Below are 57,671 nucleotides of genomic sequence, written 5' to 3' on the forward strand. Positions count from 1 at the left end.
CTCGCATTGAGCTCCAGCCTCGGAGCGAAGGTTGTGCTAGCCATGCTATCAATCGAGCATCGAGTGACTCCGACATGCAGGTCGATTGCGGTCGCTAGGCGGCATCGCCGTCGAGACATCCGCGCTCTCATGCTAGGGGGGGCAGCTTTCGAAAAGCTGACGATCACAGCGATTCAAGCCAATAGAGACCGCATTGATTTCCGCCGTAAGCCACCTGTTGTTCAAGTCACCTCTGGCCTGGAGCAGGCTCGCGCACGACGCTGTCCTGGTTCGGCGCGCCGGAAGAATAGGAACCTTCCTGTCGTCCATCGCGAATGACCATGCTTGAGGAGCCACGAAACAACCTCAAAACCGGTTCCCGCGGCGGTTTTTCGACGACAGCAGGATTTCGTCGCCCCTGCGCCTCCGCCACAAGGCCTTTCAGTGTCTGCTCCACGAGCGCGATGAAGCGTGGTGGACCAGAAACCAGGACGAGGCCGTCTCCCGGTGCAGGTCTGACGATATAGCGCTCATCGGAGATGTTGAGTGCATTGAGGGCCGTGTTGAATGAATCGAAGGTGATCGGATTCAAGACAAGCAGACGACTTTGCGACTCGTGCGCACCGGATATGTAAAGCACGAGCCCATCATAGTACCATTGAAGATTGTAGAAGTTGGTCAAACGCTGCAGAAACTCCCACGGTGTCAGATCCGGCATTCGTCCGCGAATTCGGCCCTTCACTTCGGCGCTGACGTCTACTCTGATATTGAGGTTGTTGCCGAATTCCTGCAGCGCGGCAGCGAGGTCCTGATCCAGGACCGTATAGGTAAAAGGTGTCGAAGGCAGCGATAGGGACGCGCCGGACGCCCTAACGCAACCCAGGGAGATGAGAACTCCGACACATAGAACTCTTTTCAAGATGTGCAGTTTCGTCGATCGGATGAGCATTCCCGGTTTCTTCCGCCTGACAACAGACACCGAAACTCGTCCCAGATTGGAAGCCAAACGTGATTATTAGATGACGAGGGTCCGTTCTCTGCTCGTCAGCTTTTCGTCAGCTCGCTTCTCTAGGGTTCTGCCACGTCAATCGGTCATGAACAGCTCATCACACGGCGCAATGACACCTTCCATGATGTTTGGCGCTACGCCGATCTCTCCCAATCCCGCCGAATGCCTCTCCAAGGCCTGTTCGCCGACAGTTCTCGGCGAGCTGGCCCAGTTTCAGCAGAGCCTTGCGCAAGCGGCTTCGCATCAGATCGCGGCCTCTTCAGTAGCGGATAGCGCGGCGTTGACGCCGGTGTCGAAGAGCCAGCGCGCAATCACGCAAGCAAGTCCGCTTGGCGAACGCGTCCTTCAGAGTCTTTCCGCAATGCATCGGAGCAATACATGTCCTTCGAATGCATTTCCTCCGGCAGTCGGCGGCGAGCCGGTCCCTTCGAAGACTGTGCAGCCTGGGCCGGCCGCGCAGTCGCTCGTGCAGCCGCAGGACGTCGGAGCGCGCACACTGGGCAAGCCGGAAGCTGCGGATAATTTCGAATCGATGTTGACGAATCTGCGAGATGTTTACGGTAACGTCATTCAGGTTTCGCTGGTCTCCAAGACGACCGGCGCTGTCAGCTCATCTCTGAACAAGCTGCTATCAGCGGGTTGAGCGACGTTGATGGCTGTCGTGACGCATGGAGAAATCGGCCCCGGCTGGCTGTTGCGGCGGCGGTGTCATGCTTTGGTCGTGCTTCCGCTTCTGCTCTCGCTGGCCGGCTGCAAGGCCGATCTCTACACCAGAGTTCAGGAGCGTGAGGCTAACGAGATGCTTGCGCTTCTCCTTGGTAAGGGTGTCGATGCCATCCGTGTTGTCGCCAAAGACGGAACCAGCACGATTCAGGTCGAAGAACAGCAGCTCGCGTTTTCGATCGACCTACTGAACGTTGAGGGGCTCCCGCGCCAACCTTTCAAGAATCTTGGCGAAGTGTTCAAGGGATCGGGCCTGATTGCCTCGCCCGTCGAGGAGCGCGCCCGTTACGTTTATGCCCTGAGCGAAGAATTGTCGCGCACCATTAAGGATATCGATGGTGTTATCTCTGCGCGTGTCCACGTTGTCTTACCGAAAAACGATCTGCTGCGACAGGATACGACCCCGTCTTCGGCATCGGTTTTCATTCGACATAACTCCAATGCGAAGCTTCCAGCGTTACTACCGCAGATCAAGATGCTCGTCGCCAACAGTATTGAAGGGCTGTCCTACGACAAGGTGGCCGTCGTCTTCGTTCCGGTTGAACGGGCTCAGCTTGGCCAACCGCCTGTGCCGGCAGCCGCCTCGGCTCAAGCAACCAAATTTAGTCCAACACCATTGCTTTTGGTCGGGATTGGTGGCGCTGGCGCCGCGCTCGGCATCATATCTTACGTGCTGCTGAGCGCAGTTGTGCGCCAGTTCGGACAATCACCGCGCAAACTTCTCAAGCTCGGCAGACCTTCGAATATGCCCGCTGTCCAAGCCGCTGGCAAAAAGACGATCTCCGATCCGACTTAGGTGGGGTGTATTCATGTCGGTATCGATGACATCCAAGGAGCCCGATCGCTCACCCAACTCGTCTTCCGATCGCTTGCGCGCGTTCGTGACCTCTATCCATCCGACCCGTTTTGCCACGCGTCTTGATCCGCTGTTGTCAGCTCCTACCGTGCTGCGGCTGCAGAAGAGTCCCAGGCTGCAGCGGAGACTGGCCGGACTGTTGCTTGACAGTGAGATCGAACAGAACGGACGTGATTGGGTGAGCGACCTTCTGCTTGGGCATGATCCGCGCCGCGCTGCCCTGCTCGCCGGAGGCATTTGGTATGCCCGTTCATTGCTGAAGCTGGTTTCAAAGAAAGACCTCTCAATTCTGGTCGGAATGATCGGTGCTGAAGTGCACTCTTTCGGTATCCGGCATTTATCCAGTGCGGTCGCAACTAGGTCGATTATCGATCCGGAGCAACTGTCGCGGCAGATTGAACACGACGGACATGCCTGTCTCGGTGCCTGGCTCAACGAGGCTCCAGCGCTCGATCGAACCCGCGTCCTACTACGCTTGCCCATTGGAACCGCCGCGGAGAACCCGGCGGCCGAGCACCGCAATGCCGCAGGCCCATTGCTTTCCCTGATCATGGGCCATCTGGCGACGGAGGCGCCCACGGTATGACAGCCAATCCCCCAGCATTACCCGTCGCCCCTCAAATGCGTCCGCGTGGGCCGCTGATACCAGCCGCGGAGCTCGAGATCTGGTGCGATGCCGCACAGACGCGTGCTGCAGCAGAACGGCATCTGCAGCGTGTTCGCAGCTGGGCTGGCAAAGCTTATGAGCGGGAGCGGGCGCGCGGCCATGCCGAGGGCCTGAAGGCGGGTGCGGAGGAAATGGCGCGGCTGGTTGCGCAGGCTGCTTCCGAACTGGCGCGGCGAAAAGCCGTTCTGGAGCAGGAATTGCCAGCGCTTGTCGTTGAGATCGTGAGCGATTTGCTGGGCGATTTTGACCCGGGTGAGATGCTGGTAAGGGCCGCTCGCCACGCCATCGAACAAAAATACAATAGTGCGGAAGTCTGCCTTCACGTGTCTCCCCTGAAAGCCGATGCGCTGGTGCGCGAGTTCGCTGCGTACGACGGACGGGAGGGCCGGCCGAAAGTCAAGATTGGTCCGGACCCCGCGCTGACAGTCGACCAATGCGTATTGTGGAGCGAGTTTGGCAATGTCGATCTGGGCATAGCAGCGCAGCTCCGCGCGCTGCGCCACGGCCTTGGCTCGTGTTCGCAGGACGGCAAGCCGTGACCACGCCACGACCAAGCCATGACGATGCGGCTGGAGAAGGGGCCGTGCACGCCGCGTTATCATCTCTGAGATCGGCAGCGAAGCATATCGATACGCGTGCCGTACGCGGACGGATCACGCGAGCGATCGGCACGTTGCTCCATGCCGTCCTGCCAGAGGCCCGTATTGGGGAGCTTTGCCTGTTGCAGGATCCTCGCGCCGGATGGTCACTTGAGGCCGAGGTCATCGGTCTGCTGCCGGACGGGGTCTTGCTCACGCCGATCGGTGACATGGTCGGCTTGTCCAGCCGTGCGGAAGTGGTCACGACCGGGCGAATGCAAGAAGTGCCGGTCGGCCCCGATTTGCTCGGCCGAGTGATCGACAGTTTCGGCCGTCCACTCGACGACAGAGGTCCAATAAAGACGACGGAACGTCGGCCGTTGCGCGGCAGGGCGCCCAACCCAATGAGACGACGCGGTATCGAACGGCCTTTTCCGCTCGGCGTCCGCGTCCTGGATGGGCTGCTGACGTGTGGCGAGGGGCAGCGGATCGGAATCTATGGCGACGCTGGTTGCGGCAAGTCGTCGCTCATGTCGCAGATCGTAAAAGGCGCAGCCGCCGACGTGACTGTCGTCGCGCTCATCGGAGAGCGTGGACGAGAGGTGCGTGAATTCATCGAGCGTCACCTTGGACAGGCCCTCCGCCGCACGGTCGTCGTCGTTGAGACCTCCGAGCGCTCGGCGATGGAGCGGGCGCAATGCGCTCATATGGCGACCGCACTCGCCGAATATTTTCGTGATCAAGGATTGCGCGTCGTTCTGATGATGGATTCGTTGACGCGCTTTGGCCGGGCGATGCGCGAAATCGGCCTTGCCGCAGGAGAGCCTCCGACCCGGCGCGGCTTTCCTCCCTCCGTCTTTGCGTTGTTGCCTGGTCTACTGGAGCGCGCCGGTATGGGCGAGCGCGGCTCGATCACAGCCTTCTATACCGTGCTTGTCGAGGGGGACGGCATGGGCGATCCAATTGCCGAAGAGACACGCGGTATTCTTGATGGTCATATCATTCTCTCACGCGCTCTCGCGTCGCGAGAGCATTTTCCCGCTGTCGATGCGCTGTCGAGCCGTAGCCGTGTAATGGATGCGGTCGTATCTGTGCCGCATCGCAAGGCAGCATCCGTCTTCCGTGATCTGCTCTCACGCTACGCTGAGGCTGAGTTCTTGATCAAGGTCGGCGAGTACAAGCAGGGCAGCGATCCGCTGACTGACCGGGCGATCGCCTCGATCGATGAGTTGCGGAAATTCCTGCGCCAGGGCCAGGACGAGGCGGCCAGTTTTGAGGAAACCGTCACATGGATGTCGCGTCTGACCGCCTGAAAGCCGTTCATGCGTCGAAATGGCGGCTCGTGAAGAATATGAGGGAGCGGAACGCGCTCCGTGAATTGTCCAATAGGGAAGCCAAGCGCCGCATTGCGGTCGAAGCTGTCGCGCGAGCTTCCGTGGCTCTTGCACGTGCCGAGGAATCCCGCGCAACGGTCGAGACCGAGCTTTACCAGGAACTAGTATCGTCCGATCCCATGCCTGTCACGGAACTCGATCGTCGCTGCCATCTCGTCATTGGGCGGTTCACAGCCGAGATCGCATCGGCACGCCAGGCGCTTGAGGAGGCGTGCATGGTTCGAGAGCAGGCCGAGACCGCGGTTCTTGAGGCGCGGACCGTCTGGGTCAAGCGTTCGGCCGCGACTCACAAATGGCAACAGATTGAGTGCGACGTTCAGCGCACGAGCGATGCTCATTCGGAGTTCGCAGCCGAAATCGAAGCCGATGACGAGGTTTTGCTTCGCTATCGGCGTGGCTCGCGGACACAGGCGGCAGGTGACTCAATCTAATGGCTGGTCCTCTTATGCTGGCGCAAGCTTGCGGTGGTGTGGAAACGCCTTCGGTAAATACCTTGGATGGACCCGCACCATTCAAACCGCCCTTAAGCCTGTCTCACGCCGTGGTCTCGTGGCTCAACGAGATCGGAGCTCAGCGCATACTTCTGCGAAGCCATCTTGGCGACAAGGCGCTCTCCGTGCGTATGACTCGGCTCGTCTGGCAGGCGGAGCCGTCTGCCATATCGATGCTCGACTGCGTCTTTGGTGTCGGAGACGACACGGTCGTCTTGTCGTTGCCCCGTCCGCTTGCGGAGACACTGATTTCGACGGTGCAGAATGGCCTTACGTTACCGTCCGACCCAACCCGTTCGCTCATCCTCGAACTTGCGCTTGAGCCGTTTCTCGTCCGACTGCAGAACCTGATACAGCGGGATCTGCAGCTTATCCGCATGGACGAAGCAACGACGCCAGACCCTTATCTGGAACTCGACGTCACCTATGGTCTGCTCACGGGCAAGGCTCGCCTGTTCCTATTCACGCCGCTTGACGGTCCGGTTCCGCCCGCGTTCCGCGCGTTAGGCGAGTTGCTTGGCCAATTGCCACGGGAGATGCGCAAGCTTTCCCCGGAATTGCCTGTGATCGTTGCAGGAGAGATCGGCTCGCTCCGTGTGACGCTCGCGCTTCTTCGCCAAACACATCCAGGCGACGCTTTGCTGCCGGACGCAATTCCGTTCGCCCGCGGGCAGATCATCCTCACTGCGGACAGATTATGGGCCCCGGCAGAGATTGCCGGCGACAAACTGATTCTGCGGGGGCCGTTCCGCTCGCAACCCCACCCTCTGAAGTGTGCACATATGACGACCCAATCCGAAACGCCGCAACCGCCCGCTGAAGCCGATATCGACGGTATGGAGATCACGCTTGTGTTCGAATGTGGCCGCTGGCCTATCCCGCTGGGAATGTTGAGAAGTGTCAACGAGGGGCATGTGTTCGAGCTTGGCCGGCCGCTCGACGGTCCAGTCGACATTCTGGCCAACGGTCGATGTATTGGCCGCGGCGACATCGTGCGTGTCGGCGAGGAACTGGCCGTCAGGCTGCGCGGCAGGTTGGCGGTCAATGATTGACGTTCAACCAGGCATCCTGGCGCTTCTTGCGGTGACGACCGGCCTCGGCCTGCTGGCGTTCGCGGTGGTCACAACGACTGCGTTCGTAAAGGTCTCCGTCGTACTCTTCCTCGTTCGCAACGCGCTCGGGACCCAGTCTATACCACCAAACATCGTTCTGTACGGCGCGGCATTGATCCTTACCGTCTTCATTAGCGCCCCGGTATTTGAGCAGACCTACAATCGCATCACCGACCAGCAGCTTCGCTACCAAACGTTCGATGACTGGGTGACCGCCGCCAAGGAGGGGCGAGAGCCGCTGCGCGCCTATCTGAAGAAGTTCACCAATGAAGAGCAGCGCCGGTTCTTCATGTCATCGACCGAACATGTTTGGTCGGAGGAGATGCGCGGCAACACTACAGCTGACGACTTTGTGATTCTTATACCGTCTTTTCTAATCTCGGAACTCAAGCGTGCCTTTGAGATCGGTTTTCTTCTCTATCTTCCTTTTATCACCATCGATCTGATCGTAACGACGATTTTGATGGCCATGGGTATGTCAATGGTGTCCCCGACAGTCATATCCGTTCCTTTCAAGCTCTTTCTATTCGTCACCATCGATGGGTGGTCACGCCTCATGCACGGGTTGGTCTTGAGTTACACAACTCCGGGAGGTTGAGAATGACTGAAGCAAGCATCCTCACTCATCTGAGCCGATCGCTCGTCCTCTTCATGATCTGGGTACTGCCACCGCTCATCGCAGCTCTGGTTGCTGGATTGGGCATTGGCATCATCCAGGCGGCAACGCAGCTCCAGGATCAAACCTTGCCCCTTACTGTAAAGCTCCTGGTCGTGGTCGCCGTGCTCGCTCTGTTTTCTCCGGTGCTGAGCGCCCCGCTCATCGAACATGCCGAGCAGATCTTTACCGAGTTTCCCGCACTCACAGCGAGGTATTAGCGTGAAAATTCATCGGTACCTGTCCGCTAGACAATCCTGTTCGTTCTTGGAACGGGTCAGATCTTGCGCGGAAACCTGTTTAGCTGATTGTTGGCAAAGATCAGACAGAGCCCGACCTGCGGACCAATCGCTGCGTGGCAATTCACAAAGCCCGCGAAGCTGTTCAGGTGGTTGAAACTGCTGGTTTTGGCGGTGTGAGGGCGAGGCCACCATAGCTTGATTCGTCCTCCCTGCCGTTCCAAACCACGTCGCGGTTGGACCGGTGGTGTTCTCGAAATCATCATGCCTCGTCGCCTCATAGGTGGGGCCATCATGACCAATCGACGCCGAAGTGATTTGACCTTTTGCATCATTGAGCCGCGAGTTTGCGAGTTTCGCGTCGATTTTGCTGTTCAAAATGGAGGCCCAGAAGGTTGGACGTAGTTTCGTGTCCTCACGCTTGCGGCTTCAACGCACGCAATGGACGCCAGCCGATGGATGGGCGTTTACGTCCCCTGGAAGACCTGAACGAGGCAAATATCGGCCTCCTTCTCGACATCACATATGGTAGCAGCCGGCGGCGCTGGTTGCCTTGGTTGAAGCGAGCGACTAGCGGACCTTAGATGTACGGCCTGTCACCCAGCGATACGCAAAATCTGATTCAGACGGGGATCGAGTTTGTCGTTGCAGCCAGTCTTGGTGCGGCCCGCGCCCTGGGTATTATGCTTGTCCTTCCCGTTTTTACCCGGCCACACATTAGCGGGCTGATCCGCGGAAGCCTGAGTATTGCGATTGCACTGCCATGCTTGGTGCCAATCAAGGACGGCCTGCAGGCGCTGGATCCGGATACACGTCTGATCAGGGTTACGCTCCTCGGCTTGAAGGAGATGTTCGTTGGCCTGCTGGTCGGCATCCTGCTCAGTATCCCGCTATGGAGCATCCAGGCGGTCGGTGACATCATCGACACCCAACGAGGGATTTCGAGCCAACTAGGTCCGGACGATCCCGCGACGCGCAGCCAAGCTTCGGGGACGGGACTTTTTCTTGCTGTCACAGCGGTCACGATGTTCGTGCTGTCAGGGGGCTTGCAGACCATGGTCAGAGGCCTTTACGGCAGCTACCTGATCTGGCCGGTGTATCGGCTACTACCTGCCCTGACCGCGCAAGGGGCGTTGGAATTCCTGACGCTTCTCGATCACATCATGCATACGACGTTACTGGTCTCCGGGCCCGTGCTGGCCTTGCTGCTTCTTATTGATGTGTCGGTCATGATCCTTGGGCGCTTTGCGCCGCAAATCAGGCTGAACGATTTCTCGCCGACGATCAAGAATGTCGCCTTTGGGGTCATCATGGTCAGCTACACCGTCTACCTCATTGAATATATGGGAACTGAGATCATCCAGTCCAACAGCGTGCTCGAGTTGCTCGAGAAACTCTTGAAATGAGCGGCACGAGCGAAGAGAAGAAGCGCCCGCCAACTCCCAAGAAACTGAGTGATGCACGCAAGAAGGGACAAAGTCCGCGCAGCCTCGATTTGGTGAGCGCGCTCGGCGCTTGCGCCGGCTTCGGCTGTCTCTGGTCAAGAGCTGGCCTGATCGAAGACAATTGGTATGAAGCAGTACGACTAGTCGACCAGCTACAGGATCAGCCCTTCAACAGTGCGGTCCAGCAGGCGCTGGGCGGCTTGACCGAGCTTTGTATGGTAACGGTCGCTCCATTCTTCGCCGCTGCCGTCGCCGCAGTCATTCTGGCCAGTTTCTTGGCGAATGGTGGACTGACGTTTTCTTTGGAGGCGGTTAAGCCAAAGTTTGAGAAAATGGATCCGATAAAAGGACTGAAGCGTATTGTGTCTAAACGTTCGCTCATCGAGCTTGGAAAGACGCTGGTTAAGCTGTTCGTTCTCGGTGCAAGCGTGTTCTTCACAGTTATCGCAAGCGGGAAGGCACTGGTATACCTACCGATCTGTGGTTTGGGCTGTTTCGGCTTCGTCATCACTGAAATCAAACTGCTGATTGGAATTTCTGCGGTTGCATTTCTGGCCAGCGGATTGACCGATTTCTTGATCCAGCGCTGGTTGTTTTTGCAGGACATGCGCATGACGGAGACCGAAGCGAAGCGCGAGTCGAAGGAACAACAAGGCAATCCACAAGTCAAAGGTGAACACCGTCGTCTCCGGCGGGAGACGGCAAACGAAGCTCCGCTCGGCGTCCATCGCGCCAAATTGATCGTGACGGGACCGGCAATCTTGATTGGGCTCCGCTACGTTCGTGGCGAGACCGGCGTTCCGGTCTTGGTTTGCCGCGGTGAGGGGGAAGCGGCTTCACGGCTGCTTGATGAGGCGCGCACGATGCGACTTAACATCGTCGATGATCACGTCCTTGCGGGTCAGCTCATCCGCAAGGCCAAGCTCGGCAACGCTGTGCCCGCCCAGTATTTCGAAGCTGTCGCAAAAGCACTCTACGCCGCCGGGCTCGTCTAGATCATCTTGCGAATGAAGCCGCGTTTGCAAAGCCGATTATCGAGGCGATTGTGCGTCGTTCGTGCCGCCTGCTGGGGCTTGTGGTGCTACCCTGTTGTTCGTTCCATCTTCCAAGTTGCGCTTGTTGCGCGGCTCGGAAGTCCCGTATGTGGCAAGGGGAATGGCCGCACGATCACCATTGGTTGCCACGACGGCTCTATTGTCCAGCAAGTCCCGCGGATCATTGACCATTGCTGCTAGATTGTTGCGGATCGAGCAGCCAATCGTCGGATCGAAAGAGTTGTCGTCAACCGCAGGACCAACGATCGAAAGTGACGGACAGACGGGAGGCTGTGCTTCATACATAATCGCCTCGATTCGTACCGCAAAGTCGGAGGGCTGATCGATGCGGGGGCCGAACAGGCGGACGTTGTCAGGGGCGACGCCCATTGCGCGGGCCTCGTGGGCCACCTGCGCGCCGAGCCGAGGCGAGCCGGAGACCTCGAGATGAAGCGCATCGCGTCGACCGCGACTGGCACTGGCAATGAAATCCCGCAGACGATATCGCTCGGCACCACGAAGGCTCTGGAGCAGCAAGACACGTTTCTCCTGCTCCACGTGGATCGCGTCTTCAGCCAATCCAATATGCACTGGAGCAGTACGTGTGCAGCCACCCAAACTTGCCGTCAGAACGATCAGATGGCACAGGTTTCGCAAGGTCATTTGGCGGTCCTCATTCGATAACAAAGCCTGCACCACCCGTCGCGCCTGGTAGGCGAGTTCGCGGAGCACTGCTGCCTCTTGGCGGGCTTGCCAATGTGTTCGTCAAAATACGTCCCGCGTCGGAGGGCGGTGCGATACGATCAGTCGGCGCGCTCATCTGGCTCAGGTTCGATCCAGGCCGCACGATGTAGGGAGTGACAATAATAACGAGCTCCGTCTCACGCTTTTGGAATGAAGAGGAACGAAAAAGTGTACCGAGGATGGGCACATCGCCCAGCCAAGGAAACGTATCGATGTCAGTGCTAAAGTTGCGCCTGATCAGTCCGCCGATTGCGAAGCTTTGCCCGCTGGCGAGTTCGACGACGGTGTTGGCGCGCCGCGTAGAGAGGGCAGGCACGGCCATTCCGTTGACCTTGACTTCACCTTCTTTCGACAGTTCACTGACTTCAGGCTTCACGCGGACATTGATCTGATTGTTGCTGAGAACGGTCGGGACGAACTCCAGGCTGATTCCGAATTGACGGAATTGGACCGAGACTTGCCGATTGTCCTGCATGACCGGAATTGGAAATTCGCCGCCGGCCAGGAAGCTCGCGGATTCGCCGGACATAGCAGTCAGATTCGGTTCAGCCAGTACCGAAGCGAGGTGCTCGCTGGCGAGCGCGTCAAGAACAGCACTGACGTTCATATTGCCAGCGCCAAATCCGATAGTTGCCGTGCCGCCACCGCTGGTCGCGCCGAAACCGCCACCTTTGCCGCTGCTAAAGCCGAAAGAAAAAGTTCCATTTTGGCCAAAGGCAGAGAGGTTGATGCCGAGCTCCTTCATGGCGCTGCGAGAAACCTCCGCCACGCGCACGCTCAGATTGACCTGTAATGACCCCGCCACCTGGATCTTATTGACCACCAGTGCACCCGCACCGAGAAACTGCTCTGTAACCTTCTTGGCGGTATCAACGACGTCGGCATTGGGCGCCGTCCCACTGAGGATCGCGCCGCGCGGGGTATAGCTGACTTGGATCGGATAGTCGCCGACCTCGGCCTTCAGCGTGGCACGCAGATCCTCTATAGGCTGGGTGACCACAACACGAAACTCAGCCAGAGCCTCTCCATTGTCGTTCAAAGCGAACAGGCTGGTCCGTCCCGATCTCTTGCCAAAGACGAAGATGGTCGTGTTCGATGGTGCCTGATAGTCCGCGATCGTCGGGTCGGCAACAAAGATGCTGGCCGCCGGCGCCGGGAGATGAATTGTCTTGCCCTGAGAGGAGGAAAGATTGAGTGTCGCGTTGAGGCTGTCAGGAGCCGGAAGCGACGTCCCCTGACGACCATCCCGCTTTATCTGAGCTGCTGCTGCGACAGGACATAGCAGAACGATCGCGCACAAGGCCAAGGCAAGATAAGGAAGAGCGGCATACGTTGCGGCGCTGCCGACCATCGACTGTCTGTCGTTGCCAACATCACTATGAAGAGCGAACAAGGGAGCCCTTGCTTTCAGATACATCGACTATGCTGCCGATGTAGCGACATTCAATTCAAGGACGTAGCCGACGCCGCGCGCGGTCTTGATCCGTAGCGTCGCACCCGACTGATTCAAAAGAGTGCGTAGGCGATAGATTCCGACTTCAAGCGCGTTGGCGGAGACCTCATTGTCGAACGCATAAAGGCGGTCTTCGAGGGAGGCGCGCGGCACGGTGCGGCCAGCACGGCTGAGCAGATGCTCGAGGATGCCCACTTCGCGGCGCGCAATCCTTAGCAGTCGACCGCCGACTGAAACCTGGCGGGCGACCGGATCGAAATTTAGGTTGCCAAATGTAACGATGGGGGCCGTCATTTGCGTTGACCGCCGCAGAATGGCTCGCATGCGAGCGATGAGCTCTTCAGTAGACACGGGCTTCGGCAAAAAATCGTCCGCGCCGGCGTTGAAAATTGCGATCCGCCTGCCCAGATCGTTGAGGCGACTCATCATGATGGCAGGCATCGAACCTCCCTCGCGTCTCATTTGCTTCAGCCACCCCAAGCCGTCTCCATCCGGTAGAACCAACTCGAGTAGGAGAATGTCGTAGCGGGCATAATCCAGAGCGGCCGCCGCATCATCCAGAGTGTGTGTCACATCAACGGCGAAACCGAAATTCAAGAGCGCTCCTTTCACGGCGTGCGTAAAGTCTGAGTGATGATCAACCAGGAGAACTCGCATTTCGTCGCCTCTCGTCGAGCCAGGCCAAAATCATTGAAGCGCATCATCGTCGAACACGGGTGAATCTGAAGCACAGTCGCTTCCGGCTAACTGTCGGAAGCCGGGATGGACAAAGAGAGTAGTCGTGGTCAGCGGGACCAATCCCATCCGATCCATTGTCAGCCGATTGGCGACTGCGACGGTCTGCGATGGGATCGCCGGCGACGTTCAATCTGACCTCTGTGCCGCGGAGAAGGCTGGAATCATTCAAAGCCCTAAGGGCCCCGACAGCACCATCACGCATCCGCGCGCCAATCGCCGCAATGCGCCCGGTCATCGACCTGCCGATGGCAGCATCAACGTCGCCAGAACCCGTAGTCGAGCCCGAAGCACGAGCGAGAATGGCCGGCTTTGTAGCTGAATTGACAGGAGAAATTGCCATCTGAAGCGCCCCTTGTTGGCGTGACCCCCGGTCGGTCTTGCTATGCCGTCGACCCGTTGCCGCTAAGCTAGGGCAAAGGTAAGTGTCGCAGGCACGAAGGCAGATTGTGCATCGGGGGTGGATGATGACTCTGAGGCCGCACTTCAGGACGAAGCGACCAATGGGCATCGGCTAGATCTGAGAGCGCTCGATCGCCGATGAGATACGTGCCGAACCGCAGCAATCTCGACAAGTGCGGAGCGAATACCGCCAGCTGTGTTCTCGAACTGCTCGTCCCATTCCGCTCACAGGTGGGCCGATGGTGACTGCTTTGTATGGCGCATGTGCGCCGGTAAACCTTCGAGAGGAGTGATCGAGGAGAGTGGCGGAATCGAGAGGCGAGTCCTTGAACATTTGAGACATTCGCAATTCTTGCTACCCGTCGGGAAGTGTGCGCGCGACGATAGAGTCTGTCGCGGTGTCAGAAAGCTTACAATCTGACGCTGCGTACGATTCAAGCCCCTTCGTGGAGATCGGTGCGTGGATTTGTTGGGGGAATTTTGAGCTCGAACGCTCGCTGAAGTAGCAACGATACGAGAGCCTAAAGCTTGCGGCGCAATAATCATTGAGCAGGCGACAAGACACCAACGTCCGTGATGTCGGACTTGCAACGTGCTGTCGGGACCATGACACATCCGACTGAGCAATAGCTTGACAAATCAAGCTATCGCAATTGGCACAAGGCTTGAAGATGTGAAGGAGCTGAAACAGAGTAGTCTCGAGCAGAACCTGAAGGAGTGGCAGCGGTGGCGTACGAGAATGTCGCCTTTCAGTTCATTCTAAGCGGCGGATGGGACGTTGGCTGTCCCGATGCGGCGATCTATCGCCGTGCGCGCTCGTGCATGGTTTTGCGTCCGTGATCGACTACTGGATCGCGGCTCGCGCCAACATCGATGCACGCGCGCAGCTGGGCGCTGCGCCAGTGCCGGGCCCAGCACCTGCCGGCAGCGATATTCGTGAGTCAGCCGAATTCGACCGGCTCGAAGCCGAGGTGCGGCGCGTGGACGTCGACGGGCCTGTTGCGGTTGATTGGCGGACAGTCAATACGTTGTCGATCGACATCCTGTCGAAGCAGTCAAAAGACATTCTGGTCGCCTGTTGGGCGACCTACGGCCTGTTTCGCACCGAAGGCTACCAGGGTCTCGCCGTCGGGTTGGGTATTCTGCGCGGTATGGTGGAGGCGCATTGGGAGGGGCTGTTTCCGCCGATCAAGCGCCAACGTGCGCGGGTCGGCGCGGTCGATTGGCTCGTTGGCCGCATTGGGCCGGCAATAGCCGAGAGTGCGCCGACTGAAGCCGATTATCCGGCCGTGCTCGCCGCCTATGACGCCCTTGCTGATCTCGCTCGCCAGCTCGGTCAGAAGCTCATCGACGAGCAGGTCGCTTTGGAGGATTTGTTCAGGGCGCTGAAATCGCATTACGAAGAAGCCAAGCGCGCGATCGACGCCGCAGCAGAGAGTGCGGCTGAGGCGCCCCAAGCCGCCGAGCAGGCCGTCCCGGCGCCGGTGGAATCCACCCCGCCGGCTGAGGCTGCTCAACCGGCAGCGCCGAGTGAAATCGTCTCGGTTGGCGCCGACGGCGACTGGGCCGGCTTGATCGACCGTTTGCTCAGTATGCTGCGGCAAGCCGCGGCCGCCCGGCGCGTCATCTCGCCCGCCGACCCGAAAGTCTATCTGCTCAATCGCATTGGCTCGTGGATGCGCTTTGACGAACTGCCCGCGGATGCAGATGGCCGCACGACGATAGCGCCGCCCGCCGATAACATGTCTGCATTGGAGGCAAAGGTTGCGGCCGGTCAGCACGCCGAAGTCGTGAATATGGCCGAAGAGGTCGCCTGGACGCAACCGTTCTGGCTCGACGCTCACCGGCATGCTGCAAATGCTCTGGAGAAAATGGGGCTGTTATTTGAGCCGGCGGCAGCAGTGGTGCGCGCAGCTACAGCTCTGTTGGTAAGAGGCTATCCGCGGATCCTGGAGCTTCAGTTCAACGACGGCCGGCCGTTCGCTGACGAGGAAACGCGTGCCTGGGTCGCCATGGGGGAAGCGGACCGGTGTGATCCCGTCGAGGCAACGGTTGCCGAGGCAGACAGGCTCATCGTCGCTGGACAGCCGCAGGCCGCATTCAAGAAGCTGTCCTGTATGTTGGATGGGGCAACCTCCGAACGTGGGCGGTTCGTCGGCCGGCTCGCGCAAGCACGTTTTTGCATCGACACCGGCTTCGTCACGACAGCCATTCCGCTGCTGGAACACCTGGAACAGGTTGTTGCCGAGCACAAGCTCGAAAGCTGGGAGCCCGCGCTTGCGCTCGATGCTGCCGAACTGCGCTACCGTGCGATGACCCATCCCGAGGCACCACAGCTCATTGACGAGCCTCCTCGTCGCGCCGCGCTTCAACAGATCCGAAGGCGGGTCGCAAGCATCGATATCGCTCGCGTTGGCCAACTCGGTCGCAGCTGATTTTGTCAGGGATTAAGTCGGAAAAGCGTATATGGCACAGGAAAGCACAGTTGCTCCAAAGGAGCGCATCAATATCCGCTTCAAGCCTGCAACCGGCAACCTCAAGGAGGACGTGGAATTGCCTCTGAAGTTGCTGGTTTTGGCAGACTTCACAGGGCGAGCCGATGACCGGCCGATCGAGCAACGCCAGCTCGTCAATATCGACAAGGACAATTTTGGCGAGATTGTCAAAAGCCAGGAACTGAGCCTGGATATTGGCGCCGAGAACAAGCTCGAGGAGTCGCCAGAGGCCGGCAAGTTGTCCGTATCGCTGAAATTCGAGAGCCTGAAGGATTTTGAGCCCGAGCGCGTCGTACATCAAATCCCGGAACTGCGCATGTTGACCGAACTGCGCACAGCCCTGGTCGCCCTGAAGAGTCCGCTCGGCAACATGCCGGGTTTCCGCAAGGCCATCCAGAATTTGCTCGAAGACCACGGCGCACGGCCGCGGCTCCTGAGCGAGCTCACCGGCCAGCCCGAGTGAGGCTTCAACAAGCTGTTTTAAGGAGCGCGGGCGCTATGACCGATACAAGCGCACAGCCTTCGGCCGAAGTCGCCGCCTCGACCACCGAGGTTTCGCTACTGGATCAGATTCTCGTCGAAACCAAGATTACCCCGCACGATGAGGGGTACGACCTCGCTCGCCGCGGTGTCGCAGCTTTCGTTGCGGAGCTCATCAAGCCGAATAGAGCCAGTGAGCAGGTCAACAACGCACTGATCGATCGGATGATCGCGGAGATCGACCGCAAGATCTCGGCTCAGCTCGATGCGGTGCTGCACACGGACGAGTTCCAGCAGCTCGAGTCGGCCTGGCGGGGGCTGAAGTTCATGGTCGACCGCACTGATTTCCGTCAGAACATCAAGGTTGAAATTCTCAGCGTCAGCAAGGATGAGCTGCTCACCGATTTCGAGGACAGCCCGGAGATCGTCAAATCCGGCCTGTACAAACATGTCTACACCGCAGAGTTCGGCCAGTTCGGCGGTCAGCCCGTCGCGGCCATGATATCGGCCTACGAATTTGGCAGCGCCAGCCAGGACGTGAAACTCATGCGCTACTTGAGCGCCATGGCCGCCATGGCGCATGCGCCGGTTATCGCCTCCGCGGGGCCGGGCATGTTCGGCGTCGAACGCCATGAGGAGATCGCAAGTCTGAAGGATCTGCAATCGATCTTCGAGGGGCCAAAATACGTCAAGTGGAACTCATTTCGCGAGAGCGAGGACGCTCGCTATTTCGGCTTGACGTTACCGCGTTTCCTGCTGCGCTTGCCCTATGGGCCGGAAACGGTTCCGGTCAAGGCGTTCAATTATCAGGAGGCCTCCAACGGAGACACTAACAACTATCTGTGGGGCAATGCGGCCTTTGCCTTCGCGACGCGCCTAACCGAAAGCTTCGCAAAATATCGCTGGTGCCCGAACATCATCGGCCCGCAATCGGGCGGGGCGGTCGAGAACCTCAATCAGCATACCTATGAGGCGATGGGGCAGTTGCAGAGCAAGGTCCCGACGGAGGTTCTCATCTCCGACCGGCGCGAGTTCGAGCTTGCCGAACAGGGCTTCATCGCGCTGACCATGCGCAAGGGCTCTGACAATGCCGCTTTCTTCTCGGCAAATTCCGTTCAGAGACCGAAATATTTCGGAAACACCCAGGAAGGCAAGACGGCCGAACTCAACTACAAGCTCGCCACCCAGTTGCCCTACATGTTCATGATCAATCGGTTCGCGCACTATATCAAGGTGCTGCAGCGCGAGAACATCGGCTCGTGGAAGAGCAGGGACGAGCTCCAGAGCGAGCTCAACGACTGGATCCGCCAGTATGTCGCCGATCAGGAGAATCCGTCGGCCGACGTGCGCTCCCGGCGACCCCTGCGCAAGGCGGAGATCACCGTCGACGACGTCGAAGGTGAACCGGGCTGGTATCGCGTCGGCCTCTCTCTTGTTCCACACCTGAAATATATGGGCGCGGATTTTGCCCTGTCGTTAAAGGGCAAACTCGACAAGCAATGATGGTGCAGACGATGATAGACCGCAGTCTTATGGAGCGCTTGGAACAGGCAAGGGCGAGCAGGGGCCCCTCGCAGCAACAGGGCTCGTTCGATCGTTTCCGGGCCAGTGTCCTGGATAACCTGCGCCGGGTTCTAAACTCGCATCAGGGCTGCTGCGAAACACGACCGGACTTCGGAATGCCCGATCTTAATGGCGCGATCGGGCAGGGGGCCGACGCGGTGCGCACAATCGCTCATTCGCTCAAGCAGCAGATCGAGACGTTTGATCCGCGCTTGGAGAATGTTTCGATCCGCGTTCAAACCGATCGCCAGTACCCTTTGCAGCTGACGTTCCACGTCAACGCGACGCTCTATTATAACGGCCGGATGGAGCCGATCTCATTCGACGCGATCTACGAAGAGCGCGTCTGGGTGAAGGACTGAAGCGGTGGCGCTCAATCCCTATTACGAGGATGAGTTGTCCTATTTGCGCGAGCTCGGCTGTGACTTTGCTTTAGCCAATCCGAAGCTTGCGCCGTTTCTCGGGCGTGAGGCCACCGATCCCGACGTGGAACGGTTGTTGGAGGGCTTTGCATTTCTTGTCGCGCGCCTGCGCCAGAAGCTCGACGACGAGTTTCCCGAATTCGTCCATGGCCTGTTGCGGATGGTATGGCCATACTATCTTCAACCCCTGCCCCCCATCACGACGCTCTCGTTTGCTTTGAACCAATCGGCGAGCGTAGCGAGCCTGAACGTGCCGGCCGGCACCAGCGTCCGCTCGCGCCCGGTTGAGGGAACGAGCTGCGCGTTCGTCACCTGCTACTCAATTAATGTGCTGCCGCTGCAGATCACTGACGCTCAGTTCGAGAACCGGACGGGTTCGGCGCGCCTGACCTTGGGTATCAAGGCAACCGGCCAGCAAAACCTCTCATGTCTTCAGAACGGTCGGCTCCGGCTCTTCTTTTCAACCGAGCGAGAGCCACAAGTAGGACGCCATCTATTGACCTGGCTGTGCCGTCACGTCAGGCAGGTAACCGTCACCGTGGCGGATCGGCAGGTCGCAGCAATCGGGACAGCGCAGATCGCGCCAATCGGATGGAGGGATGAGGAGGCGGTTTTGCCCTGGCCACATAATGGCTTCGCCGGACTGCGGATCATTCAGGAGTACCTGACTTATCCGTCCAAATTTCTCTACGTCGAACTGTCTGGTCTCGAGCCGGTGGGGGCCCACATCGAGACGGAGTGCAGGCTCATCATCGAGTTCCAGCGTCCGTTTCCCGCGCAAATGCGAGTAGGCAAGGACCAGATTCGCTTGAACTGCACGCCGGCCATCAATGTCTTCCGCCATGAGGCCTCACCGATCCGTCTGGAGCGGACCAAGAGCGAACACCGCGTGCTTGCCGCCGGAGGGCCTAACTTCAGCATTCGTTCCGTGGACAGCGTGACCGGCTATGTGCAAGGGCGCCCGGAACGTATCGAGTTCGAGCCATTCGACCTGTTACGACACGATCTGCCCGGCACTGAGCGCAACCGTGCCTACTTCCGCGAGCGCGTCCGCCCCGCCGTGGTCGGCCGGGGTGTCGACCATTATGTGAGTTTCGTCGACCGGCTCGACGTCGGCCAGCATCCGCCGATCGATGTCGCATCGCTGCAATTGACCTGCTCCAACGGACCGATCGCCGACCGGTTGCCGGTTGGCGCCGTCGATCTGCCGACCTCCGACACGCCTCGCTCGGTCAGCTTCTCCAACATCACCGCGGTCGTTGCAGAGGTGCCGCCACCGCTCAATGATGGCCTGTTGCGGCGGCTGACGGCCAATCTGGCGCGCAATTATGGCGCCATAGTCAACGTCGATACGCTGCGGACCATCATTGCCAGCTACGATTTCCGTGCGGTCTATGACGTTCAGGCGCGCCGTCGCCTGGAGTTGCTGCTCGAGGGACTTGATCAGTTCGTGACGTCCGACAGCGATCACGTGGTGCGCGGGGCCCCGATCCGCATGCGCGACGTCGAGTTGGCTTTGGTCGACAGCAAGATCGGCGGTGAGGGCGAATTGTTCCTGTTGGGCTCGGTGCTGGATGCCTTCTTCGCGACCTTCGCCGGCATCAATATGCTGCACCGGTTTTCGGTCCGCGGCACGGAAAGCAACGCACATTACACATGGCCAGCGAGAAGCGGATCGATCAACCCGTTCTGACCGCGTCCGAGGATCTCAGCGAGCTGGCGACTTACGGATTCTTCTCGCTTGCCGCGCTCCTCGAACGGCGTTTCGGCAACGCTCCCCCAATCGGATCCACTGACGATCCCGCGCGCGAGGCGGTTCGCTTTCGCGCGACGCCGACGCTCGGCTTTCCCGCCGAGGAGATCGCGCAAGTCAGACAGGTCCAGGCCGCAACAGAGCGGGTGGAGGTGTACGTCAATCTCCTCGGACTGCACGGCCCATCGTCGCCGCTGCCGCCCTTCTACACCGAACGCGTCATGGACGCCGACGGCACGGGATCGCTCGGCGAGTTTTTCGATTTCTTCAATCACCGTCTGATCAGCCTGCTGCTGCGAATTTGGCGGTACTATCGCCACCATTTGCGGTTCGAGGAGGGGGAAACCGACGCGATTTCGGTGCTGGTCGGTGCGCTCTTTGGGCTCATGCCACGAGGGGGCACAACGGACGAACGGGAATGGCGGGCGCGGCTACTGCCTCATGCCGGTGCCCTTGCGCTGCCCAGCCGGTCGGCGCGGCTCGTGGCCGGCGTGATTTCCAGCCATCTCAATATTCCGGCCCGGGTCGAGGAATTCGTCTGGCGAGAGATCGATATTCCACCGGAAGCTCAGTGGCGTCTAGGCCAGCCTGGCCTTCAGCTTGGCATTGACACCCTTGCTGGCGACACCATGCCGGACGTGGCGGGTAAATTCCGGATTTGCATCGGGCCGCTCAACCAGCAGCAGTTTCGGTCTCTGCTGCCCGGCCGCGAGGCTCACGGAATCCTTTGTCGGCTTGTCAATGTCATCTTGCGCGAGCCGCTGGCCTGGGATCTCCAGTTAGAACTGGCGCCTCGGGAGATGCCCGAATGGACTCTTGGCGAAGGAGAATTGGGCTGGACGACAACGATCGAACCGCTCGAGCGAGCCGAGAGCTCAATTCTATTGTGATTGTTGTCGAGTTTCGCGCCGATCGGATCCTGGGGCTAGCGGCGCTCCATCTGGTCGTGGCGCCCGTCGGTGGGCGAGCCAAATGACGAGACTTTCGTGCGTTCATGGCTCATTCTAGTCCTCGGCCCGATTGCGCCTTCAATTGCGGCAAAGGAGAAGTTTGCGCCCTGGGTAGAAACCGCGTTGCTTGCAGCGCAGGTCGACTCAAAGATTTGCATCAATCGGCTGGGTACTCGCCTGCTATGCAGGCGAACACGCACAGTGCGTCAAGATCTCAACGTCGAGGCGTGGTCAAGAGTTTTTCCGACGAGCGGTCTCGGAAACTAAACGTCCAGATGCTTTTTACGTCGCTTACCGGGCAAGTATCGCGGAATCCTGAAATCGGGCGGCACTCGTCAGTGTGACCGCAAGCGCTGGAGCGCGCCATCAAATTGAGCGCTTTGCCTGGAGCGCCGGTAAAAGGCGCTCGGACGGCCTCAAGCTGCGCGAGTTGCAGTCTTTGCAGAATGCGATATCGCGTCAGGTGCAGGAGATGAAATCCGCGCGCGAGCAGAAGGCCGACATGCTGTAAGACCAGATTGAGGGTCCTTCCCCATGGCGATCGCAAAAGGCAACAAGCAAGAGGCCGAGGAGTAGAAGACGCGTCAGAAAAAGCTCGATGCAAGCTCGGTCTGTAAGCAAAGCCGAAGTTGGAGGCGACGGTGTCAGTTATCAGAGCGGCTAGGCAGTATGAGATTGAGTCATTGAGGCTCCGCCAAGAGGGCGCCAACTGAGGCGGCCTCCGGTTAAGTGGTCCCAGCAACCTTGGGGGCCTAATGTAGCGGCGGTTGCTGGGACCATCTACCGGCCCCGGGCCAGGTCACACAAGGCAGCGGAAGGGGCGCCCCAATGAGGTGCCCCTACTCCACACACATTGCGATGCCGATCATGACGAGCGAGCTTAGCCCGACCAGCACAATGATTACACTGGCAAGTATGTCACTGCCCATTGACAACGACTCCTGCGTTGGCGCTGGAAGCTACGCCCGTGGAACTCGGCAAACTAGTGCAATTTGTGCCTGTCGATAGGATCCTTTCACCCACGGAAAACGACGGCCCATTCCGCTCGCCAAACGATAAAGAACGGATCGTGACCCATAGAAGCTAATGGGCCTAGAATACTTGCTTATACCGTCCCGTCTCGGAGGGTGAGATATCGACGAATTCAAAGGCGGCCTGAGCGTTCAAAACAATATCAGTATCAGCAGAACATCACGTGCGGAGGCGCACTTAGCTGCGTGCGCTGCTTGCGTGAGATCGGCGTTACCCGTGCGCGGCGCGGACGGCTTTACGAAGCCGAACCTAAGTTGACGCCAAACAGGCGCCATAGGGGCGTTCAGGGAGAGGGGGAGATGTCGACATCCGGAGCGGTAGTGGGTCCCCGCTTATTCAGAAGGCGGTCGATTTCCTGAAGACGTCGCTCCGATAATCCAGCTTCCTTTGCATATTCGGCCCAGCGGTCTACCGCACGCTGAACCTGTTCGAAAACCTGTTCGGCTTCCGCCCTTGGGATCGACGCATTTTCGGCGACCTTCAAGATGTGTTTTTTGGTCGGATTTTTCCCTTCACCGTCCACCGCGAGATTGTGCTCGCCGCCGGGCCCCTCGGACAGCGTGAGATCGTAGGCCGGCGTTGGATGCCAAACTCCGTCCTTCGCCATCAGGAAGGCGTGGTTCTTCGCGTGATCGTCTCGATTGTGCGCGAGGACGTTGAAGACCATCCGGACGAACATCTGGCGCACGTGGCGCTCGTCGCGCGTCAGGAGCCGAGTGACCTTCAGCAAGGTGTCGTAGTCGATGGACGGTGCCCGATGATCGGCTTCCAATAGCCCGCTCACGGTCTGTACGTGCGCGCTCCCGCTTTCAGTTCTGTCGAACCTTTGGACGGCGAAATAGCTGCCTTTCTTGGTTTCGATGAGTTTCGTGGCAGGCATGTCGACGCCGGCTGCCTTGGCCATAAGAGAGTAGGCGTACTCTTCTTTCCCTATTTCGGAAGGGTCGACGTTCGATTTGAACTTCACCAGCCACGCGTCGAAGCCTTCCGGAAGATCGGTGCCGTCGTCAGCGACAAACTTTCCGGTCTTTCGGTTCAAACCGATCATGATCTTGGGGCGGACGCCGGCGGAGCCGCCCTGGATCTCGAGCAGACGGTCCACGTCGGCTTCGTCAACCTCGCCTTGGACGGCCTCCGCCTGGGCCGCGAACCAATCGAGGTCGATTGCGGCGTCGTCGGTTTTGCTGAGGGAATTATCCGGAACGTAACGCAACGCTCCCATACCCACCTGCCCGACATATGCTAGGCGGTCGAGGGGAGTGAGAAGTCTAAAATCATATCCGAGCTTCTGCAGATAACGATCGAGCAGAAGGCGACCCCAGCCGTCGGGTAGGCTGTCGTTGAGCATGCCGTGCAACCCGGCGAATGGCGAGTTCGGCGCGGCCTTGGCTCCTTCGCTGACGGGAAGCTTGAACGGAGAGACGTTAAGACGCTTCTCGGCGAAGTCGGGGTGGTACTCGAAATATGCCCGGCGTTCGTCCTTGCTCCATGCCAACGTTCCTACGTCGATCTTTTCGCCGTAGAAGTCGAGCGATACCGACAGTTTTTGGACGCCTTGAAAGGGCTTTCCGTCCGCGGCTTTCGCTTTCTTCACTTTCTGCGTCCTCGGACTCTAAGAGGCTTGGAGATCACGTCCTCGATCGACTTGCGCGGCCTTGGAGGAAACAGGCTCTCGAATTCCTGTTCGGCACCGAGCGCGAACGCGATGGCTATGAGAAATTCAATGGAAGATTTGCCGGTCCGCTCGAACTGCTTCAGCGTCCCCAAGCTGACCTGAGCGCGGGCAGCCAGTCCCAATTGTGTTAGATTGGCCTCCAATCGCCGCTGCTTCGCGCGGCTTGCGATGCCCCGCACGATATCTTGAGGGGAATTTAGTGTAAGGGTTATATCCATAGCCGTTATTTCCATAAGTTTTGAATAGTGGATACTATAATAACCCTTAAATGTCAAGCGGTTCCGGTTTGTTGGTTCGCAATCCATTGCCAACTGGGCCACCCTCGGGGCTCCAAAACTCGGGCTACGAAAACCTTGGCTTGTTCGGGCCTCGTGAGATTGTCTGTTTGAACAGCGCCTTCGACCAAGCGGGTGGGATTGGCACGGATCAACGGCCTATTCGCACCGTGTCGCTGCCCTCGGTCCGTTGTACGCGGATCCGGCAAGCCTCGCCACGAAAGAGGTCACCGAGCTACGGCTGCTCAAGTCGGAACCGCAAGGCTATTCTTGTCGATTCCTCCGACGAGTCCGCCGGACAGTCGGTCGAAGGCCAGGTAGACGACAGGAGAATAACGTCCGCATCTGGGAGATGCAGGCCGCTGACCAGTGAAATTCCCAGCGGCACCCGGAGTTCTGCGCCGTCTCCGTGGCAGAGCGCCAAAGCCAGTGCTCCCAGCAGAGCCGCCATTGTCGCCATCACGATCGGCCGGAATCGTAAGATGCAAGCGTTGCGGATCGCATCGAAAGGGGAGCGACTAGGGACTCGGTCAGGCGGATCTCGTGATTGCAATTGGGGCAGTGAAGGGTTGGCTCATGTGCGACGGTTGGCGGTAGTTTCATATTCATTGGCACTCCTTCCGCTTCCATAGGCCGATCGTTGTGGCATCTCCTGCGTCGTCTCCTAATCGACTCCGCTCGGCAAAAGGGCAGCGTCCGAAATCTATCCGGGATTTCCACCGTGTGACGCAGGGTGGAGGCGGGAGGCCTCGAACGCTCAGATAGATGTGCTATTGCAGGTTTTAAGCACGCACGCGTGCAAAAGCGCAGAAATTCGTTGTCGTTCCGGTGTTCTAAATGGCGCGGGTGGGAAAGCGCGCCACTCGCCAGCAAGCAGGATTAGCGGGAGCGATGGCGTTCACGAGGCCCGAAAGCAAGGAGGTCTAGCCGTCTTCTCGGGACGCTTCGCATGCAGGGAGCTTCCGCAAGGGGCTCGGTTGGTCAGGTTCTTGTAGATCGATCTCAACCTGTGGTAGCTATTGGTTTTTCGATTGGATTATTGCGCATGTCGCGGTCCTGTTTTTGGATGCTGTTTTTCGTTCTTTCGGTCGAGACGGCCGCCGCCCAGTCCCAAGAGAGGATTATGGCGCCGATTCCCTCTACGAACGATGCCAACGTCCAGATCATTGGAGGCAAGCCGGCGACGAAGGGGGACTGGCCCGCGACCCTGATGTTCGACGGCAATCTCGGTCGGTGTACCAGCACGATCGTGGGAACGTATGTTGTCTTGACGGCGGGACACTGCGTCGATGACAAGTCACCGGCCAAGCTGCTATGGGGAAATCGTCGCACCGATCTCTTGTGCCACGTTCATCCGGACTATCGGGGAAAGGCATGCGCAAACGAGATCGCGCCACAAAAGCTGGTGGGATGCACGGCCGACGTCGCGATCTGCATCGCCGCCAAATCTCTCGATCCTGATCCCGCGAAATTCGAGAGGGTGAGAAACAATCCTCCTCCGGTTTCCGCGAAGGACAAGGTATTCCTGCTCGGGTTCGGCTGCACAGAAGCGGACGGAAAAATCACCGAGGTTCTGCAGGAAGGAGTGGCTTCGGTCGAATGGCCTGCGCAGCCGGGCGCTTCCAGCGACCCGAGCCGCACGATGAGAGAATTCATCAAGACCGCGGGAGCCGCGGTCTGTCACGGCGACAGCGGCGGGGCGAGCTATTCGCCGGACAAGACCAAGCCCGAAATGCTGGCTCTGGCGTCGCGTGGCAACCTCAGCACCGACTCCTACCTCGTGGACCTCCGAACTCCGCAAGTGCAGACCTTCTTGCGAAAGGCGGGGTCGTTCAGGTCCGACTTCAATCTGCCCGAGGGGGCCATCAAGATCTGCGGGATCGATCCAGATGCGGAGAATTGCAGATAGCCTCTCGATCGCGGCGGCGGCCATCGTGTGGTGTTTGGGATCTACGTCGCAAGCCGCCGGTCTGAAGATCGCCAACAGACCGAGCGATATGGTGGCCGTTATCCCCCGACCGACGGCGACGGACGTCGATCTGATCAAGGGCGTGGCGGAGCTCGGCGCGCCGCAGATCGTCGTCTTTCCTAAAGGGGCGGATGTCGCCCAATTCGTCACGGAAAAATGTGGCCGACCGCCCGGTAACTTCAAGATTCACCCCTTATACGAGAAGATCCTGCTCGAGAGGAACGCCGGGCTGACCCACAGCGACTTAGATTCGCTTCCCGAACAGAAAGCCCTGGAAATCCCCGCATGCGGAAAGTTCATAGAGGACGTCACCTTGCCCGCGCCGAAGGGCGTGGAGAAGCTCACCAAGGAACTCGCAGTCCCGTTCGACACCGGAGTGTTCGAGCGTGTCGTCAAGGATCCCGCTCTCAGAAAGGACGTTCAGCAGATCTACACATCGGCGTTGACCGATAATTCGAAGGACTATGAGACTGCTTGGAAATCAATCTGTTCTTCGACCCCCAATGCTTCCCTACCCGGAGACATCGCTTCCTGCCGCAACGCCATTCAGATCGCGGCAGTAAATCCGAAGATCACGAAGCCGAACATGGTCAAGGAAGTGACCGTGCCGGCGCTGACCCAACTCGCTACTTCTGGTGTGGACGTCGAACCGAAAGACGTCCGCATCGCACTGCGAACCGGCGTAGCGGAAGATGCGGTTCGTGCGGCGATTCCGCAGCTTCAGAACCTCGAAGGGCAACTGAAGTTCGTCACCGAAATCGAGGACGTGCAACGGTTCGGAGAGAGCTGCTCGAAGGCGGCCGAACGCAAAGGGGATTCCTGGCCCTACAGTGTGCGTGATTTTCTCCGAGTGGCCAGCTTGAATGGAATCAATCAGGACCAGGAGGGACGGCGTATTCTGATCGTCGATACCGGCTTCGACTTCAGCGATCCGATCCGAACCGATTCCACGAGACTGGTTTTCGATCCCTTCTATTTCCATCGACTGAACCAGATGGTCGATCCTGATCCGCAAAGGGATAAGAACGAAGATGGCGTAAAGGGAAATGGCGGATGGGCCGGCGTAAATCTCAGCGGCGTGAGCGGTCGCACGTCAAGCGCCACTTCAATCGTCTTCAAACATCGTTCGCACGGACTATCCGTAGCGGCTGTGGCGCTCGGAGGTCGGCCGGTCGAGGAGTTGCGGCGCGTAGTTCATCTACCGATGCGACTGGGATTTGCCAGTCTCGTCGCGCTCGATACGCTCAATCCTATCATCAATACGGGACACATCGAGAAGGCCCTCAAGTTCGCCGCCGCTGCGGGAAACGAATTCAACGTCGTCAATCTGAGCCTTTCGTCCACCGACAAAATTCCGGGATGGGATGACATCGTAAGCAACAAGGGCAAAGGCCGAGTCTTCGTCGTCGCCGCCGGAAACGACGGAAACAAGCTGACGGGGAAGGATGCCGTGTGGCCGGCTGCGTTCGGCGGCAAGAGCGCGCCACCCGATACCACCTCGGGTGCCGTGGTTTCCGTGGGAGCGCACGACGCGGACGGCAATCTCGCCCTGTTCTCCAACAAAGGCATGGCCATCGACGTCTTGGCGCCAGGCTGCAGCGTTCCGTCGTACGAATTGCGTCTTGATAGTGATGGACGAGCCATCGGTATCGTGCCCCGGAACGAGACCGGGACCTCATTCTCGGCACCATTGGTCTCGTTCGTTGCGGCGCTCTTGATGAACAGCCCTAAGCTCGCGGGCCGGCCCGGGCTCGTCAAAGCCCGCATCCAGATGGGTTCGGACTACGACTGGGCTCTTCGCGACGATGTCTATGCCTCTGGCATCCTTGACATCGCAAAGGTACTCAGCGTCGACAACGACGTTCTAGAGCTTGCGGATGCTAACGGCGGCAAGTCGCGAAACATTCGGTACGGAACGGTCCTGAACAAATCTACCATTGGTGAGGTGGAATGCCACCCGGGAGACAAGCTGGGTTTCGAGACCGTTCGAAAGGCCGCCAGAAGCGGTGCGAATGATCTCCTGTTATTTTCTAACGACGATGATACGAAACCGTCCGGCCTCGAACGGAAGTTCTGCGACAAATCCATCCTCGACAAGGTAGTCTTCGAGTTTCGCGATGTCGAAACCGGGGATACCACTTCCATTCCGGGTAGCGCGGTGCTCGACTACGTCCCTGCACCTTGAGCTATTGGCCGAGGGGGGCGCGAAGAGCATCGAGGTGCTGGTTGTTGAGCTGACGAATCTGCTCCTCGCTCGGCTTGACGGAACCGGGCACCGCTGGCGCCCCCAAGGCGATAATGAGTGTGTGCGTGTTCGTCCTCGACGCGGCGGCGAGGGGACCTGCATTTGCCGGCCCCTTGAAGCTGACCAAGCTCCAATTGGGAGCAATATTGGCGCTGCTCATCACGACGAACTGCACCTGATGGCCAATCGAATCTATCGGCGGATCGTGAGGCAGTCCCTCAATCGCGGACGCCACGTCCTGCTTGGCCTTCGCCGCCTCGTCGTTGGCGTCCTTTGCGGCCTGTAGAAGGCGGTCCAGCTCCAGATCCTTCGGATCGGTCGCTTTGGCGTTCTTGTAAGCGACCGCGGCCTTGCCGTACTCGGCGGCTGCTTTCGCTGTCGCCCGGTTGACGATGAAAGCTTCGTCGTATGCGATCTGTATGTCCTTGAGGTCGGCCCCTGAATTGACCGCTTTTGCATGGTCGTCCACGGCCTTAGCATGCTCCTTCACGACCCCGGCCCAAAACTCGACCAACGCCTTTTTCTGTTGGAGGATCTGCTTCTGGGTTTCCGCGGCCGCGACCGCGACTGGAGGAGCGGGAAGTGACTTTCCATTGGGGGGCGGATGGTGTCCGATACGCAACTGAGAGTTCGCGACGGGCGCCAAAGCGGAGGCGATCCATTCCTGCAGCCCAAGCCTGCCGTAGAGATCCGGTGCATTCGGCAGATCGCAGGCCAGACGGTTCCTCTCCGCTCTCAACTCCTTGATCGCGACGGTGAAACTGAGGCTTTCGTTACGGATCGCCGTCGTCGCCACACCGCCGCCGCCTGACGCTCCGAACATCTGCCCGAAAGTGCCTATCCCGGTAAGTACGGCCGGAGGCATCTGATGAAGTACCGCAATGCTGGGCGTAAGCGAGGCCTGATTGTTCGTTATCAGCGTCAAGTCCACCTTGGCGGTCCAGTCACGCATCCATTGATAGCGGCCCGTCGGATAAGGCGGCTGCGGATCCGGCATAGCGAAGGCGAGCTCGCACTTCACGCGCTGGACGATCTCAGAGATGGAGACACCGTCCTGCTCGAGCTCCGGTACCGACGCGCAGCCCACCGCCGCGGTCGCACCAAGCAGCGCAACAGCACCCCTGAAGGTTCTTCGCATATGTGTCCCCCGCAGCCCCCGCTGCTTTCATCTCACTTTTTGGACGTTCCTTCTGCCACCATGAGATAGAGCGACGTCGTGCCCTGGTCGGCGATGGTCAATCTTACTTCGAACGTGTCCTCTTTCGCGGGGGCGGTCAGCACGCCACGGTAGCTCAAACGATGGTTCTTGAGATCTTCTGCCGAAGTGGCGTCCGAAATCGCAATCTTCTCGACGGCCGCATCGCGGACGATTTCCACGACCGGGCTGACGGCACCTATAGCCGTGCTCTCTTCGAAAGTCAGCTCAACCAGAACTTCGGTGTCTTTGCCCGGCGCAACGATCGGTGGTTCGATTCTTGCGCGGACTTTCGAGAGATGACGGACCCCGTCCGAAGTCATTACTTCGCCCAATGTGGCCGCCGCGACCGGCGGAGCGATCCCCGGTACGAGCTCGCGTGCTATCCTGCTTCTCACGTACTTGTCGGCAAAGATGGTCGAGTGCTCCACAAAGGAAGGATCCGTGCCTTCCAGATTCTTGAAGGTGGCGGCTGCGCTCCAGATAGGGACCGTTCCGTCGCCTCGGCTGCTGGTGAAAGTCCAATTGTCGGGACTCGACGTCCGGTCGGCCGTGTACAGCCACAACTTGGTGTCAAGGATGTCGCCCGTAACCTTGATTTCCTGCACTGCCGGCGGCTTCGATACAATGGAGCTCAGTCTACGAGCGCTCGCAAGCCCGTCGGCCAGTACCTGTCGCCGCGATCCGCCCGGGCGATATTCATCAGGAAGCCACCCGCCCTTCCAGTTGTTCGCGTCGAGAATATCGAACGCAGAGAACTTCGCCTTCGTTCCTTCTCTGCAGCAGTTGGGATAGGCGGGGAACAATTCATAGATGGACGGGAAGGAAAGGGTTACGCGTCGGATCGTCGGCAATCCACCAGCCACCAGATTGGCGAAAGCACCCCATCCGTTTGAGATCGTGTCGAGAGAATTCATGCTTCCCAGAAACGGCGTACCCAGATAGATCGCCTTGTGCACCTTTCCGGCGCCGCCATGCTCGGCCATCCAGATCCTTGTGACCAGTCCTCCCATGCTGTGGGCAACGATGTCGAAATTTCCGTCCCGCAAGGCCGGGGTACCGCTCACGAATGCATCAAGCCGTTTCGCTGTCTCGAAGTTGCTTAGACGCCAATCGTACGGAAAACGAAAGAGCGTCTTGCCGTCTTCAAAACCCAGATCCTTCAGCAGACCCAACAGATCGTCGTACTGGTGAATCGTCCAGAAGGGACCGAGTACGTTGATGCTGGAGACGAGGCCCGATGCTTTCAGGCCCTTGCCATTGCTGTTGGGAGCGAGATCAAGCCCGGCATAATTCGATAGCGAATTCCGGTTTCCCCAAACCACGTTTCCTGAACCGTCGCTGAGTTCGGAGCCCAAAATTCCGGGAATGAAGACCAGTGGTCGCTGCGGCCCGTCGGCCTTCGAGGTCGAGGCAATTCCGAATGCGAATAGGCTAATGAATGCCAGCCGATACAATCGAAGCACAAACATCGATCAATCCGATTAAATCTTTGGGTGCAATGTAATACCTTATACTACCTCCAGCATAGTACAGAAGATGCGTCCTGAGAAGCCAGGTCGTATCAGATAGCCCGCTGAAACTGGTTTTCCCCATCGCACATCGAACGGCTTTCAATAATCTATTGTGTCTGCGGTCCGACATCTTCGTACGAATCGTACCAACAATCCGACAATGATGTGTGCCACGCTCATTTGCCGTGAACAGTAGGCCCGTCGCACCAGAGACGCTCGCGACGCGAGGCGGCCCCCCATTGTTCGGTGACCACAGGTCGGCTGGAGATTGAGGGACAGAGGTCTCTTCTTGGAAAGCAGCTGATTAAAACAGCCAATCCAGTTGCAGAAGATATTCTCCTCGCAATGAGCCGCGGCCAAGAGAATGCGCCATCCGCGGGCAGCACGAGAACAGATAGTTATTTTATTGACCGTCGGGAGGGCTCGTCAGATAGTCAATTGCAACAGGTGCTGCCGGGGCTGCTTTATGAGAGCGGAAGAGCCGGTGCTTATAGCGCCGCTGCGCCCACACCGCCGCGCGACCGTTATGCACCGTGCGCTCAGCGATGGCTCGATCATGCCGGACGCTGGAATTGATCAGCCTGCTTGCAAGCTGCCGTCCGATCACTCGCATGGCATCACCCGTGCAATCGTTGCTGGTCCGCCGTCGCACGCGGAGAGCCGAATGGCTGAAAACCTCAAAAGTGTCGATTTGCGACCCAACCGGAGATTTGAAATGACTGTACGTAGTCGCTGGTTGAGATGGATGGTCGCCTCGTTAGTCGGCGCGATCGGACTCATGTCGACGGCCGCCTATGCCGGTCCGACGCTCGATAGGATCAAATCGCGCGGCCTCATCAGGGCCGGTGTCGGCACCACGCCCGGCTTTTTCGAGCCGGACAACAATGGGCGGTGGAGGGGCTTCTTCATTGATTACGGACGCGCCTTGGCGATTGCCGTCTTCGGTGACGCAGAAAAGATCGAGTTCACAAGCTCGTCGCCGCAGCAACGTCTGCCGGCGCTGCAGTCCGGCGAATTCGATGTCCTGTTGTCCGGCGTGACCATCACGATTACGCGGGCGTTCAAGCTCGGGTTCCATTTCGGTCCGACCATCTTCTATGACGGGCAGGGGCTTCTCGTTCGCAAAGACATCGGCGTGACATCGGCATCCCAGCTCGATGGCGCCACGATCGGCATTCAGAGTGGCACGACCGGCGAGTTGAACATCGCGGACTTCTTTCGCAAAAGCCGGCATCAATTCACGCCGGTCACGATCGAAGATACCAGCGAATTCGTCGCTGCCCTTCAGTCCGGCCGCGTGGATGCGATCACGCAGGACTCGTCGGATCTGGTCGGAAAGCTCGCTCAGCTGAAGAATCCGAACGACTACGTCTTGCTACCGGAGCGGCTGTCGAAGGAGCCGCTGGCACCCGCGGTGGCCGGTGGCGACGACCGCTCGCTCGAGATCGTCAATTGGACCGTGAATGCGACCCTCCAGGCGGAGGAATGGGGCATCACTTCGGAGAATATCGATGGCTTTCTGAAGTCCGACGATCCAGCCATCAAGCGTTTCCTCGGTGTCGATCCCTCACTTGCCGAAGCGATCGGGCTGGATCCGAAATGGGCCTACAACATCATTAAGACGATCGGCAATCATGGCGAGATCTTCGATCGCCATCTCAAGCCGCTCGGCTGGGAACGCGGCTATAACCGGCTGTGGACCAGCGGTGGCCTGTTGTATTCGCCACCGTTCCGCTGACATGTGCTGTTTATGACAACCGCGCCCGACACATCGCGCGCGTCGAAGACACGAGCCATGCGGCGCCGGCTCTTGGGTTGCTTGGGTCCGAGGCCGGTATTGCAGCTGGTGATCGTGGCCGGCGTCCTCTCTATCGTCGTCGTACTCGGATCGAACATCGCGACCACCATGGCGCGGATCGGACTGACACCGGGCTTCGGTTTCCTGGAACGCGCGGCCAATTTCGAGATCGGTGAAGGCATGATTGCCTTCAGGGCCGGCGATAGCTATGCCCGGGCAATCACCGTCGGTCTCCTGAACACGGCGAGAATCTCGTTGCTGGGATGTTGTCTGGCGACAATCCTTGGTGTGGCGCTTGGCATGATGCGGCTTTCGGGTAACGTGATGCTGTCTGGTCTGGTGCGCTGGTATGTCGAGATCGTTCGCAACACCCCGCTGTTGTTGCAGTTGTTCTTCTGGATTGCTCTCGCTCACGCCCTGCCTCCGCCGCGTCGCGCCATCACCTTGCTCGATGCCGTCTTTCTGAGCAACCGCGGTGTCTATGTGCCGGCGATCGTGATAAGCGATCTCTCGCTCGGAGCGGCGCTGGTTGTGGTCGCTGTGTTCGGGGGCTGGATCTGGCTGGTGCGGCGCGGTTGGCGCCAGAAGCGGGCAGGGCTATCGGCTCCGTTGCCTGCCTCTCTCTTGAGTGTGCTTGTGGTCAGCGCGGTGCTCGCAGCGAGCGGCGCAAAAATTGGCGTCGAAGTGTCCGCGATCAGCGGTTTCAACATTCGAGGCGGCCTCAGCCTGACGCCCGAATTTGCGGCGCTCCTGGTCGGATTGACCGTGAAGTTTTCTGCGGTCATCGCGGAGATCGTCCGCGCCGGCATATTGTCGGTGCGCCGGGAACAATGGGATGCCGCACGTGCGCTGGGGCTTCGTCGCGGCAAGATCATTCGGCTGGTCGTCCTGCCACAGGCCTTGCGCGTCATTACGCCCTTGACGACCTCGAACTATCTCGACCTCGTCAAGGACTCCAGCCTCGCTGTCGCGATCGGCTATCCGGATCTCATGAATGTCGTCAACACCACAGCCAATACGACCGGGCAGGCATTCGAAGCGCTGCTGATCGTCGTGCTGCTCTATCTCAGCTTAAATCTTGCCGTTTCAGCTGTGATGAACGCCTGCAACAGAACGGTCGCGTTGCGCGGGGAGCGGCCGGCATGACGGCAATCGAGGCCGCAAGGATGCCTTCGAGACGTCTTGGACGGCTCTGGACGAGATGGCGGACCGGCTTGTTCGGAACTTGGTTGAATTCAGCCATCACAATCATCATTGGTCTGCTCGTCTTGTGGCTTCTGCCGCCGCTGCTCCGTTGGCTGGTGCTTGACGCGACCTGGCAGGGAACGTCAGCGGATTGCCTGGCGCAGGACGGCGCGTGCTGGGCATTCGTCGCAGCCAAGCTGCGCTTCATCGTCTTGGCGCTTTATCCGATCCAACTCCAATGGCGCCCGGAGCTTGTGTGTCTCTTGCTCGCCATCTTGTTGGCTGTTGCGGCCATGCCGCGCTTCTGGCGGCGTGAGCTCATTGTCGGCGGGCCAGTTGTTATTTTCTTGTGCTGCCTGTTGATGGCCGGCTATCCGGGGCCGTCGCGAGTCTCGCCGAATCAATGGGGTGGGCTGCCTGTGACCCTGCTGGTTTGGGCGGTCTGCTTTGCCGTGTCGGTGCCGCTCGCAATCCTGCTGTCGCTGGCACGGCGATCAAGAATGCAGGCGCTGCGGCTGCTCGCGATCGGCTACATCGAGTTCATGCGGGCGATACCGATGGTCGCGATCCTCTATTTTGCGACCCTAATGTTGCCCATGGCGCTGCCGGCTGGTCTCTCGACCGACAAGATGCCCCGCGCGATGATCATGATTTCCCTGTTCTGGACCGCCTATATCGCCGAGATCATGCGTGGCGGTCTGCAAGCCGTACCGATTGGCCAGGAGGAGGCCGCAGCCTCGCTTGGATTGGGCTATTGGCGGTCGATGCGCCTGATCATCCTGCCACAAGCGCTGCGCATGGTGATCCCGGGTCTGGTCAACCAGGCCATCGGCTTCCTGCTCGCGACATCGCTGCTTGCCGTGATCGGTATCGTCGACATTCTCAACGCCGCCAAGGCGGCGGCGACCGATCCTAACTGGCTCGGGTTTTATAAGGAGGCATTTCTGGTCGTGGCGGCGATCTATTTCGCGATCGGCTATGGCGGCTCGCGCTACAGTCTCTGGCTCGAGCGGCGCCTTGGTCGCTGCGGTCCGCATTGACGGTTATGCGTCTCCACCGTCACAAAGCGCAGGCCTCGTCGTTGTTCAGACGAACTGTGGCAATCGCCTGAGACGCTTTAGAAACCCTTCGGAACCAGCGACGGCTGCCGGGCAGCGGTTTTCATAAATTTTCTTGCGTTGAGCCGGCCACAGAATTGAAAGACGGTTCACATGTTGGGAAGCAGATTGAGCCGGACACATAGTCGCGGTTGAAGGTCTTTACGATGGCGTCGGCCATGTCGTTCTCCGCTGCCGTGAAGCGCGGCTCGCGGTTCAGGGCGGCAGCGATCTCAAAGATACGATTGGCCGTGACGATTGAGCCGTCGTCGGCCGACCATTTTATCTTGTGCGGCGCGCGGGTGTTGCTTAACCGTCGTTTAGAGGCGGCGCGCACCAGGTCAATAAGATCGACATTGTCCGATGTCGGACGGTGTTGGATATGCGACAGGGCTCATTCGGGTGCCCCATTGTATTTGGGAGAGTTTCTGCTTTGGCACGGGCAATGCTTTGGGATGTGCGCATACGCGTTGGACCGACGATGGTCCCGCGGAAAAAGCACAAGCTCTCGATTGGATCGATCGCAAGGGCTTAGCACAACCAGACGGATCCGATCATGATCTCTTTCCTTGACCCCAAACACCGCAATTGCGCTCCTAAAGGGCCATCCCGATCCGGTAGCTCTACGATGACAATACCGGGGCGTGCTTTCCTCTCCGACATTTGGGGGCGGCTGTCGACAAAGATCCCGATGTTCTCATGCCGATCGGCGAGATGCCTTCTTGCCGCACAGCTCACGACTTGCACTCTGTCCGCCGGCGCCGCGTTCGCCCAGGCGGTCACATCGGATCCACCTGCCAGCTTCACGCTCAGCAACGGGCTTCAGGTTGTCGTGATCCCCGACCATCGCACGCCCGTCGTGACGGATATGATCTGGTACAAAGTCGGCGCTTCCGACGAGATACCGGGAAAGTCCGGGCTCGCTCATTTTCTTGAGCATCTCATGTTCAAGGGTACCGACAAGCATCCACTCGGCGAATTCACCCAAACCGTGTTTCGTATCGGCGGCAACCAAAACGCCTTCACCTCCGATGATTACACCGCATACTTCCAGCATGTCCGGCGCGAACATCTGCCGACCATGTTGGAGTTCGAGGCCGATCGTATGACCGGCTTGGTTCTTAAGGACGAGAACGTGCTGCCTGAGCGCGACGTCGTGCTCGAGGAATACAATATGCGGGTGGCCAACAATCCCAGCGCAGGCCTGAACCAGCAGATCATGGCCGCGCTCTACCTCAATCACCCCTATGGCCGGCCGGTGATCGGCTGGCTCCAGGAGATCGAGAAGCTCGATCGCGATGATGTGCTGGCCTTCTACCGCCGCTTCTATGCCCCCAACAATGCGATCCTGGTGATCGCCGGAGACGTCGAGGCCGCCGATGTGCGTCCGCTGGTCGAGCGCAGTTTCGGGCCGATCCCGGCGCAGCCCGCGATCCCGGCGCGGCGCATTCGCCCGCAGGAGCCGGAAACGGCCGCGCCCCGCACCGTCACGCTGTCGGACCCCCGCGTCGAGCAGCCAAGCGTGGGGCGGTTTTATCTGGTGCCCTCAGCCCCGACTGGCGCTCCCGGCGAAAGCGCGGCGCTCGAGGTGCTCGCACAACTGATGGGCGGCGGCCACAATTCCTATCTCTATCGCGCTCTTGTCGTGGACCAGCCGCTTGCGGTCTCGGCGAGCGCCTACTATTCGAGCATCTCGCTTGATCCGACGCAATTCGCGATTGCGGCCTGGCCCAAGCCGGGCGTCAGCTTCGCGGAGGTCGAGCAGGTGATCGACGGCGTGATCGCTACCATCTTGCAGAACCCGATCCGGGCCGAAGATCTGGAGCGGGCGAAGACGCAGCTGGTTGCGGCAGCGATCTATGCCCAGGACAATCAGGCTCTGCTGGCGTACCAGTATGGCGGCGCGCTGAGCGCGGGCCTCTCCATCGAGGACATCCGAAGCCGGCCGGACCGCATACGCGCCGTCACCGCGGAACAACTCCGCACTGTTGCGCAAAAATGGCTCGACAAGAAGCGCTCGGTCACCGGCTATCTGATCAAGGAAACGACTACCGCCAAGCGCGAGGAGAAGCGTTCGTGACCTATTCTTTCCTTCACGCGAGGCGCCTCGCGCTGACCCTTGCGACTGGCGTCGCACTCACTGTATCTGCGGTGTCTCCGTCGCAGGCTGCGGTAAAGGTCCAGCATTTGATCTCGCCCGGCGGCATCGAGGCCTGGTTCGTGCAGGATGTGGCCGTGCCGCTGATCGCGATGGAATTTGCGTTTGCCGGCGGCGCGGCGCAAGACCCTTCTGACAAATCGGGGGTCTCAACGCTCGTGGGCGGTCTGCTCGACGAAGGCTCCGGCGATCTCGACTCCAGGACCTTCCACGAGCGGCTCGAGCGGCGCGCTATCGGGCTCTCGTTCCGCGCGACCTCCGACGTGTTCCGCGGCAGTCTTCGGATGCTTCGCGACAACAAGGATGAAGCCTTCGATCTGTTGCGGATGGCATTGACCTCGCCGCATTTCGAAACGGCCGATGTCGAACGCGTCCGTTCGCAGGTTATCTCGAGCCTACGCCGTGACACTACGGATCCCACCGCGCTAGCGAGCCGAAAATTCCTGGAAATCGCTTTTCGCGATCATCCGTATCGGCGTCAGGCCAACGGCACCCTTGAGAGTGTCCCCACCATCACGGTGGCAGACCTAAAGGATTACACCAGCCGTGTGATTGCCAAGGACGCGCTGAAAATCGCGGTGGTTGGTGACGTCGATCAGGTAACGCTTGGCAAACTGCTCGACCAAACTTTTGGTACCCTCCCAGCCAAAGCGAAGCTCAAGCCGGTTGCCGATATCGAAGCGGCGGCGCCGCCGCAGCTCGTCTTTATTCCCCTCGACGTACCGCAGAGCGTGATCGCCTTCGGGGGGCCTGGTGTGAGACGCGGCGATCCGGACTTCATGGCGGCCTATGTTGTCAACCACATCCTGGGTGGCGCCGGATTGTCCTCGCGGCTCTATCACGAAGTGCGGGAGAAGCGGGGGCTGGCCTATTCGGTGTCCGAGTCGCTCTTGTGGATGGACCATTCGGCCGTGGTCATCGGCCGTACCGGCACGCGCGCAGATCGCGCCGGCGAGACCATCAGCGCGATCGAGAGGGAGACGCGCCGCATTGCCGAGGAGGGGCCGACCCAGAAGGAACTCGACGAAGCCAAGTCCTATCTCAAAGGCTCGCAGATGCTCGAGCTCGATACATCCACCAAACTGGCTCACGCGTTGCTGCAGTATCAGATCGATAAATTGCCGATTGACTATATCGAGAAGCAGAACGCTATCGTCGATGCGGTGACGCTGGACGACGCCAGACACGCTGCGAGGCGGTTATGGGGCCGGGGACTTCTGACCGTGGTCGTTGGACGCGCCCCGCAAGCGGTCGCGCAACCGGCTGGCGTTCCCGCGCCGAGCTCCAACTGATTTGGCGCACTCTTCATCATGGCCGACCTTGTCGCGGCCATGATGTCTTTCGTGATGCTGCACCGCACGATCGCTAGCTGAGCGCAATTGCGAATGGTGCTGGTCGTCATGCAGCGGGACGAGGCCCGCGCCTGATCGGAGGAGCTTCATGAGACAATGTCAAAGTAACGACATGGGTCGACGATCCGCGATATGACGGCCGTTTCCGGTTGCCGAGGTGCGACCTCACCGAACAAGCGAAACTGTCCCCCGGCGCCCATGGCGAGCGCGGCCAGGCATGGACAGCGTGGATATTCTCCACCGTGTTGCACGGCCCGCCTCATGCTGCAGTTCGGCAAGGACGTCAAGATCACGTGAATGCCCGATCGGCTCCCAGGACATGTCTGGATACGTGCTGCCTTCGAAGACTCTAGCAGCGTCTTATTGTCTTCGAGATCTCATAGCGGTTGCCGTGGTAGGGCAGGCGATCCCCTATAAGCGCTGTGTCATCGTCTTCAAGACATCGGACATCTGGTGAATGGATGTGAGTGGAGATCATACTTCAGCGAAAGATCGTGCCGCACGGCTCAATTATTTTAGTATTTCGCAGATCGTCGGGCGTTCGTGCGGGGTTGAATTCCCGTTTGAGAGTCCCCGCCACCAGCCGCCCAGAGTCTCACGATCGCACGCAAGTCTTACACTCATGCCATTTGCAAATTCGATCCAATCAGTGAAGCGATGGTCGGCGACTGCGACCACCACCGGAATGTCGGCATCGAGTGCACGCTCGATCAAGTAGACCAGGCCCTTGCCGGCCCGCTCTCGCTTGCCGAAGCGATTGATGATCATGAGGTCGGCTCCGGCCTCAAGGGCGCCCGCAATCCGCGCGGCTGCGTTCTGGAGCCGTTCGAGATCTAGACGGCAGCCGTGCTCAGCCGGGGCGGGATTTTTGGCAAGCGATAGCTTTTCACCATTGTGAACCAGCACACCAGACAGACTCGAGTCGGCGCATTGACCAACCTGCACCATGCCGACAACTCGACGGCCTTGCGCGCTCAGGTCTGTCGCGAAATCATGCAGAACCCAGTCAGGATTCTGATCTGCTTCATAGACCACGGCGGCGAGATCGCATTGGGCATCGAACATGGCCTGCCTCATTCTTGTGCGCAGAGAAAGCCACGGCAGTACTGCCGCGATTTCATGATATCTACGTCAAATTGTGGTTCACTTCGGTTCGTTCGTTGTATCTTGGTATATATCACGAATTCGAAGCGAGCTGCCAACTGCATTTGCCATGGCTTCTGCGTGCTCAGGATCGAGCCATCCCCTCTTGGGAAAACTGTGTTGGTGCGCGTGGGGCGCGTCAACAGACGTGGCCGGGAGTTTGCGCTTGTTTCACGGGGTATGTGGAACCATCACTCTCATGAGACGCCGCTGGATGACAATTCAGCAGCCGGTCGTGCGTCCCAATGGGCTCGTCGCGTGGTCGGAGAATTCTCTGGTGATCGTGTCAGCGATGTGTCTACCCATTCAGCTCGCTCATAATGAGCATGGGACATGTTGCGAGACTGGCCCCCAAGTCGGGATCCTTGTCGAAATGAAATTCGAGGGACCAGTGAGCCATGATGAGCTTGCGTCAAGCATGTTCTCAGGGCGGATGCCACTTGAGAATATCTTCTTCAGTCTGACATCTCGAACTATCTCATTACTATACGCCTTCACGTGTGAGGCAAGTGCGCGTTATAGTTGAGGTCATGGTCCGGCCGTGGGTCCTGTCCTCCAACGCCGGATCATTCGAGGTTGATGACCGCGAAGACTACGCTACTTTCAATTCCAACCGATCCTGCGACGGGTTCTTTGGGAGGACGTTGCCAATGTCGCCATCGCGGTCTGCGCGTGCTGAGCCATCCCCGGCCGTCGGTGATCTTGAGCGACTTGCGCCGTTAAGCCCCACTTCGAGCCGCTCGGATCTGCCATCCCAGCTGCCATACATTGCGGTCGAGATACAGGCCACCGTGCCGGCGGAAGACTTCAGGCATGCAGAAGACTTCACACATATCGTCGGCTTGGGATGGGACCATGGTTGCCAATCGGCACCCGGTCCTCTGGTCGGTTCAATGGACAAAAAAGGTGTCCTGCCGGCGACACCGCTCCAGCCGCGGCCACATTTTTACATCAATGGTCGGCCTTATACGGCTGAGCTCGGGCAAGGGACAAAGGAGGCCACCCTAGATAGTCCGCGAGGACTTAGCGCTACGCTCGTTCCGGGACATGGACTTCAATCTCTAGAGCCCGCGATGGCGGACGTCGAAGGCGTGCCGAAACATGTGGGAGAGACATCGTCATCGACCAGCGCTTCGACGTCCGCGATCCCGAAAAGTGCCAAAGGCTGCGGATTGTGGTGGTGTTTTAAGTCAGCTTTTGACAAATCCCTACGAAGGAGTCGTCGCGAAAACTCGTCCGGCCGTCTGGATCAACCGGTTGGACAGGCCTCTGGATCGGGCATCCCACTGCAGCCTCCGCGGCTGCTCGGCGACACGGAGTGGCTGGGCGACGAGCATATTACGGCGGATTACACACTCCTGGAGCAGGAGTTGCTGAGCGACAATCCGGATCTGGCCGCCCGGACTCGGTTCTTGCGGCCCGCACAAGCACATCTGTTGCGCTTGACCGAGGACGATCACATCCGACAGGACGCCTTGTGGGGGATCATCAAGGATGAAAACGAGAATGATGCCGCCAACTTCTTGTTCCTGCCAGTGAACGATGGGGGTGCCAGCGCACAAGGTACGCATTGGTCGCTGCTGCTCGTCGATCGTCGCGATCCGGAAGCGGTGGTTGCCTATCACTTCGACTCCTTGCGGGGATATAACAGCGCCAAGGCCGAGCAACTCGCAGCAAGGCTGGGCGCCAGCTTGCAGCCTGCCCAGATGGCCCAGCAGCGCAACCGCCATGATTGCGGCGTCTTTGTGCTGGACGCCACGCGGACGCTGGTTGTACGAATGGCGCAAACACAGCGGATCGATGACGAACTGCTGGACCTCGACAACCTCGTCGCCGGTCGGCAGGCCCTCCGGGACCGACTGAGCGCTCATGCGCCTTTGTAACGCCGAACTCCATAAGAGCTCGGGCTGATGGAGCAGGCTGGAGCGGCTCTTGCCGGCACCAAAGCCTGCCGGAATATTCGCCGCCCGCTGATCGTGCAGCTTCACCAATCCGCGCCGTTCGGACGACTGGCGGGATATGAGGACACGTTGATCGGCTCTCGTACGATCCCGCGTCTTACCTATCGCGGTTAGCCGGGCTGTGACGCGCAATATGGCATCCATCCGTCAGATCGGAGCTTCGAGGTCGAGCGAGGTGTTGACACAAGAAAGAACAAACTCGCCCCCGCACAAGCCCAATAGCAAGGCGGTCAACGGCGCCATCCAAGAAGCTCGATCCACTAGAATTCGCTTTTGGCGATCCCCATGTGTTTATGATAGGATTCGCCGCATGAACCGAACTGAAGCCATTAAGAAACTTCGTACTTTCGCCACCCCTCTCAAGCAGCGGGGAGCGACGTCGCTGTATCTGTTCGGCTCGACGGCTCGTAACCAGGCTACGAGCAAAAGTGATCTGGATCTCTTTCTCGACTACGACCCTCGTAGCAAGTTCAATGCCTTTGACTTGGTAGCCGTCAAGCGGTTGCTCCAGCAAGGCATGGGCGTTGAAGTCGATTTGGCCACCCGGAACGGGTTGCACCCGTTAATCCGAAAGAAGATCGAATCTGAGGCCACACGGGTCTTCTGATGCCAACGCGTACGCCTTTGCTCCGCATCCACGACATGCTGGAAGCCATTCAGGGTATTGAGAAGGCAGTCAAAGGGAAGTCTTTCGGGACTACCAGCGTTCGTGGGTTTTGCGTTCGGCGGTAGAGCGTGGAATCGAGGTTATTTCTGAAGCCAGCCGCCACCTTACCCGTGAATTAAAAACGCCACATAAGGACGTTCGCTGGAAAGATATTGCTGGCATAGGCAACATCCTGCGGCATGAATATCAGCGGGTCGATGGCCAGATTGTCTGGAAGGCGGTCAAGGATGAACTGCCGCCGCTCAAGGAAGCCTTGTTGGAGATGAAGGCTTCTTTGGAAGACGCCGAGAAGCGCTAGGCAGAGGCCCCGGCGGATGAGGCCCACGGCGCGTGCACCCCACGCTGGAGCCGCCCCTCCGACAAGGGAGAATCCTGTCCGGAGTGCAGTCTTAGGGGCTCATCGTCGGAAAAACCGTCGGTTCCATAGGCCTACCACGCAGCGTGGCGGCGATCCATCTTCGTACTAACAGAAATTCATCCTGTGCAGATTTGGCGAAATTCCATCACGCGATCTGCCGCGGCTTCTTTCAGGTGTTCGCAGCGTCCGGTTATCTCGGCTTGATCACCTTGGCCTTGTGCAGCACCACGCGAGCGATCTCCACCATCTGCTTCTTGGTTGCGCCGAGCGCGCCGACGGTCACGATCGGCGCGACATCGAAATTGAGCGACTGCAGAAACTGCTGGGCGGCGATGTAGCGAAAATTGGGCTTGGAGTTGGCTGTGTCAGCAGCCGGTGTGAAGGGATTCCATCCGCTGGTGAGAGATTTTATTCGCTTCTTACCCAATGATTATCGCCACGGGTCGGCGGGCTCGATGTCGAAGAGACCCCCTCGGACGCGCTGCATGAGATCGGGTTACAAATCAAAAGCACCGAGTATGGCGTGTTAATAATCGCAGATATCAGACTTTTTGCCTCGTTCGGCGCGCTAACAAACTATGTGGTTGTAAGCAAGCCTTTAGAACGCGAAAAATTCCAGGGGGCTCAAAGCACGGAAATTTCAAGCAAGACTAGCCAAGTGGCGTGGAGTTCGCCTACCCGTAGGATACCGGGAACCTCTTCCACACGCGCCGAGAGTTGCGCTACGCTCACAACCTCAAGAGGAGCGGCCGGTGTGACGAGTGAGAAGCGGATCAGCATTGAGGAGCAGTCGGCGATTCTGCCGCGCCTTCGCCGCGTGCAAGCGTGGCGCAGGGCTCGGTTCCAGCGCCTCCTATCTGATCCTAACATCGCTCAGAATGACCCGGGAAGGCGCAAGTCCATCAAGGCCGCGCAGCTTTACACGGCCGTTTCGATGCGGGCGGAGGCCATCCTGCGCGGCCTGATCGATCGCTAAAGCGAATCCGTCCGTTGTCCGTCCGGCCATGTGAGAGCTTGGTTTCTTGGAGATAGAGGCCGGGGTGCGTGATCAAATCATCATCGAGGTACGGCGGATACGCGCCCAGCATATCTAAACCAAGGTATGAGTTGCTCCAGCCCCTGACATCAATAGGACTTGCGCACGAAATCTGATCTTTTCGCGAGGTCAGCTCCGTGGCGCTTCGACGACTTGGGGTTCGGTGAGCCGAGCGTTCAACGGTCAGGCGAAATCATCGAACGCGCGAACCCGCGTTAGTGGCGGCACCTCGATTGCAAGGGCGGCATGGAAATCACGCGCGAATGCGTCAGCGCGGTGTGGAAATCTGGTGCGTTTGCCTTGGGCACGCGGTTGCGCGTCAACGACGATGCGCCTCTTGACGGTGCTGATCGCTCGGATTCCATCCAGTATCGGCCAGATATTGACGGCCTGCGCGCCATCGCGGTGCTCGCCGTGCTGGCATATCATGCGTTTCCGCGAGCCGTGCCCGGCGGCTTCGCCGGCGTCGACATTTTCTTCGTCATCTCCGGTTATCTGATAACTGGAATCATTATTCGGCAGATGCTGGAGAAACGCTTCAGCCTCGCGAACTTCTACGCTCGCCGAATCTTAAGGATATTTCCTTGCCTTGTTGTCGTGATCTTGGTCACCTTCGTCATCGCATGGTTCACATTCCCCGCCGCCGAGATGGAGGCGCTCGGAACCAGCATCAGGGGCGCGGCCGCTTTCATAGAGAATTTTGCGCTGCACGAGCAGATCGTTGGATACTTCGATCCTAGCGCAGAACGCCTTCCGCTTCTCCATCTCTGGTCGCTCGGGGTCGAGGAGCAGTACTACATCGTGTGACCGGCGGCACTGTTGCTGATCTCGCATTGGCCAGTGCGCCGCACGGCAATCGTGGGAGCACTTGCGCTCGGCTCTCTTTTTATCTGCTTCCTGACGCCGCCGATCGATTCCGCCTGGGCGTTCTACTCGCCGACGACCAGAGCATGGGAGCTTCTCGCCGGATCGCTCATTGGCCTCTGCCTGTGCAACCGCTCCGTCGAGGCGGCTCGCTCAGTCGTCACGGCGCTTGCTCTGGCAGGATTGGCTGGCATCGCGTTCGTATTTTGGGCATTCAATGCCGGCTCACATTGGCCCGACCTCCGGACGGCTGTTCCCGTGTCGGCAGCCACCGCCCTGATCGCGACGGCCAATACAACCGTCCATCGCCGCATTCTGTCGGCGCGCCCATTGGTCTTCATCGGGCGTATGAGCTATCCCCTGTATCTTTGGCATTTCCCGCTTATCGCCTTTGCCGAGATGAACATGAACAGCGCCGTACCGGCGCTGCTGATGTCCGAACTTCTCGCGCTCAGCGCGCTGCTGGCGTGGTTGACCTATCGGTTCATCGAGCAGCCGATCAGGTTTGGCGCAGCCGCGATCAGATGGAAGGTTGCACCTTTGGCTGCCGCGATGGCCGCAACGGGGCTCATCGGCATTGCTGCGGTCAATACACGGGGTCTGCCGGCACGCTTCCCGCAACCGATCCGCAACTTCATGTTGTCCGGCACAGAAACTGAGAGCCATTGGCGATGCGCCGTGTGCCTTTTGATGCGTCAACCCGCGTCGGAGTTCGCGCCCGAATGCGCGGGCCATGGTGGTCGACCGCTGCTGTTGATCTGGGGCGACTCCTACGGCGCCGCCCTTTATCCCGGGCTACTCCATTTTTCGGCTGAGCGCGGGTATGATGTCGCGCAGTATACGGCGTCGGCCTGTCCGCCTCTGATCGGTTACAGCCCGTCCGAGCGGCCGTACTGCAAGAGCATCGATGACGATGTTCTGTTGCGGATAAACCGTCTGCGGCCCGACGTTGTCATTCTCGACGCCACTTGGGGACAGACTGAAACCGTGTTGCGTGAGGGCCTGCGGCGGACCGTGGCCTTGCTCAAGGCGATGAACATCACCAATATCGTCATCATAGGGCCACCACCGAGTTGGCAAGGCGGCGGCCTGTCGCAGAACATCCTCTACTATTACCGGGAAACTCAGCAGGTGCTGCCGGTGCGGACGTTCCACGGATCGACCGATGCGTGGACGCAGCAACGCGATGCACTGCTGCACGAACTGTCGCGCAAGCTTGGCGTCCGGTACATTTCGGTCCGCGATGTCTTTTGCAACGAGAGCGGCTGTCTGAGCCGGACCGGTCCCAATGATTCCGAATTGACCGCGTTCGATTCCGGGCACCTGACGGTGCCTGGGGCAACTTTCCTTGCGGCTCGGACCATGGACGATTTGCTCGACACAATCGTCCCCCTTCGTCAATGATCGTTGCGCGGCATGCCGCGGGGAGGGAAGATACCGGATTCCGCCTTGAACTTGCAGCGCACCGCTCGCGCTCTCGGCCAACCATCTTATGACCACCACAAGCGTTGTGTACGACGGTCGCTGGATAATCCGGGAATACACCGTTCATCGGGGCAGGTTGCTGGCATGGCGGTCGACTACGCGAAACAAGGCTAGGATCGCTGCTGGATTTGTCGTGACGCTACAGAGATAGCAGGTGTGGACGTCCCCACTTGTCGGGATGGTCGCAGACGTTTGACCTGATCACTTGCTATCAGATGTCCGATCCGTTTACGCGGACAAAGTCTGCTGGCCGAGATGGTGTTCGCTACGCTCGCGTCCAACGATCGAGCCGACGACGATCGGCAGGATCGAGCGATGCAGCGCATGGCTCCATGCTTGCTGCACTCATAATCGTGCCATCAACGTGTGGTCATTGCAATCGCTGCCATTCGGCACTCAGGAAGCCTCAACGTCAGAACATAAATGTCGAAGAATCTCGTGACCGCTTTTGGAGCCGATTCATCTTCTCATGCGTGCTGTACGAGATCCTCTGTTCCACGAAGCGAGATTGAAAAAAGCGCGCGATGGGGTTTATGCGTCGGCCGATCTCTGCGATAAGGCGCGAGTGCTTGAAGGCCGCAGCCGTCAAGCGGACTGCAACATGAAATGGGGGACGTTGAGTTGCGACCAGATTTTTCGCGTATCAATCAGTCTAAAGCTATCTTCGATGATATTTATGCTTCGGATGATCCGAGAGCATATTTCTCCGTCCTGGGAGGCTTGGATTATATGATCCCGGACGTGGCTGAGCCGGTTGTGCGCCAGATTCTGGCGGCGAAAACGTCGGCAACCGGCCTTAAGCCGGTCGTGCTTGATGTTGGCTGTTCATACGGCATCAACGCTGCGGTGCATCGATTTCCACTCACCTTCGGGGGCTTGCGCCATCGCTATGCCCGGCGCGAGATGAGGGCGATTAGTTCAGAGACACTGGTGCGTCTCGATCGCAATTTTTATGCAGCTTGGCCGGATGTCGGTCTGGCGCGATTTATCGGTCTGGATGTATCGGCGCCGGCGATCAGCTATGCGACGGGTGTTGGTCTCCTTGAGCAGGGCATTGTCGCTGATCTTGAAACGGAGACGCTATCGACTGAGAGCGCGCGTATTATCCACTCCACTGACGTTATCATGTCAACAGGCTGCATCGGCTACGTTACCGAGAAGACGTTCGGCAAGATTCTTGATGCGACAGAGAAGCGTCCTTGGATCATCTCATTCGTGCTAAGAATGTTCCCATTTGATTCTTTGGCTGCGACGTTCGCGAAGCGTGGCCTTGTGACGGAACGTCTTACCGGCGCGACATTTATTCAGCGTCGCTTTCGCGATGCTGAAGAGTTTGAAAGTTGTTTGGCTACCTTGGCGACGCTTGGCGTCGATGCGGCCGGTCTTGAATCGGAAGGGCTGTTTCACGCCGATCTGATCTTGTCCCGCCCCGAGGCGGATGCGCGCGCCACCCCTCTGGAAGACATTGTCACCGTCGCCAGCGGCCGGGGGCGGCCGATCGGGCCCCGTTACGTTCATATTGAGAGGGGCGAGGGCTTGCAGGTCGCGCTGGAGCCGTGACGGGTTCGTTTTCCGATGATAGCCGTGGATGTGGCCCAGGGAATGTCGGTATCGGTGGTTGCGCGCTCCCGCAACCACTCAAATTTGCGAAGGAAGCAAGTTCTGGCCAAGCCCAATCCGTGATTTTGACTTGCTCGGTAACGTTCGAGGCGTAGTTGTACCGCGTACGTTATGGATTTGCTGGCGTAGAAACCCCTCGGACTGCCAAGGCGGCGTATCTAGGTGGTAGCCCCGGCTTTTCGCCTCGCGAATTGCTCAATCAGCACGTCAAACCTCCAAACGAAGTCAAGCTGGGTGGCTTGCTTCCGTGCGCAGATATTCGAGCCCGCGGAGACCCTAGAATGTCGCTGAGCTGGGGGAGGACGACAAAAAACATGAGGAATTGACAGTCTGATGGCTTCAATGCCGTTGACCCTTCGCGACGGACAAATCGTTCAGCGTCGGGCGCCGCACAGGCCGACATGGTTCGAGCCGCTCATCCGGGCTCGCTATGCGGGCAAGGCGCTGCCGCTTGGCTCTTCCAGTTGCAGCCGAACCATTCAGAGGCGCACGCGGAAGCGACGCGTGAGCTTCCCGGTCGAGCCCGGGGCCGGCGAGCTAGACGAGCGAGAAGGCGGGCCATCGCTATCCTGTGTTGTCTTATTAAGGTCTTCTTGCGCGCGCCACTGAGAAGGGCGGCTCTTGCTCGCGTTCGAGCTCGGGGACAGCTATCACGCGGCAAAGTGCGCGCAGCAACGCATGAGGATGTAGATGACAAACCTTTTCCGTTACTGCGCTCTACTGTCCATGGCGACCTCAATGGCGCTTTGCCCAGCTGCACAGGGGAAAGACCGCCGCATTGTCGCCGAACCAGTTGCGCCGCGTGATGTTTGCGCCCGCCCGGTGGCTTCTGGAACGAACGATACGGCCGCGTTGCAAGATGCCATTACTCGTTGCCCCGCCGGTGCAGCGGTCTATTTGGCGCGTGGCGACTTCCTGTCAGGTCCACTTGAGATGAAATCGGACGTTACGCTATGGATCGAGCGGGATGCCACGCTTTTTGCCATCCCCGACCCGACCGCCTATGACAGGGGCTTGGGACATTGTGGTCGCATCGCAGGTAAAGGCGACGGCTGCCGCCCGTTCATCAGCTTTTCCAAAACCCACGGTGGCGGCATCTATGGCGACGGCATTATCGATGGCCAGGGCGGCACACCCATGGCCGGCAGCGCCGAAACTTGGTGGCAGCTGGCGCGTCGCGCGCAAACCGAGCGTGGCAATCAGAACGTCCCGCGCTTGATCCAGATCGACCATGCGCAGGACATTACCTTCCACGGCATCACGTTGCGCGACGCACCCAATTTTCACGTGGCGATGAACCGCGTCGAAGGTGCTACCTTTTGGGGCGTCACCATCGATGCACCCGCAGACGCCCGCAACACCGACGGCATCGATCCTGGCGCCAGCCAGGATGTGACCATCACCCATAGCGTGATCCGCACTGGAGACGACAATGTGGCAATCAAGGCTGGCAATAATGGTCCCACCCGCTATGTCTCCATCGTCGATAACTATTTCGGCTGGGGACACGGAATGTCGATCGGCAGCGAGGTGAGCTCCGGTGTGAGCGACATCCTGGTGCGCGGCCTGATCCTCGACGGCACGACATCGGGCTTGCGCATCAAGAGTGATGTCAGCCGGGGCGGCCTGGTGGAGCGGGTAACCTATGAGAATGTGTGCCTGCGCGGCAACCGTTGGCCGATCATGTTCGATACTAGATATGATCCTCGCGCCCAAGGTGACAGCATTCCTCACTATCGCCAGATTGTGCTGCGCCATGTTCGTGGCGATGGAGGTGCGCTTGTGATGCGTGGAATTGACAAGATGCATGCCCTCGAGATCACGCTGGATGATGTGCGATTTGCCGATTCCGCGACCTGGCAGATGGAAAATACCAATGTGACCGTGGGGCGTTCCGGCGTATCGCCACCGCTCCCAACTCGAGCTGCGGGGTTGCTATCTCGCGGATGGGAGTGTGCAAAAGCATTTCCCAATCGTTAGGTAGCAATCAGAACGGCGTGACGCCGAACGCTATCACGTATCGCAAGTCTTCAGAAGCATAGCGCGAATGCTGACCCGGTACCGTCAAAGTGAGGCTGCCGTGCCATGCACATTGACGAAGTCCTAGCTTTCGTGGCGGGTTCCTTGATGACACAGGGCGCAATCATCCGAGCGTGCCCGAAATACAAACCTGCGGTTGGCTCGACGAAGGTGAGACCATGATGAGAGCTTTCGCGCTTTGCGCTGCCGTGCTGGGTGGATGTTTTTTCCGCTTCTCGGAAGCATCTGCTCAGCCACTTTTGGTCTCGCAATCCGCCGACAAGGCCTATCACTCTCTGCAGTCAGCCATAGACGCACTACCTCCGCAAGGCGGCGCTATTCTGATCGCGCCGGGCACCTATCGCGAAAAAGTCAAAGTCTCCAAACCAGGTGTTCATATCAAGGGTACCGGCAAGCAGCCTCACGACACGGTTATTGTCTACGGCGATGGCGCGATCAATGTGGGGGGAACCTCCCATTCCGCGACGCTGGACGCCTCGGGTGACGATTTTCGGCTCGACAATCTGACAGTTCAGAACGACTACTCCCTCAATCCGGCTAACCCCCCTTCGCAGGCGGTGGCGCTGTCCCTGACCGGAGATAAGGACGTTGTCACTCGGGTCCGCCTGCTTGGCGCACAGGATACCCTGTTCGCCAATAAGGGGCCGAACGGCCGAATGTCGCGCCAGTACTTCTCGGGCTGCTACATCGAGGGACATGTCGATTTCATCTTTGGCAACGCCAAGGCCTATTTCCGGCGATGTGAGTTGCACGGCATCGCCAACCATGCGGTCGTCTATACCGCCCAAAGCAGAGCATCGCCGGACGAGGATAGCGCCTATATCTTCGATCATTGCAGGTTGACCGCCGATACAGCCGCGCGCGATATTGCCCTCGGCCGCGCTTGGCGCCCCTATGCCGCGGTGATTTTCTTGTCAACCGAGATAGACGCGCCCGTAATCCCCGACGGGTGGCGCGAATGGACACCTGGCAAGACCAAGACCCTGACGACGGCCTATTATGCCGAATACAAGTCGACCGGCGTCGGGGCCAATCCCACACGCCGCGAGCCATACGCGCGTCAGCTCACTGACGGCGAAGCCGCCCAATGGTCGCTCAAGGCGTTCTTCGCGGGTGCCACAGATTGGCTGTCGTACCGACCAAATTAGGGTGAACCCAAAAGCTTGTAGTAGTCGGGAGAGTCCGCTTGGTGCGCACAACGGACTCAAGTCGGACATCGCTCCACCTCCGAAATGGGCCATAGCCGAGGTGACGGTTAGCGCGATCGGGCAAGATTGGGCGACGGTGGCGGGATGAGGACGAATGTCAGGGCGACCACGTCGATGCTTGTCCGGCACCTGACAACCACGCTGCCTTTGTTGGGTTGAGAACACCTGCCGTCTTTTGTCGAACCTCAATATTCCAAAACCTAATCAGTAGCTTAAGCCATTGGCACAAGCGTTGCTATTGAGATGCAGCAACACTGAGTGAGTGGCTGGTGCACGTAGATGCCTAAGACGAGCGACGCTCTCCTTCCCTTGGCCCCTGCGCCTCGTTCCGGAGAGAGTAAGCCAGCGCGCCCTCGCATGGGCTTTGAGCGCACGAAGAGAGCTCCGTTCGCTTCGCAACAGACGCACCAGTCGGTCGATCGACCTTCAACAATGGCGCGGAGCGGGGGACGATGCCCCGCCGCAGGTAACGTTCATGCGACGCTCGGATACGACCATGCTGATGAGCAAGGCTGAAGGTGTGAGATGCATCTCATACTCAGAGTCGTCGGAGAGAACGCCGGACCCTTGGGCCGTAATGCAAGACAGGTGTTTGGACCGGAAGGCGGCTCCCTGGGACGCGGGCTCGGCTGCACGTGGCAGCTTCCAGATCCAACCAACACGCTGTCAGCAAGCCACGCATTGATCGCGTTCAATGGGGTCGGCTTCACGATCACCGATACGAGCACCAATGGCGTCTATATCAACACCGTGGCCGCGCCGCTGGGGCGCGCCAATGCAGCGCCGTTGGCCGATGGCGACACGCTCTATATGGCGTGCTACATCATCTCGGTCGTGATCGAGAACGATCCCGCCGAGGAACGTCAACGGCTGGGGTTGACGGGATCGAATGCCGTGTGCCTCGGCGGTGCAACGCGGGCGTTGCGCTCGCCGTCGCTCGCCGAGGAGCGCCTCAAAGCACCTCGTCAGCATGCCGGACAATTGACGATTGACAAGAACCTTCCACGCGATCCATTGCTGGCGAGCGGTAGCAGCCAGCCATGCTCCTCTTCGGCAGCACAAGTGGCACCCAAGGCCGCCACTTCACCACAGGCGAGCGCCTCTCCATCGTGCTTGTTTGGAGATGTGACGTTCATCAACAAGGCAGGCGCCGTCGAGTCAAATCTGCCGACGCATCTTCTTCCACGACGATCGGGCGGTGGCATCACGGAGAGGCCGTCCTCGCATGTGCCGTTAGGCAAACCAGAGCCCCCACTTGTCGGACAATCGCATCGTTTGCCGTCGGCAGTCTCAGCTGGTCATGGTGCTCCGTCGGCTCGCCTGCCTGCGCCACTCATTCCTGATGATCTCGACCTTATGGATCTGCTGCCGGCAGAAGCCTCGCGCGGAGTGCCGTCTGTACCGCCCCAGCGAGTGAATCTTTGCTTCAAGGCCACGAACGAGCCGTTCAAGCTTGCCCATGAGCGGCTCGATGCCGGTCTGGGCAATGATCTCGCGACATTGCGAGCTCCGAACCCATTGGTGCCGCGACCTGGAAAGGACGAGCTTGAGCGTTTGGCAGGCCAGAGCGAGCCTGCTGTGTGGCGACCAGTTGGCACTTCGGAGCTGGGCTGCGTAGCAGCCGTTGCGGCTCGGCTTCTGCCCGCGGCGGACGAACTGCAGGGGTTCTGGAATGCCCTCGGGTTCAACTCGGACCTTGTGCCGCCGGCGCAACGCCGGGAGTTCCTGGCCGAACTTGGTCGCGCGCTCGCCGAGATGGCAAATGGCCTGCATTCGATCCTGACGGCATGGGCCAAGGTCAAGAATGAGTGCCGCATCAAGTCGACGCGGATACGCGCCGACAATGACAATGCATTCAGATTCACTAAGAGCGATCATGATGCGCTGCGCGACACGCTCGCGAAGGATCATGGGTTCCTTCTGCTGTCCCGGTCGGTGCGCGAAGGCTTTGACGACATCAAGGCGCATGAGGCTGCAGCCATAGCGGCGATGCGGGGGACGGTCAGCAACCTGCTTACCCATATGAGTCCTCAGCGGATCGAGAGCGACGGCGCAAATAGCGGGCGTTTCGGCGCCGGCGTCAATAAGGCCAAGCTATGGGACCGATTTGTCGAACTGCACGCAGCGATGGTCAGCGACATTGATCGGACCGCGCGGAATTATATCGCGGAAGAGTTCGCCCGAAGCTACGACTCGCAGGTTTCGACCATTGACGAGGATGAAGGGAAGACGACTGATGTCGGCAAAGAAACGTCATCCCTTGTCCGCCGTTAGCGGTGCGCTTCTGGTGGTCGTCGCCACGGTCAGTTGTTCGACTGACAAGAGCCTGAAGACCACGCCAATCAAGTTCGTGATCCAGGCCGATCAGCTGGTCAATCCAAATGCGAGCGGCAAGCCGTCGCCGATTGTCGTTCGCATCTATGAGCTGAAGTCGGCGACAAATTTCACCCAGGCGCAGTTCTTTGAACTGTTTGATAATGACGCCAAACGCCTCGGCCCCGACCTGGTGGCTAAGCGCGAGATCGAGCTGACGCCCGGCGGCACAGTCGATTTCGAGCGCCACACGCCGGCCGAGACTCGAAATATCGGTGTGATCGCCGGCTTTCGCATGGGCGACGATGCGCAATGGCGCTCGATTGCCGAAATCAAGCCCGACCGCGACAACAGGATTCTGGTGAACCTTACGGCGCAGGCGATCAACATTGAGGAGGAGGCCAGCCGCAACTGGTGGAGGATCTTCTGACGCCGCCTGTTGCGGTGGCGGCAGTCCGCCGGGCGGAAGCATCTTTTACGGGAACCAACGAACAGGCGGCCTAAGCAATGTCCGTGACAAGCAAACCAATCTGGTCGGAAGGCATGTTGGTGCGGCCGCAACACTTGCAGCAATACGATCGGTGGATCGAGCAATTGGTCGAGAACCGCGTCGCGGGTCTGATCGGCTATGGCTGGGGCGTTCGAAGATGTGCCTTTGATCGTGGTCTTCTGGCGCTTGGGCAACTCGCCGTTACTGAACTTGACGCCATTCTACCCGACGGCACGGCGCTTTGCTTGCCGGAATATGCCGAGCTTCCGGGTGGACGAATCCCTCCGCCGGCGGCGAAGAACCTGCTGGTCAAGATCGCCGTGGGCAGACGCCGGCATAGCGGCAGCGACCCCTGTTCGGAGGATGCGCCTGCGCGCCGGCACGGTCAGGAGGTCTTGCGGGTCCGGAATGCGAGCGCGCCGGAGAAAGCTCCCGTCGACATCAGTGTTGCTCCCTTGACATCACATCTTATTTTCGACGGCGAGGAGCAGGGTGACCTGATCACGTTGCCTGTTGGCCGCATCCACAACGTCGATTCGGCGGGCGCGATCACATTGTCAGAGACTTACGTTCCGCCGGCTATCGATATCCATGCCGTCCAACCGCTCATCGCGCTGTTGAACGAGATCAGATCGATGTTGCGGACGCGCGCTCAGGCGCTTGCCGCGCGCGCCGATCCGTCGCGCGCGACGGTAGATGCAGGGGGACTGATTGATCTTGTCACCTTGTCCATCGTGAACGGCGCCGAAGCCGTCTTCGACCACTTCGCAGCAACACGCGGGCATCATCCTGAAACGCTCTTCCGCTCACTGCTTGGCCTCGCAGGACGGCTGTCGAGCTTGGTCGGCGACCGCCACAAACCGCAAGATATCCGCGCTTATCAGCATGAGGATCTCGAGAACAGCTTCACGCCGCTCGCTGACATCCTGCGCAAGATGTTGTCCGTCGTGATACAGAGCGCCGCAATATCGCTCCCGTTGCAGGATCGCGGGTATGGCATCATGATCGGCGTCATTGCCGATCGTACGTTGTTCCAGGGCGCCCGCTTCGTTCTCGTCGCCGTGGCAAGCGTTCCGACCGAGACATTGCGCAACCAGCTCCCCGCCCAGATCAAGGTAGGCCCGGTCGAGCAGATTCGTGATCTCGTCAATCTTCAGCTCCCCGGTATTCCCATCCGCGCCCTGGCTGTGGCGCCCCGCGAATTGCCTTACATCCAGGATGCCGTCTACTTCGAGCTGGACCAGTCGGTGGAGCTGTGGCGCATCTTGCCGCGCGCGGCGGCCTTTGCTTTCCATGTCAGCGGTGACTACTCGGATCTGCATCTCGAATTCTGGGCCATCCGCGGGAAACGTACGTGACGGAGCCGAAACACATGGATGAGCCGACAGTCGTTGGACGCAGGCCAGTTGGTCCAATCCGTGACAATCAAGGCGGGCAATCTTCCGGTCGCGTTCCACCCAAGGACGCTGCCCCGACGGTCCCTTACGCGCCGGTGCCCACATCTGACGCCGGCGAAAGTCCGGCGGTCAGCCATGCCGAAATCGTGGCCCACGGTCTCCTAGAGCCAAAGGCCGTGGAGGACACCCTGGTCTCGGCCGCGGCACCGCTCCTTTTGGTCGTCGCGCGGCTTCGCTTCATCAACGATGCCGATATCGGCGCGCTACGTCGTGGAATTGTCGAGCAAATCCGTCGCTTCGAAGAGCGTGCCGTCAAACATCAGGCGAGCGACGTGACAGCCGCCCGTTATGTACTATGCGCGTTGATAGACGAGGCCGTGATGACCACGCGCTGGGGGGCTGAAAGCGCCTGGAGTGACAATAGTCTGCTCAACCAGTTCCATAACGAGACCTGGGGCGGCGAGAAGGTGTTTCAGATACTCGAACACATCCAGGCGGAGCCAGCCAAATACCTCGCCTTGCTTAAGCTCATCAGTGTCTGCTTGTTGATGGGCTTTGAAGGCAAATATCGCGTGGTGGAAGGCGGCCGTGAACGGCTTGAGGACTTGCGCTGCGAGGTTGAGCGTCGCTTGCGGGACCATGCGACCACTCCGCCCGTTGAGCTATCGAGCCAATGGCGCGGCACCAGTGCGCGCATGGGCGTGCGCAGTTACGTGCCATTGAGGATCGTCTTCACTGCTGCCGCCGTTGCGGTGCTCATCGGCTATGGCTTGTTTTGGTGGCGCCTGTCCGGAGAGCTGGCACCCGTCGAGCAGCTGCTTGACTTGATCGGCCGCTCCGGGCCGCGCTAAGGGGAGGTGCAGGTGTTCGGCGCGCAATTCGCGGCACTCTTCTCGGTCCGAGGCATCGTGACGCTGATCGCTTTGTCGGCGATCGGCGTGCTCATCTGGTTCGGCGGACCTTATCTCGACCTCTTCGGTCGATATCCGCTCCAGTCGGTCACCGTTCGCGCCGCCACAATGGCCGGAGTCTTCCTGGCGACCATGCTCGTCATCCTTGTCCGACACGGGTTGGCGCGCCGCGCCAATCGGCGCGTCATCAAGTCGTTGATGGAGAGCGAAGGCCTCATCTCAAGCTCCAGCGATCGCAGTCGGGAGGAGGTCGAACTGATCCGTAGGCGCTTCGAGGATGCGCTGAAAGTCCTGCGCGATACGGTGTTCGCCGGCAAGCGGGGCCCAAGCTATTTGTTCGAGCTGCCCTGGTACGTCATCATTGGTCCACCGGGTGCCGGCAAGACGACGATCCTGCGCAATTCAGGCCTCGAGTTCCCGCTGGCCGAACGGCTCGGCGTCGACCCGGTCGCTGGCGTCGGCGGTACGCGAAACTGCGACTGGTGGTTCACCGACGAAGCAGTCTTTATCGACACGGCAAGCCGCTATACGACCCAGGATACGGATGCCGAGGTCGATCGTGCGGCTTGGCACGGCTTTCTCGATCTTCTCACGGCGCATCGGCGCCAGCGGCCGATCAACGGCGTCCTGGTCGCAATCAGCGTGTCCGATCTCTTGCTGTACGACGACGATCGGCGGCGGCGGCTCGTCGGCTCAATTCGTTCGCGGATACAGGAGCTGCTGAAGAAGTGTGGCATGCGTATTCCGGTCTATGTTCTGGTGACCAAATGCGATCTCGTGTCTGGCTTCGCTGAATACTTCGACAATCTCGACCAGGAAGGCCGCGCTCAGGTTTGGGGCAAGACCTTTCCCCTCGATGCGCCGGGCGATCACATTAGTGACGTCGTCGCCATTGAGATTCAGGAGCTTGCCGAGCACCTCGAGAGCAAACTGGCCTTTCGCATGCAGGAGGAACGCAATCTCAGCCGCCGTGCAATCATGTACGCGTTTCCGAAGGAATTCTGGAGCATCCGGGCAGCAATCACCGGCTTCGTGAGCGAGGTATTCCGGATGAGCCGCTTCGAGGTGCGGCCGATGCTGCGCGGGGTCTACTTTACGAGCGGCACGCAGGAAGGCACGCCGATCGAGCGGGTCAGCAGCGCGATCAGCCGCAGTTTCGGTCTGCACTTCGCGCCGCCCTTGTCTCCAATCGGGCCGGGGAAGGCGTTTTTCATCAAGCGGTTGCTGACCGACGTGATCTTCGCTGAGCAGGGCCTGGTCGGTCGCAATTTGAGGCTGGAACGCAAGCTCGCGCTGGTGCATGGCTGCGGCTATATCGCGGCGGTCGTGCTGGCGGTGGCTGCATTGGCCCAGTGGTATGGTGCCTTCACCCGAAGCGAAGGTCGCATCGCTGAGACCAGAATGGCCGCGCAGACGTTGCAGGCGCACCTCCTGGAAATCCACGAACCGCTGGACTTGAAGAAGCTTTTGCCGATCCTTAATGCCGCGCGCCGGTTGCCCCAGG

At 59.3% G+C, this 57,671-nt stretch carries 50 protein-coding genes and 1 pseudogene (1 of these 51 only partly in view); 39 read left to right on the forward strand and 12 right to left on the reverse strand.

Features of this window, described 5'->3' with window-relative positions:
- Nucleotides 1–226 precede the first annotated feature (226 nt).
- A complete protein-coding gene (locus FBZ93_RS26995) occupies nt 227–928 on the reverse strand; it encodes a secretin N-terminal domain-containing protein (RefSeq protein ID WP_167529225.1) in 702 nt (233 codons plus the stop codon).
- A gap of 181 nt (nt 929–1,109) precedes the next feature.
- Here FBZ93_RS26995 and FBZ93_RS40760 point away from each other — a divergent pair, with 181 nt between their 5' ends.
- The 11 genes from FBZ93_RS40760 (at nt 1,110) to FBZ93_RS27050 (ending at nt 10,143) form a co-directional block, all read left to right on the forward strand.
- A complete protein-coding gene (locus FBZ93_RS40760; RefSeq protein WP_167529226.1) occupies nt 1,110–1,631 on the forward strand; it encodes a nodulation protein NolB in 522 nt (173 codons plus the stop codon).
- A gap of 9 nt (nt 1,632–1,640) precedes the next feature.
- Nucleotides 1,641–2,507: a type III secretion system inner membrane ring lipoprotein SctJ gene (gene sctJ, locus FBZ93_RS27005; protein WP_146990058.1), complete on the forward strand. Its 867-nt coding sequence runs from the start codon at nt 1,641–1,643 to the stop codon at nt 2,505–2,507.
- A gap of 13 nt (nt 2,508–2,520) precedes the next feature.
- The gene (locus FBZ93_RS27010; RefSeq protein WP_146990059.1) at nt 2,521–3,153 is read left to right on the forward strand and encodes a nodulation protein NolU; all 633 of its coding nucleotides are present in this window, start codon (nt 2,521–2,523) and stop codon (nt 3,151–3,153) included.
- A complete protein-coding gene (gene sctL, locus FBZ93_RS27015) occupies nt 3,150–3,773 on the forward strand; it encodes a type III secretion system stator protein SctL (RefSeq protein ID WP_146990061.1) in 624 nt (207 codons plus the stop codon). The genes FBZ93_RS27010 and sctL overlap by 4 nt, the downstream gene beginning before the upstream one ends.
- A complete protein-coding gene (sctN, locus tag FBZ93_RS27020) occupies nt 3,770–5,125 on the forward strand; it encodes a type III secretion system ATPase SctN (protein WP_146990063.1) in 1,356 nt (451 codons plus the stop codon). Before sctL ends, sctN begins: the two co-directional genes overlap by 4 nt.
- On the forward strand, nt 5,101–5,637 hold the full coding sequence (locus tag FBZ93_RS27025) for a hypothetical protein (RefSeq protein WP_146990064.1): 537 nt from the start codon (nt 5,101–5,103) through the stop codon (nt 5,635–5,637). The genes sctN and FBZ93_RS27025 overlap by 25 nt, the downstream gene beginning before the upstream one ends.
- A gap of 14 nt (nt 5,638–5,651) precedes the next feature.
- Entirely contained in the window at nt 5,652–6,749 is a 1,098-nt protein-coding gene (gene sctQ, locus FBZ93_RS27030) for a type III secretion system cytoplasmic ring protein SctQ (RefSeq protein ID WP_146990066.1), read from the forward strand.
- Nucleotides 6,742–7,407, forward strand: coding sequence for a type III secretion system export apparatus subunit SctR (sctR, locus tag FBZ93_RS27035; RefSeq protein WP_146990068.1), 666 nt, complete (start codon nt 6,742–6,744; stop codon nt 7,405–7,407). The genes sctQ and sctR overlap by 8 nt, the downstream gene beginning before the upstream one ends.
- 2 nt (nt 7,408–7,409) lie before the next feature.
- Nucleotides 7,410–7,685: an EscS/YscS/HrcS family type III secretion system export apparatus protein gene (locus FBZ93_RS27040; RefSeq protein ID WP_146990070.1), complete on the forward strand. Its 276-nt coding sequence runs from the start codon at nt 7,410–7,412 to the stop codon at nt 7,683–7,685.
- 602 nt (nt 7,686–8,287) lie between these two features.
- On the forward strand, nt 8,288–9,109 hold the full coding sequence (gene sctT / locus FBZ93_RS27045) for a type III secretion system export apparatus subunit SctT (RefSeq protein WP_146990071.1): 822 nt from the start codon (nt 8,288–8,290) through the stop codon (nt 9,107–9,109).
- The gene (locus tag FBZ93_RS27050) at nt 9,106–10,143 is read left to right on the forward strand and encodes an EscU/YscU/HrcU family type III secretion system export apparatus switch protein (RefSeq protein ID WP_146990073.1); all 1,038 of its coding nucleotides are present in this window, start codon (nt 9,106–9,108) and stop codon (nt 10,141–10,143) included. Before sctT ends, FBZ93_RS27050 begins: the two co-directional genes overlap by 4 nt.
- Before the next feature lie 36 nt (nt 10,144–10,179).
- On the opposite strand, the gene FBZ93_RS27055 is transcribed toward FBZ93_RS27050, so the two are convergent.
- From FBZ93_RS27055 to FBZ93_RS27065, 3 genes are all read right to left on the reverse strand, one after another.
- Entirely contained in the window at nt 10,180–10,845 is a 666-nt protein-coding gene (locus tag FBZ93_RS27055; protein WP_146990393.1) for a CpaD family pilus assembly lipoprotein, read from the reverse strand.
- A gap of 10 nt (nt 10,846–10,855) precedes the next feature.
- On the reverse strand, nt 10,856–12,277 hold the full coding sequence (locus FBZ93_RS27060; RefSeq protein WP_146990395.1) for a type II and III secretion system protein family protein: 1,422 nt from the start codon (nt 12,275–12,277) through the stop codon (nt 10,856–10,858).
- A gap of 69 nt (nt 12,278–12,346) precedes the next feature.
- Entirely contained in the window at nt 12,347–13,036 is a 690-nt protein-coding gene (locus FBZ93_RS27065; RefSeq protein ID WP_146990075.1) for a response regulator transcription factor, read from the reverse strand.
- A gap of 1,250 nt (nt 13,037–14,286) precedes the next feature.
- Here FBZ93_RS27065 and tssA point away from each other — a divergent pair.
- The 7 genes from tssA (at nt 14,287) to FBZ93_RS40765 (ending at nt 21,690) form a co-directional block, all read left to right on the forward strand.
- The gene (gene tssA, locus FBZ93_RS27070; protein ID WP_146990077.1) at nt 14,287–15,951 is read left to right on the forward strand and encodes a type VI secretion system protein TssA; all 1,665 of its coding nucleotides are present in this window, start codon (nt 14,287–14,289) and stop codon (nt 15,949–15,951) included.
- Nucleotides 15,952–15,982: 31 nt separating this feature from the next.
- Nucleotides 15,983–16,474 carry a type VI secretion system contractile sheath small subunit gene (tssB, locus tag FBZ93_RS27075; RefSeq protein ID WP_146990079.1) on the forward strand — a complete coding sequence of 164 codons (492 nt, stop codon included), beginning with the start codon at nt 15,983–15,985 and terminating at the stop codon, nt 16,472–16,474.
- A 35-nt stretch (nt 16,475–16,509) separates the two neighbouring features.
- Entirely contained in the window at nt 16,510–17,994 is a 1,485-nt protein-coding gene (gene tssC, locus FBZ93_RS27080; RefSeq protein WP_146990081.1) for a type VI secretion system contractile sheath large subunit, read from the forward strand.
- Complete coding sequence (gene tssE, locus FBZ93_RS27085; RefSeq protein ID WP_146990083.1) at nt 17,991–18,416, forward strand: type VI secretion system baseplate subunit TssE; 426 nt, start codon at nt 17,991–17,993, stop codon at nt 18,414–18,416. The genes tssC and tssE overlap by 4 nt, the downstream gene beginning before the upstream one ends.
- Before the next feature lie 4 nt (nt 18,417–18,420).
- Nucleotides 18,421–20,169, forward strand: a complete 1,749-nt coding sequence (tssF, locus tag FBZ93_RS27090; protein WP_146990085.1) for a type VI secretion system baseplate subunit TssF — start codon at nt 18,421–18,423, stop codon at nt 20,167–20,169.
- Nucleotides 20,133–21,119, forward strand: coding sequence for a type VI secretion system baseplate subunit TssG (tssG, locus tag FBZ93_RS27095; protein WP_146990087.1), 987 nt, complete (start codon nt 20,133–20,135; stop codon nt 21,117–21,119). Before tssF ends, tssG begins: the two co-directional genes overlap by 37 nt.
- A gap of 400 nt (nt 21,120–21,519) precedes the next feature.
- Nucleotides 21,520–21,690, forward strand: a complete 171-nt coding sequence (locus FBZ93_RS40765; RefSeq protein WP_167529227.1) for a hypothetical protein — start codon at nt 21,520–21,522, stop codon at nt 21,688–21,690.
- Nucleotides 21,691–22,494: 804 nt separating this feature from the next.
- Here the strand turns inward: FBZ93_RS40765 and FBZ93_RS27100 are convergent.
- The 3 genes from FBZ93_RS27100 to FBZ93_RS27110 all read right to left on the reverse strand — a co-directional run bounded on the left by FBZ93_RS27100 (nt 22,495) and on the right by FBZ93_RS27110 (nt 24,621).
- The gene (locus FBZ93_RS27100) at nt 22,495–23,805 is read right to left on the reverse strand and encodes a type II toxin-antitoxin system HipA family toxin (protein WP_146990089.1); all 1,311 of its coding nucleotides are present in this window, start codon (nt 23,803–23,805) and stop codon (nt 22,495–22,497) included.
- Nucleotides 23,802–24,206, reverse strand: coding sequence for a helix-turn-helix domain-containing protein (locus FBZ93_RS41395; RefSeq protein ID WP_246667662.1), 405 nt, complete (start codon nt 24,204–24,206; stop codon nt 23,802–23,804). Before FBZ93_RS41395 ends, FBZ93_RS27100 begins: the two co-directional genes overlap by 4 nt.
- Nucleotides 24,207–24,396: 190 nt before the next feature.
- Entirely contained in the window at nt 24,397–24,621 is a 225-nt protein-coding gene (locus tag FBZ93_RS27110) for an efflux RND transporter permease subunit (RefSeq protein WP_283810844.1), read from the reverse strand.
- A 585-nt stretch (nt 24,622–25,206) separates the two neighbouring features.
- On the opposite strand from FBZ93_RS27110, the gene FBZ93_RS27115 reads away from it, so the two are divergent.
- Nucleotides 25,207–26,070, forward strand: a complete 864-nt coding sequence (locus FBZ93_RS27115; RefSeq protein WP_167529228.1) for a S1 family peptidase — start codon at nt 25,207–25,209, stop codon at nt 26,068–26,070.
- Nucleotides 26,051–28,315, forward strand: coding sequence for a S8 family peptidase (locus FBZ93_RS27120; protein WP_146990093.1), 2,265 nt, complete (start codon nt 26,051–26,053; stop codon nt 28,313–28,315). Before FBZ93_RS27115 ends, FBZ93_RS27120 begins: the two co-directional genes overlap by 20 nt.
- A gap of 1 nt (nt 28,316) precedes the next feature.
- On the opposite strand, the gene FBZ93_RS27125 is transcribed toward FBZ93_RS27120, so the two are convergent.
- Together FBZ93_RS27125 and FBZ93_RS27130 are read right to left on the reverse strand one after the other, a co-directional pair.
- Nucleotides 28,317–29,513: a hypothetical protein gene (locus FBZ93_RS27125; RefSeq protein WP_146990095.1), complete on the reverse strand. Its 1,197-nt coding sequence runs from the start codon at nt 29,511–29,513 to the stop codon at nt 28,317–28,319.
- Nucleotides 29,514–29,545: 32 nt separating this feature from the next.
- On the reverse strand, nt 29,546–31,042 hold the full coding sequence (locus FBZ93_RS27130) for an esterase/lipase family protein (RefSeq protein WP_146990097.1): 1,497 nt from the start codon (nt 31,040–31,042) through the stop codon (nt 29,546–29,548).
- Between the two features lie 787 nt (nt 31,043–31,829).
- Here FBZ93_RS27130 and FBZ93_RS27135 point away from each other — a divergent pair.
- The 3 genes from FBZ93_RS27135 (at nt 31,830) to FBZ93_RS27145 (ending at nt 35,107) form a co-directional block, all read left to right on the forward strand.
- Nucleotides 31,830–32,822 carry an amino acid ABC transporter substrate-binding protein gene (locus FBZ93_RS27135; RefSeq protein ID WP_246667675.1) on the forward strand — a complete coding sequence of 331 codons (993 nt, stop codon included), beginning with the start codon at nt 31,830–31,832 and terminating at the stop codon, nt 32,820–32,822.
- Nucleotides 32,823–32,930: 108 nt separating this feature from the next.
- On the forward strand, nt 32,931–34,028 hold the full coding sequence (locus FBZ93_RS27140; protein WP_246667676.1) for an amino acid ABC transporter permease: 1,098 nt from the start codon (nt 32,931–32,933) through the stop codon (nt 34,026–34,028).
- On the forward strand, nt 34,025–35,107 hold the full coding sequence (locus tag FBZ93_RS27145; RefSeq protein WP_146990099.1) for an amino acid ABC transporter permease: 1,083 nt from the start codon (nt 34,025–34,027) through the stop codon (nt 35,105–35,107). The genes FBZ93_RS27140 and FBZ93_RS27145 overlap by 4 nt, the downstream gene beginning before the upstream one ends.
- A gap of 121 nt (nt 35,108–35,228) precedes the next feature.
- Here FBZ93_RS27145 and FBZ93_RS27150 read toward each other — a convergent pair whose 3' ends face one another.
- Entirely contained in the window at nt 35,229–35,501 is a 273-nt protein-coding gene (locus FBZ93_RS27150) for a hypothetical protein (RefSeq protein ID WP_146990101.1), read from the reverse strand.
- 354 nt (nt 35,502–35,855) lie between these two features.
- On the opposite strand from FBZ93_RS27150, the gene FBZ93_RS27155 reads away from it, so the two are divergent.
- Nucleotides 35,856–37,244, forward strand: coding sequence for a M16 family metallopeptidase (locus FBZ93_RS27155; RefSeq protein ID WP_146990403.1), 1,389 nt, complete (start codon nt 35,856–35,858; stop codon nt 37,242–37,244).
- Nucleotides 37,241–38,614, forward strand: a complete 1,374-nt coding sequence (locus tag FBZ93_RS27160) for a M16 family metallopeptidase (protein ID WP_167529230.1) — start codon at nt 37,241–37,243, stop codon at nt 38,612–38,614. The genes FBZ93_RS27155 and FBZ93_RS27160 overlap by 4 nt, the downstream gene beginning before the upstream one ends.
- Before the next feature lie 570 nt (nt 38,615–39,184).
- On the opposite strand, the gene FBZ93_RS27165 is transcribed toward FBZ93_RS27160, so the two are convergent.
- Nucleotides 39,185–39,739 carry a DUF2478 domain-containing protein gene (locus FBZ93_RS27165; protein WP_146990104.1) on the reverse strand — a complete coding sequence of 185 codons (555 nt, stop codon included), beginning with the start codon at nt 39,737–39,739 and terminating at the stop codon, nt 39,185–39,187.
- A 1,151-nt stretch (nt 39,740–40,890) separates the two neighbouring features.
- Here FBZ93_RS27165 and FBZ93_RS40770 point away from each other — a divergent pair.
- From FBZ93_RS40770 to FBZ93_RS27180, 3 genes are all read left to right on the forward strand, one after another.
- On the forward strand, nt 40,891–41,700 hold the full coding sequence (locus tag FBZ93_RS40770) for a Ulp1 family isopeptidase (RefSeq protein WP_167529231.1): 810 nt from the start codon (nt 40,891–40,893) through the stop codon (nt 41,698–41,700).
- Between the two features lie 388 nt (nt 41,701–42,088).
- Complete coding sequence (locus FBZ93_RS27175; protein ID WP_146990108.1) at nt 42,089–42,385, forward strand: nucleotidyltransferase family protein; 297 nt, start codon at nt 42,089–42,091, stop codon at nt 42,383–42,385.
- Between the two features lie 109 nt (nt 42,386–42,494).
- The gene (locus FBZ93_RS27180; RefSeq protein WP_146990109.1) at nt 42,495–42,743 is read left to right on the forward strand and encodes a HepT-like ribonuclease domain-containing protein; all 249 of its coding nucleotides are present in this window, start codon (nt 42,495–42,497) and stop codon (nt 42,741–42,743) included.
- Between the two features lie 250 nt (nt 42,744–42,993).
- Here the strand turns inward: FBZ93_RS27180 and FBZ93_RS27185 are convergent, their stop codons facing one another.
- Nucleotides 42,994–43,230, reverse strand: a complete 237-nt coding sequence (locus FBZ93_RS27185; RefSeq protein ID WP_146990111.1) for a hypothetical protein — start codon at nt 43,228–43,230, stop codon at nt 42,994–42,996.
- A 327-nt stretch (nt 43,231–43,557) separates the two neighbouring features.
- On the opposite strand from FBZ93_RS27185, the gene FBZ93_RS27190 reads away from it, so the two are divergent.
- The 11 genes and pseudogenes from FBZ93_RS27190 to tssM form a co-directional block, all read left to right on the forward strand.
- Nucleotides 43,558–43,779 carry a hypothetical protein gene (locus tag FBZ93_RS27190; RefSeq protein WP_146990113.1) on the forward strand — a complete coding sequence of 74 codons (222 nt, stop codon included), beginning with the start codon at nt 43,558–43,560 and terminating at the stop codon, nt 43,777–43,779.
- Between the two features lie 306 nt (nt 43,780–44,085).
- A pseudogene (locus FBZ93_RS41845) lies at nt 44,086–45,171 on the forward strand (acyltransferase family protein); the annotation flags it as partial.
- A gap of 222 nt (nt 45,172–45,393) precedes the next feature.
- The gene (locus FBZ93_RS41850; RefSeq protein WP_349643272.1) at nt 45,394–46,107 is read left to right on the forward strand and encodes an SGNH hydrolase domain-containing protein; all 714 of its coding nucleotides are present in this window, start codon (nt 45,394–45,396) and stop codon (nt 46,105–46,107) included.
- Between the two features lie 687 nt (nt 46,108–46,794).
- Nucleotides 46,795–47,748: a class I SAM-dependent methyltransferase gene (locus FBZ93_RS27200; protein ID WP_146990115.1), complete on the forward strand. Its 954-nt coding sequence runs from the start codon at nt 46,795–46,797 to the stop codon at nt 47,746–47,748.
- A 750-nt stretch (nt 47,749–48,498) separates the two neighbouring features.
- Nucleotides 48,499–49,788 carry a glycoside hydrolase family 28 protein gene (locus tag FBZ93_RS27205; protein WP_146990116.1) on the forward strand — a complete coding sequence of 430 codons (1,290 nt, stop codon included), beginning with the start codon at nt 48,499–48,501 and terminating at the stop codon, nt 49,786–49,788.
- A 221-nt stretch (nt 49,789–50,009) separates the two neighbouring features.
- Nucleotides 50,010–50,996 carry a pectinesterase family protein gene (locus tag FBZ93_RS27210; RefSeq protein WP_167529232.1) on the forward strand — a complete coding sequence of 329 codons (987 nt, stop codon included), beginning with the start codon at nt 50,010–50,012 and terminating at the stop codon, nt 50,994–50,996.
- Nucleotides 50,997–51,581: 585 nt separating this feature from the next.
- Entirely contained in the window at nt 51,582–53,330 is a 1,749-nt protein-coding gene (gene tagH / locus FBZ93_RS27215; protein WP_146990118.1) for a type VI secretion system-associated FHA domain protein TagH, read from the forward strand.
- Nucleotides 53,293–53,799 carry a type VI secretion system lipoprotein TssJ gene (tssJ, locus tag FBZ93_RS27220; RefSeq protein WP_167529233.1) on the forward strand — a complete coding sequence of 169 codons (507 nt, stop codon included), beginning with the start codon at nt 53,293–53,295 and terminating at the stop codon, nt 53,797–53,799. The genes tagH and tssJ overlap by 38 nt, the downstream gene beginning before the upstream one ends.
- A 77-nt stretch (nt 53,800–53,876) precedes the next feature.
- Entirely contained in the window at nt 53,877–55,217 is a 1,341-nt protein-coding gene (tssK, locus tag FBZ93_RS27225; protein ID WP_146990122.1) for a type VI secretion system baseplate subunit TssK, read from the forward strand.
- A gap of 215 nt (nt 55,218–55,432) precedes the next feature.
- On the forward strand, nt 55,433–56,107 hold the full coding sequence (gene icmH / locus FBZ93_RS27230; RefSeq protein WP_167529234.1) for a type IVB secretion system protein IcmH/DotU: 675 nt from the start codon (nt 55,433–55,435) through the stop codon (nt 56,105–56,107).
- A 12-nt stretch (nt 56,108–56,119) separates the two neighbouring features.
- Nucleotides 56,120–57,671 carry the start of a type VI secretion system membrane subunit TssM gene (gene tssM / locus FBZ93_RS27235; protein ID WP_167529235.1) on the forward strand. The gene runs 2,015 nt beyond the window's last position, so 1,552 of the gene's 3,567 nt are visible here — the first part of the coding sequence; the start codon lies at nt 56,120–56,122; its stop codon lies off the right edge, out of view.

Origin of the sequence: Bradyrhizobium macuxiense (assembly GCF_007993935.1) — a bacterium.
Classification (GTDB): domain Bacteria; phylum Pseudomonadota; class Alphaproteobacteria; order Rhizobiales; family Xanthobacteraceae; genus Bradyrhizobium; species Bradyrhizobium macuxiense_A.

Excerpts from the sequence above, each read along its gene's own strand:
- FBZ93_RS27025 (WP_146990064.1), top strand. The coding sequence starts at position 5,101 with ATGGATGTCGCGTCTGACCGCCTGAAAGCCGTTCATGCGTCGAAATGG.
- FBZ93_RS27130 (WP_146990097.1), bottom strand. The coding sequence starts at position 31,042 with ATGTTTGTGCTTCGATTGTATCGGCTGGCATTCATTAGCCTATTCGCA.
- sctJ (WP_146990058.1), top strand. The coding sequence starts at position 1,641 with ATGGCTGTCGTGACGCATGGAGAAATCGGCCCCGGCTGGCTGTTGCGG.
- FBZ93_RS27040 (WP_146990070.1), top strand. The coding sequence starts at position 7,410 with ATGACTGAAGCAAGCATCCTCACTCATCTGAGCCGATCGCTCGTCCTC.
- sctL (WP_146990061.1), top strand. The coding sequence starts at position 3,150 with ATGACAGCCAATCCCCCAGCATTACCCGTCGCCCCTCAAATGCGTCCG.
- FBZ93_RS27125 (WP_146990095.1), bottom strand. The coding sequence starts at position 29,513 with ATGCGAAGAACCTTCAGGGGTGCTGTTGCGCTGCTTGGTGCGACCGCG.
- FBZ93_RS40760 (WP_167529226.1), top strand. The coding sequence starts at position 1,110 with ATGATGTTTGGCGCTACGCCGATCTCTCCCAATCCCGCCGAATGCCTC.
- FBZ93_RS27115 (WP_167529228.1), top strand. The coding sequence starts at position 25,207 with ATGTCGCGGTCCTGTTTTTGGATGCTGTTTTTCGTTCTTTCGGTCGAG.
- FBZ93_RS27205 (WP_146990116.1), top strand. The coding sequence starts at position 48,499 with ATGACAAACCTTTTCCGTTACTGCGCTCTACTGTCCATGGCGACCTCA.
- FBZ93_RS27050 (WP_146990073.1), top strand. The coding sequence starts at position 9,106 with ATGAGCGGCACGAGCGAAGAGAAGAAGCGCCCGCCAACTCCCAAGAAA.
- tssG (WP_146990087.1), top strand. The coding sequence starts at position 20,133 with ATGGCCAGCGAGAAGCGGATCGATCAACCCGTTCTGACCGCGTCCGAG.
- sctR (WP_146990068.1), top strand. The coding sequence starts at position 6,742 with ATGATTGACGTTCAACCAGGCATCCTGGCGCTTCTTGCGGTGACGACC.
- FBZ93_RS27060 (WP_146990395.1), bottom strand. The coding sequence starts at position 12,277 with ATGGTCGGCAGCGCCGCAACGTATGCCGCTCTTCCTTATCTTGCCTTG.
- FBZ93_RS27200 (WP_146990115.1), top strand. The coding sequence starts at position 46,795 with ATGGGGGACGTTGAGTTGCGACCAGATTTTTCGCGTATCAATCAGTCT.
- tssA (WP_146990077.1), top strand. The coding sequence starts at position 14,287 with ATGGGACGTTGGCTGTCCCGATGCGGCGATCTATCGCCGTGCGCGCTC.
- tssC (WP_146990081.1), top strand. The coding sequence starts at position 16,510 with ATGACCGATACAAGCGCACAGCCTTCGGCCGAAGTCGCCGCCTCGACC.
- tagH (WP_146990118.1), top strand. The coding sequence starts at position 51,582 with ATGCATCTCATACTCAGAGTCGTCGGAGAGAACGCCGGACCCTTGGGC.
- FBZ93_RS27065 (WP_146990075.1), bottom strand. The coding sequence starts at position 13,036 with ATGCGAGTTCTCCTGGTTGATCATCACTCAGACTTTACGCACGCCGTG.
- FBZ93_RS27135 (WP_246667675.1), top strand. The coding sequence starts at position 31,830 with ATGGTCGCCTCGTTAGTCGGCGCGATCGGACTCATGTCGACGGCCGCC.
- FBZ93_RS27055 (WP_146990393.1), bottom strand. The coding sequence starts at position 10,845 with ATGACCTTGCGAAACCTGTGCCATCTGATCGTTCTGACGGCAAGTTTG.
- FBZ93_RS27110 (WP_283810844.1), bottom strand. The coding sequence starts at position 24,621 with ATGGCGACAATGGCGGCTCTGCTGGGAGCACTGGCTTTGGCGCTCTGC.
- tssJ (WP_167529233.1), top strand. The coding sequence starts at position 53,293 with ATGTCGGCAAAGAAACGTCATCCCTTGTCCGCCGTTAGCGGTGCGCTT.
- FBZ93_RS27165 (WP_146990104.1), bottom strand. The coding sequence starts at position 39,739 with ATGTTCGATGCCCAATGCGATCTCGCCGCCGTGGTCTATGAAGCAGAT.
- tssB (WP_146990079.1), top strand. The coding sequence starts at position 15,983 with ATGGCACAGGAAAGCACAGTTGCTCCAAAGGAGCGCATCAATATCCGC.
- FBZ93_RS27120 (WP_146990093.1), top strand. The coding sequence starts at position 26,051 with ATGCGGAGAATTGCAGATAGCCTCTCGATCGCGGCGGCGGCCATCGTG.
- FBZ93_RS27175 (WP_146990108.1), top strand. The coding sequence starts at position 42,089 with ATGAACCGAACTGAAGCCATTAAGAAACTTCGTACTTTCGCCACCCCT.
- FBZ93_RS27210 (WP_167529232.1), top strand. The coding sequence starts at position 50,010 with ATGAGAGCTTTCGCGCTTTGCGCTGCCGTGCTGGGTGGATGTTTTTTC.
- tssE (WP_146990083.1), top strand. The coding sequence starts at position 17,991 with ATGATGGTGCAGACGATGATAGACCGCAGTCTTATGGAGCGCTTGGAA.
- sctT (WP_146990071.1), top strand. The coding sequence starts at position 8,288 with ATGTACGGCCTGTCACCCAGCGATACGCAAAATCTGATTCAGACGGGG.
- FBZ93_RS27010 (WP_146990059.1), top strand. The coding sequence starts at position 2,521 with ATGTCGGTATCGATGACATCCAAGGAGCCCGATCGCTCACCCAACTCG.
- FBZ93_RS26995 (WP_167529225.1), bottom strand. The coding sequence starts at position 928 with ATGCTCATCCGATCGACGAAACTGCACATCTTGAAAAGAGTTCTATGT.
- FBZ93_RS40770 (WP_167529231.1), top strand. The coding sequence starts at position 40,891 with ATGGCGGACGTCGAAGGCGTGCCGAAACATGTGGGAGAGACATCGTCA.
- sctQ (WP_146990066.1), top strand. The coding sequence starts at position 5,652 with ATGCTGGCGCAAGCTTGCGGTGGTGTGGAAACGCCTTCGGTAAATACC.
- FBZ93_RS41850 (WP_349643272.1), top strand. The coding sequence starts at position 45,394 with ATGCGTCAACCCGCGTCGGAGTTCGCGCCCGAATGCGCGGGCCATGGT.
- tssK (WP_146990122.1), top strand. The coding sequence starts at position 53,877 with ATGTCCGTGACAAGCAAACCAATCTGGTCGGAAGGCATGTTGGTGCGG.
- FBZ93_RS27155 (WP_146990403.1), top strand. The coding sequence starts at position 35,856 with ATGTTCTCATGCCGATCGGCGAGATGCCTTCTTGCCGCACAGCTCACG.
- FBZ93_RS27145 (WP_146990099.1), top strand. The coding sequence starts at position 34,025 with ATGACGGCAATCGAGGCCGCAAGGATGCCTTCGAGACGTCTTGGACGG.